At 60.6% G+C, this 41,011-nt stretch carries 27 protein-coding genes and 1 pseudogene; 22 read left to right on the top strand and 6 right to left on the bottom strand.

The window, feature by feature from the left end; translation table 11 throughout:
• From ONB25_08885 to ONB25_08895, 3 genes are all read left to right on the top strand, one after another.
• Nucleotides 1-681, top strand: a 681-nt coding sequence (locus ONB25_08885; protein ID MDZ7392993.1) for a DUF1156 domain-containing protein, incomplete at its 5' end; no start/stop codon positions are given.
• Nucleotides 682-696: 15 nt separating this feature from the next.
• Entirely contained in the window at nt 697-1,641 is a 945-nt protein-coding gene (locus ONB25_08890) for a hypothetical protein (GenBank protein MDZ7392994.1), read from the top strand.
• Between the two features lie 12 nt (nt 1,642-1,653).
• Entirely contained in the window at nt 1,654-4,431 is a 2,778-nt protein-coding gene (locus ONB25_08895; protein ID MDZ7392995.1) for a DUF499 domain-containing protein, read from the top strand.
• Between the two features lie 185 nt (nt 4,432-4,616).
• Here the strand turns inward: ONB25_08895 and asd are convergent, their stop codons facing one another.
• The 3 genes from asd to ONB25_08910 are packed head-to-tail and all read right to left on the bottom strand — an operon-like array spanning nt 4,617 to nt 8,190.
• The gene (gene asd, locus ONB25_08900) at nt 4,617-5,663 is read right to left on the bottom strand and encodes an aspartate-semialdehyde dehydrogenase (protein ID MDZ7392996.1); all 1,047 of its coding nucleotides are present in this window, start codon (nt 5,661-5,663) and stop codon (nt 4,617-4,619) included.
• Nucleotides 5,664-5,713: 50 nt separating this feature from the next.
• Complete coding sequence (gene lysC, locus ONB25_08905; protein ID MDZ7392997.1) at nt 5,714-7,063, bottom strand: lysine-sensitive aspartokinase 3; 1,350 nt, start codon at nt 7,061-7,063, stop codon at nt 5,714-5,716.
• Nucleotides 7,051-8,190, bottom strand: a complete 1,140-nt coding sequence (locus tag ONB25_08910) for a homoserine O-acetyltransferase (GenBank protein MDZ7392998.1) — start codon at nt 8,188-8,190, stop codon at nt 7,051-7,053. The genes lysC and ONB25_08910 overlap by 13 nt, the downstream gene beginning before the upstream one ends.
• A 732-nt stretch (nt 8,191-8,922) precedes the next feature.
• Between ONB25_08910 and ONB25_08915 the strand changes: the two genes are divergently transcribed.
• The 19 genes and pseudogenes from ONB25_08915 to ONB25_09005 all read left to right on the top strand — a co-directional run bounded on the left by ONB25_08915 (nt 8,923) and on the right by ONB25_09005 (nt 34,309).
• Nucleotides 8,923-9,957 (top strand): zinc-dependent alcohol dehydrogenase family protein, encoded by a 1,035-nt coding sequence (locus tag ONB25_08915; GenBank protein MDZ7392999.1) that lies wholly within the window; start codon nt 8,923-8,925, stop codon nt 9,955-9,957.
• A gap of 92 nt (nt 9,958-10,049) precedes the next feature.
• Nucleotides 10,050-11,240 carry a class I SAM-dependent methyltransferase gene (locus ONB25_08920; GenBank protein MDZ7393000.1) on the top strand — a complete coding sequence of 397 codons (1,191 nt, stop codon included), beginning with the start codon at nt 10,050-10,052 and terminating at the stop codon, nt 11,238-11,240.
• 149 nt (nt 11,241-11,389) lie between these two features.
• Complete coding sequence (locus ONB25_08925; protein MDZ7393001.1) at nt 11,390-12,499, top strand: serine/threonine-protein phosphatase; 1,110 nt, start codon at nt 11,390-11,392, stop codon at nt 12,497-12,499.
• A 188-nt stretch (nt 12,500-12,687) separates the two neighbouring features.
• The gene (locus tag ONB25_08930) at nt 12,688-13,872 is read left to right on the top strand and encodes an efflux RND transporter periplasmic adaptor subunit (protein MDZ7393002.1); all 1,185 of its coding nucleotides are present in this window, start codon (nt 12,688-12,690) and stop codon (nt 13,870-13,872) included.
• 25 nt (nt 13,873-13,897) lie between these two features.
• Complete coding sequence (locus ONB25_08935; protein ID MDZ7393003.1) at nt 13,898-17,044, top strand: efflux RND transporter permease subunit; 3,147 nt, start codon at nt 13,898-13,900, stop codon at nt 17,042-17,044.
• Nucleotides 17,041-18,522 carry a TolC family protein gene (locus tag ONB25_08940; GenBank protein MDZ7393004.1) on the top strand — a complete coding sequence of 494 codons (1,482 nt, stop codon included), beginning with the start codon at nt 17,041-17,043 and terminating at the stop codon, nt 18,520-18,522. Before ONB25_08935 ends, ONB25_08940 begins: the two co-directional genes overlap by 4 nt.
• A 141-nt stretch (nt 18,523-18,663) precedes the next feature.
• The gene (locus tag ONB25_08945) at nt 18,664-19,284 is read left to right on the top strand and encodes a peptidoglycan recognition protein family protein (protein ID MDZ7393005.1); all 621 of its coding nucleotides are present in this window, start codon (nt 18,664-18,666) and stop codon (nt 19,282-19,284) included.
• Nucleotides 19,285-19,345: 61 nt separating this feature from the next.
• Nucleotides 19,346-22,660, top strand: coding sequence for a PQQ-binding-like beta-propeller repeat protein (locus ONB25_08950; GenBank protein MDZ7393006.1), 3,315 nt, complete (start codon nt 19,346-19,348; stop codon nt 22,658-22,660).
• 48 nt (nt 22,661-22,708) lie between these two features.
• A complete protein-coding gene (locus tag ONB25_08955; GenBank protein MDZ7393007.1) occupies nt 22,709-24,838 on the top strand; it encodes a S9 family peptidase in 2,130 nt (709 codons plus the stop codon).
• 295 nt (nt 24,839-25,133) lie between these two features.
• Nucleotides 25,134-25,337 (top strand): annotated as a pseudogene (locus ONB25_08960) (FMN-binding protein).
• A gap of 57 nt (nt 25,338-25,394) precedes the next feature.
• Complete coding sequence (locus ONB25_08965; GenBank protein MDZ7393008.1) at nt 25,395-25,970, top strand: flavin reductase family protein; 576 nt, start codon at nt 25,395-25,397, stop codon at nt 25,968-25,970.
• Between the two features lie 24 nt (nt 25,971-25,994).
• Nucleotides 25,995-26,735, top strand: coding sequence for a DUF169 domain-containing protein (locus ONB25_08970; protein MDZ7393009.1), 741 nt, complete (start codon nt 25,995-25,997; stop codon nt 26,733-26,735).
• 76 nt (nt 26,736-26,811) lie between these two features.
• Nucleotides 26,812-27,354 carry a class I SAM-dependent methyltransferase gene (locus ONB25_08975; GenBank protein MDZ7393010.1) on the top strand — a complete coding sequence of 181 codons (543 nt, stop codon included), beginning with the start codon at nt 26,812-26,814 and terminating at the stop codon, nt 27,352-27,354.
• Nucleotides 27,355-27,505: 151 nt separating this feature from the next.
• Nucleotides 27,506-29,740 (top strand): GH92 family glycosyl hydrolase, encoded by a 2,235-nt coding sequence (locus ONB25_08980; GenBank protein MDZ7393011.1) that lies wholly within the window; start codon nt 27,506-27,508, stop codon nt 29,738-29,740.
• 132 nt (nt 29,741-29,872) lie between these two features.
• Nucleotides 29,873-30,565, top strand: coding sequence for a hypothetical protein (locus ONB25_08985; protein ID MDZ7393012.1), 693 nt, complete (start codon nt 29,873-29,875; stop codon nt 30,563-30,565).
• Nucleotides 30,566-30,606: 41 nt separating this feature from the next.
• The gene (locus ONB25_08990) at nt 30,607-31,695 is read left to right on the top strand and encodes a DUF917 family protein (GenBank protein ID MDZ7393013.1); all 1,089 of its coding nucleotides are present in this window, start codon (nt 30,607-30,609) and stop codon (nt 31,693-31,695) included.
• A gap of 8 nt (nt 31,696-31,703) precedes the next feature.
• Nucleotides 31,704-32,411: an AroM family protein gene (locus ONB25_08995; GenBank protein ID MDZ7393014.1), complete on the top strand. Its 708-nt coding sequence runs from the start codon at nt 31,704-31,706 to the stop codon at nt 32,409-32,411.
• Between the two features lie 13 nt (nt 32,412-32,424).
• Nucleotides 32,425-33,741: a nucleoside transporter gene (locus ONB25_09000; GenBank protein ID MDZ7393015.1), complete on the top strand. Its 1,317-nt coding sequence runs from the start codon at nt 32,425-32,427 to the stop codon at nt 33,739-33,741.
• Between the two features lie 331 nt (nt 33,742-34,072).
• Nucleotides 34,073-34,309, top strand: coding sequence for a hypothetical protein (locus ONB25_09005; protein ID MDZ7393016.1), 237 nt, complete (start codon nt 34,073-34,075; stop codon nt 34,307-34,309).
• A gap of 182 nt (nt 34,310-34,491) precedes the next feature.
• Here the strand turns inward: ONB25_09005 and ONB25_09010 are convergent, their stop codons facing one another.
• Genes ONB25_09010 through ONB25_09020 form a run of 3 tightly spaced genes read right to left on the bottom strand, consistent with a single transcriptional unit; the run spans nt 34,492 to nt 40,801 of the window.
• The gene (locus tag ONB25_09010; protein ID MDZ7393017.1) at nt 34,492-35,505 is read right to left on the bottom strand and encodes a PorV/PorQ family protein; all 1,014 of its coding nucleotides are present in this window, start codon (nt 35,503-35,505) and stop codon (nt 34,492-34,494) included.
• 25 nt (nt 35,506-35,530) lie between these two features.
• Nucleotides 35,531-37,585 (bottom strand): hypothetical protein, encoded by a 2,055-nt coding sequence (locus ONB25_09015; protein MDZ7393018.1) that lies wholly within the window; start codon nt 37,583-37,585, stop codon nt 35,531-35,533.
• Nucleotides 37,586-37,624: 39 nt separating this feature from the next.
• Nucleotides 37,625-40,801: a carboxypeptidase-like regulatory domain-containing protein gene (locus ONB25_09020; GenBank protein MDZ7393019.1), complete on the bottom strand. Its 3,177-nt coding sequence runs from the start codon at nt 40,799-40,801 to the stop codon at nt 37,625-37,627.
• Nucleotides 40,802-41,011: the final 210 nt, after the last annotated feature.

Raw genomic sequence — 41,011 nt, forward strand, 5'->3', positions numbered from 1 at the left:
AACGGTGTTGCCGGTGCGCTGGAAGAGGACGCCCGCCTCACGGCGCTCTTCCTCTGGACCCTGCAGTCCTCCAACGGCCCTCAGACCAGCCCTCTCCCAGAGGGCGAAGGTGACGATAACGAACCCGAAGAAGATGATGAACAAGACGCGGGGCGGGACGCCCCTTCCACCAAGCCCAAGGGCTTTTTGCTGGTCTTTGACGTGGTCCGCCGCTTTGCCCAGCCTTTGGGCATCGACCTGCCCAAGTGGGAGGGCCGCATCATCGAAACGGAAAAGGGCGTGGTGCGGCTGCTGGCCGTGTCTGAACGCGCCAAGCAACTGTTCGGCGAAAAAGGCGTGGACGAGATTGAGGAGCGCCAATTCACGACGAGCGACACCAATGCCACTGGGTGGTTCCCGGGATTTGAGCCTGAGGAATACAGGCCGCGTGCGGGAGGCCGGCGAATTCGTATCAGTGAGGAGGCCGCGACGCACGCAGGCGTCACAACGTTAGACAGGGTGCATGCGGCAATGCTGCTGCAAGCCAGCGGTCGCACCAACGCGCTGCGCGCCCTGCTGAAGGCCGAGCAAGAGCGGGGCCCCGAGTTCCTGCGGCTGGCCAACGCGCTGTCGGCGCTCTACCCGTCGGGATGTGAAGAAAAGCGGCTGCTGGATGCCATGCTCTTGGCGGTGCCGAGATAGGCGGACAACGGAACAATGAAGATATGGCAGATCACACCACCTGCGGCAATGGTGAACTCCATAGCGGAGTTTTTCATCCGTCACGGTGTGGCCCTGCTGTGGCCAGGTGATTCGGGGCGGTGGTCTCCCGACCGTCACAAGGATGACTACGCCTTGGACGACCGGATCGCATGGTTTGCCCAGACGATGGCAGACGGAGACGCGATACTGCTCAGAACCGGTCCGGCACGTATCCGGGCCGTGGGGCTAGTGGCCGGAGAGTACTCCTATGAAGACCGCTTTGACGACGTTCACGGGTTCGACCTCCAGCATTGTCGGCGGGTTCGATGGTGCCGTCTTCCGGAGGATTACGAGTTCGGTGAGTCGGTGTTTACGCAGGGGCGTTTCTCGTGCGTGTGGAAGGCGTCGGTTCGTGAGTACGTGACCAAGTTCCTGGCATCGCCGCCCACCCATTGGCAGCAAGCGCCCTTGCCGGAGCTTCCGGCGGAAGAGCCCCCCTTGGAAACGGTTCCTGCGGCTCTGGAAAGCGTCGTGGCCCAGGCGCAGGACTTGGCAGGACTGTTCTGGGACGGGCAGAAATTCGGTGACCATCCCAGTGAGGATGAGCTTGTGGCGCACTTCGTCGTGCCGTTCCTGCGGGCGCTCGGCTGGCCAGCGGAGCGAATCGCTGTGAAGTGGCGCTACATCGACGTTGCGGTCTTTGCGGCGCTGCCGCGCACGCCGGACAACTGCCGGTTCGTCATCGAGGCGAAGCGACTCGGTGCCGGCGTGGAGGGGGCGCTAGCGCAGGCGAGAGGATACGTGGAAAGCCTGGGCGTTCCACGCGACGTGATCGTCACCGACGGCATCCGATACCGGATGTACGCCAGCGAGCGGGGCTTCGAGCCTGTCGCGTACGCGAACCTGGTTCGGCTCAAGCAATCCGCCGCCAATCTGTTTGACCGGATGAAGAGGGTATAGAGGAGGACGCCGATGGAAGCGTGGTACAAGATTGCTACGCCGCGCGAGGAGGTTCGTGAGGGCCGCTCGTTCAACCCGGACGAGTTCGCCATTCACTTGGAACAAGTGGTCGGCGGAGCTGCGCCTGGGGATTACAGGGACCCCGCGCAGTTTTTCGCGCGCACGTGCTGGACGCGGGCGCTCCGGGAGCACGTGGGGATGGTGCTCCGGCGGCTCGCCGGCGAGACCGCCAATACCGCGCCGGTGATGACGCTCATCACCCAGTTCGGCGGCGGTAAGACGCACACGCTCACCGCGCTCTACCATCTCGTCACGGCGGGGGCGAAGGCGACTGAATACTCCGGCGTCAACAGGCTCCTCAAGGAGGCCGGTATTCGCGCCGTGCCGCAGGCGCGGGTCGCCGTGTTCGTGGGGAATGCCTGGGATCCGCGGGATGGTCGCGAGACCCCATGGATCGACATCGCCCGGCAACTGGCCGGCGACAAGGGCGTGAAGGAGCTGGGCCCCGCCGCCACGACCACACCGCCGGGGACCGAGGCCTTGAGCCGCGTGTTCCAGGCAGCAGACGCGCCGGTGCTGCTCCTCTTCGACGAGGTGCTGAATTTTCTGAGCCGCCATCGCGGCATGGCGGAGCAGTTCCATGCTTTCATTCAGAATCTGACCGTGGCCACCACGGGCATAACGTGCGGGGCCGCCGTTATCAGCCTGCCGCGCAGTCAGGTCGAAATGACCGAGTGGGACATGCAATGGCAGGACAAGATTACCAAGGTCGTCCGGCGGGTAGCCAAGGACCTGATTGCCAACGACGAAACGGAGATCAGCGAGGTTGTGCGGCGTCGGCTCTTCGAGGACATTGGCAGCGAGCGCGTGCGCAAGGAAGTGGCCAGCGCTTATGCCGATTGGTGTTTCGAGCGGCGGGCGCAGCTGCCGCCTGAATGGACGGCCGTGGATAGCGCAACCACGGAGACAAAGGCCAGGGACTACTTGCGCAGCCGCTTTGAGGCGTGCTACCCCTTTCACCCCGCCACGATCTCGGTGTTTCAGCGCAAGTGGCAGGCGTTGCCGCAGTACCAGCAGACGCGCGGTACGCTCGCCATGCTGGCGCAGTGGGTTTCCTGGGCGTACCGCACCGGCTTTACCGAGGCACGTCGCGAGCCGCTGATCACCCTGGGTTCCGCTCCGCTCCACGACATGGGGTTTCGCAGCACGATCCTCGGCCAACTGGGCGAGTCACGGCTAGTGGCGGCCATCGATGCGGACATCGCGGGCGAGCAGGCGCACGCCAGGGCGCTGGACGCCGACACGAAGGGCCCGCTCCGCGACATCCATCGCCGCGTTGGGACGGCGGTCCTTTTCGAGTCCTCGGGTGGGCAGACGGACAAGGTCGCCCACCTGCCGGAGCTCCGGTTCGCGCTCGGCGAGCCGGATTTGGATACCACATCCATCGATAACGCCGCGTTTGCGCTCGAGAACAAGTCCTTCTTCATCCGAAGGGTGGGTTCGGACGGCTTCAAGATCGGCTACCAACCCACGTTGAAGAAGGTGGTTAGCGACCGCCGGGCATCCTTGGATGAAGAGACCGAAATCAAACCGGCCATGCGCAAGCTCGTGGAAGAGGAGTTCCGCCGGGGAGCGACCATTCCCATTGAGCCATTTCCCCAGGACGGGGCCGAGATCCCAGACAGGCCGCGGTTGACACTTGTGGTCGTGGATCCTGAAACTGAGTGGACGGGCAACGACCCTCTGCGGCGCCAGATCAGCGAATGGACCAAGCTGCGCGGCCATTCCCCTCGCCTCTACCCGGGCGCACTCGTGTGGTGCCTCAAGAAGCCTGGGCGTGAGCTGCGCGAGAAGGTGGAGCTGTGGCTGGCGTGGAAGCGCGTGCAACAAGAGGTCGACCAGGGAACGCTGGCCGGCGACATGGACCCCCGTGATCGGAACGAGGTCCGAACCAAGCGTCAAGATGCAGAGGAGGCAGCCAGAGAAGAAGTCTGGGGTGGCTACCGCTACGCTCTGCTTTTCGACCCGCGGGAGCCCGATAACCTGAAGGTCATCGACCTGGGGGCCGGTCATTCCTCAAGCAGCGAGACGCTCTGCGGCAGGGTCATAAGCGCTTTGAAGTCGCAGGCCCTGCTGAGCGAATCAGTCGGGGCCGGGTATATCGAACGCAACTGGCCGCCGGCGCACAAAGAGTCGGGGGCCTGGCCGTTGTCCATCCTGAGACAGAGCTTCCTGAACGGCTCTCTCACGCGGCTGCTGGACCCCGACACGACCCTCCGCACCAAGATCGCCGAGTTTGTGCGCAGGGGCGATTTCGGGCTTGCCTACGGCCGGAAGCCGGATGGCGGGTACGAGCGCGTTCTGTTCAGGGAGGAGCTCGACACTGCAGATGTCACCTTTGATGCCGGGGTTTTTCTTCTTTCGCGGGACAAAGCGCAGGCCTTGAAGACTCAGGGGCGCGCGGCGACAGTCGAAGTCGGAACCGCGGCAGGAACTGCGCAACCAGCGCCTGAAGCGTCACCCGCTCCCCAGCCACTCCCAGCACCAGGAGCGCCCGAAGCCACCTTGCGGATTCGTGGCACTATCCCGTTCGAGGTCTGGAACCGGTTGGGTACAAGGCTTTTGCCCAAATTGCGAATGGGCCAACAACTGACACTGGGGATCGAGTTTTCTGTGACCGTTCCTCGCCCGCATGCCTCAACCTTAGCCGAAGAGCTGCGACAGGCGCTGAGCGACCTAGGCCTGGGCACTGCGGTCCAGATTGAGGAGAGCGGTAGCGACAACATCTGACCGAGGAACTTTCCCTCGCAATCCATACGGTTCCTTGGTCGCCCCTACGTCACCCTGAGTGTCACTGGGCGGGCGTGTGACCCACACCATCAGGGGGTGTGGTCAGCGGCCTGTCAGCGAACGTCGGTGGCAGATCGGATGCCCCAAGCCCGCCGGACGACCGGCCCGGTCACTCCACTGCATGGCTATGCGCCTTCACGCGCCGCTAGCAATTCCCCCACCAACACCGTACCTCCGGCTGCGCCGCGCACGGTGTTGTGCACCAGTGCCACAAAGCGGTAGTCCAGCACCGGGCACTCCCGCAGCCGGCCTACGGTCACCGCCATGCCACCAGCCGCCTCGCGGTCACGCAGGGGCTGGGGTCGACACGGCTCCGTGGTGAACACCACCGGCCGGGCCGGCGCGGAAGGCAGACCAAGCCCGGCCAGAGGCGATATGTAGCTAATGAAGGCTTGTTGCACCTCTTCAAGGTCGGCCTTTCGCTCCAGTTCCACTGAGACCGAAAGTAAATGGCCCTCGCGCGTGGCCACGCGGTTGCATTGTGCGCTGATGGCGAGGTCCGCAAGCTCCACCCCCGTGGCCGTGAGACGACCGAAAATCTTGCGCGGCTCCTGCTCCACTTTCGCTTCTTCGCCAGCGATTTCCGGCAGAATATTGTCCATGATGTCGAGCGCCGGCACACCCGGGTAGCCAGCTCCGGACAATGCCTGCATGGTCGTCACCATCACCCGGCGTAGACCAAAGCGCAGGCGTAAGGGCTCAAGTGCCAGACACAGGCCGATCGTAGTACAATTGGGGTTGGTAACAATGGCACCGCCGTAGGTGCGTTTCTGCCGCTCCGCCAGCTCAAGGTGCGACGCGTTGATCTCGGGAATGACCAGCGGCACTTCCGGGTCCCAGCGATGGCTGCGCGCATTGCTGATGACCACTCTGCCTGCCCGGCGGAAAGCCGACTCGATCTCGGAGGCCGCCTCCGCGTCCAGCGCCGAAAAAACCACCGGTGCCTTTACACTATCGGGCCTGCAGGGCAGCACTTCCTTGTCCCCTGCATTTTCAGGGCACCCACCAGCAAGAAACCACCTCGCCGCCTCTGCGTAACGTTTTCCCGCCGACTGCTCCGAAGCCGCCACCTCTGCCAACTCGAACCATGGGTGACCCGCCAAAAGCTGCACCATCCTCTGCCCCACCAAACCTGTAGCCCCTAGGACTGCAACCTGGATGCGTCGGTCCATTTCTCGCCACCCTCTTGCTCGTGCGCGCATCATCCTCTGACCCCTTGTGCTCACTCGAAGAACTTGCGATGCAGGCGGCGGATGACCACAGGCAGGTCCCCCTCGTCGATAACAAAGCTGAGGTTGATCTCTGAGCCGCCCTGCGAGACCATGGAGACTTTGATGTCGGCTAACTCTTGGAAGACCTGCGTGACCATGCCCGGCGTCTCTTTCAGCTTTTCGCCCACCACACACACCACGGCCTGGCGCGGCTTGACGGAGACGCTGCCGAACTTTTGCAGCTCGCGGGTGATCATCGGTAGCCGGCTGGCATCGTAAATGGCAACCGCCACCGAAACCTCTGAGGTCGCCACCAGGTCAGCGGTTACCTCGTGGCGGTCAAACACCTCGAAAATCTGGCGCAGGTAGTCGTGGGCCTTGAACATGCGCGAGGAGAGCAAATTGACCAGCGTCATGCCCTCCTTATAGGCAATGCTCTTGACGCGTTGCCCATTGGCCTGTGGTTGGGCCAGGATGAGCGTTCCTTCGCCTTCGGGGCGATGGGTGTTGCGCACACGCACCGGGATGGACCGCTCCACGGCAGGCAGCAGGGTCTTGGGGTGAAGCACCCGTGCCCCGAAAAAGGCCAACTCCGCCGCCTCCTGAAAGCTCATCACCGGGATGTGCCGCGCCTGGGGGACCAGATACGGATCGGCGGTCAGGATACCGTCCACGTCGGTCCATATCTGAATCTCTTCTGCCCCCAGGGCGGCGCCAATGAGCGAGGCGGTGTAATCGGAACCGCCTCGGCCCAAGGTCGTAGGCACACCCGAAACCGACCGGGCGATGAACCCTTGCGTCACCGGGAGTTTTCCCTGGTGGAGTAACGGCAGGAGCACCTGGCGGCATCTTTCCGCCGTTTCGGCAAAAAGGGGCTCGGCGCGCGTGTGCCGGTCATCGGTGATGATGAATTCACGAGCATCAACCCACTCCGCGCCTAGTCCCTGCTGCGCAAGATAGGCAGCAATGATCCGACTCGACAGCAGCTCGCCCATGCCCAGCAGGCGGTCTTGCACGGTTGGCGAGAAATCCGCCAGCACCCACATCCCGTGCGCCATCTCCTCAACTTTGGCAAAAGCGTGGCGGCAATATGCCCGCACCGCCTCCTTGGCCTCGCCTTTCAGCAACCCTTCGACCGCGCGGACGTGCATCTGCCGCAACGCGACAATGCCTTCCATGCTCTTGGCCTGATCGCCCTGGGCGGCCAGGCGTCCCACGGCGAGAAGCTGGTCCGTGGTATCGCCCATGGCGGAGAACACCAAAACTACCCCGCCGCTCATTTCCCGCTTTACAATGTGTGCAACCATACGGATGCGCTCCACGTCTCCCACCGAGGTGCCGCCAAATTTCAACACGCGCATGAGTACCTCCGCTGTAAGAAACCGGTCACAAGACGGTTCAGTTGCTCGTACTCAACCAAGAAGGCGTCGTGGCCGTAAATGGAGTGGATCTCCTCGTAGCCGGCCTCTTTCCCCATGCGTCGGAGCTGTGCCACTGTGGCCTGAAGCTCGCACGGGTAGTAGAGCACGTCCGAATCGATGCCGATCGCCAGCACCCTCGCCTTGATCCTAGCCAATGCCTCCTCCAGAGACCCGTAGCCGCGGCTCACATCGTGCAGGTCCATTGCCTTGGTGAGGTAAATGTAGGCGCGAGCATCGAAGCGTTGCACCAGCTTTTGGCCTTGATAGTGGAGGTAGCTTTCCACCTGAAATCGGTTGTCGAACTCCAGCTCGCGCGCCTGCGTGGGGTCTACCCGCTCCCGAGCAAAGCGCTGGTGGAATTGCAGGTGACTGCGGTAGGAGATCATGGCGATCATCCTGGCCAACGCCAAGCCTGCGGCAGGTCCTTTGCCTTGATAGTTGCCATTTTGCCATTCAGGGTCGTTGTAGATCGCCTGGCGAGCGACCTCATTCAGCGCAATCATCCAGGGCGAGCCCTGTACCGTGCCAGCAATGGGGATGGCCGCCCGCACAAAGTCCGGGTACTCCACAAGCCACTGCCAGGTGATCATGCCCCCCAGCGAGCCGCCGATCACCAGAGCCAGCTGTTTGACCCCCAGCGAGTCCAGCAGCCGCTTCTGCACGTGCACCATGTCGCGCGTAGTCACAGGTGGAAAGTCCATGGCGTAGGGCTTGCCGCTTTCTGGGTTGATGGAGGAAGGCCCCGTGGTTCCATAGCAACTCCCCAGCAAATTGGCACAGACGATGAAGTAGCGATCCGGATCCAGAGCCTTCCCCCTGCCGATGAGGCCGTCCCACCACCCGGGGCGGTCCTCTGTGGGAGAGTTGTAAAAGGCCGCGTGGGCGCTGCCAGTCAGGGCGTGGCACACGTACACGGCGTTGTCGCCCGCGGCACTGAGTTCGCCATACGCCTCGAAGGCCACTTGGAGGTGTGGGAGCGTTCGACCACACTCCAGCGCCAGAGGGCGTTCAGGCGTAGCCAGCTCAACAATCTGCGTCGCAACAATCGTTTTTTCTGACTCTCTCATGCCTTCTCCACAACCAGTTGCTATTCACCCAGAAAGATGTCATCGAGACGCTCGAACACTATTGCCCGTCGAATGTGGTCGTCAAAGGCGCCGCGCGCCAATGGTTCCCCAGGTGGCGGCTCTCGGCGAGCGGGCTTGCGACGTCAAAGCCTCACATGCCGCCACGACACCAGTCTGGCCTCACACACCAGGTGTCGGAAGCAGTGGAGCGGGCCGTTTCGTCATCAGCCTGCGCCCGTGGTAGTCTGAGTCTTCAGTCCCCGACGGGTAAGATCCCCTGCATGGCTCATTCGGTGCCGCACTCCGTTCAACAAGATTCAGGTCGGTTGCGAGGCAAAGAAAAAGCCCCTTCCCACCTACTGGGAAGGGGCTTGGAAAACAAAACTGTGGACTACTTACTACATTGCAGTGGCCCCTTCCCAGGGTGGAACAAGCATAAACATGCCCATGGCCATGCTGCGCATGAGAAGCCAGCATTTCCTGCAGGACAGATTAACCTGCTCTTGGAGGAAGGGAGTAGCTGCGGATTTCCTGGAATTTGGATGCGGTATCACGGCTTTGTCCTTGGTCCTTGATGGTTCGAAGAAAATATATAACTTTACACAGAAGAAGGCAATAGAATTTTGCGCTCGGCCTCCTGGCGTACAGGCGCTGCAACGACAAGCGTGCGAAGGATGCAGGAATGATCACGTGCAGAACAAGCAAGGGCATTCGCAGAGAAGGGAGGGCGCGATGAAGGCAATGGTCTTGAAGCGATTGGGCCCGGTGGACGGTTCCCGTGAGCCACTAGAGCTGATCGACCTTCCGATACCTGAACCAAAGGCGGATGAAGTGCTGGTCAAAATAGGGGCCTGCGGCGTGTGCCACACCGAGTTGGATGAGATCGAAGGGAGAACTCCCCCACCGCGCCTGCCTGTGATTCTGGGCCACCAGGTCGTGGGGCGCATCGTAGCCGTCGGCGACCAGGTCACTGAAAGGCACGTAGGCGAACGTGTGGGAGTGGCCTGGATATTCTCGGCATGCGGAAGGTGCGAGTACTGCCGGAGCGGTCGAGAGAACCTTTGCCCCGAATTTAGGGCCACAGGCAGGGACGCCGATGGCGGCTATGCGGAGTACATGATTGCTCCCGAGCAGTTCGTGCACCCCATACCGGAGCGCTTTTCTGACGTTCAAGCGGCGCCGCTCTTGTGTGCCGGGGCCATCGGCTACCGCTCGCTTCGGCTGACTGGCCTGCGCGATGGTCAGCGTCTTGGCCTCACCGGGTTCGGCGCTTCTGCCCATTTGGTTCTGAAGATGGTCAAACATCAGTTCCCCAACACGGAAGTGTTCGTGTTCGCGCGTTCACCCAACGAACGCGACTTTGCCCGGCAGTTAGGGGCGGTGTGGGCAGGCGACACCGACGACCCGCCGCCTGCGCCTCTGCACGCGATAATCGACACCACGCCGGTGTGGAGGCCAGTGGTCGCGGCGCTGGAACGATTGGCCCCAGGGGGCCGATTGGTCATAAACGCCATCCGCAAGGAAGACATCGACAAACACACGCTGAGCAGCCTGGACTATCCTCGCCATCTGTGGCAGGAAAAGGAGATCAAGTCGGTGGCAAACGTCACCCGGCAGGATGTGCGGGAATTCTTAGCTTTGGCCGCGGAGATACCCATCATACCCGAAGTCCAGGAGTACGCCCTGGAGCAAGCCAACCAGGCACTCTTGGAACTGAAGGAGCGGAAAATTCGCGGCGCCAAAGTGCTGATCATCTCAGGGGGATAATCGGCTTCCCTTGGCAGCGGAGCGGGTAGCGTAACCGGCTGGCCGTCCGGTACATTGGGCTCTTCGCCAAAGGTGAATGGAAAGGAGCGAACGTGGCACGCGTTGTTCTGAAAAAGGGGCGAGAGGCATCTCTGCACCGTCGGCACCCGTGGGTGTTTAGCGGTGCCATCGAGCGCCTCGAGGGCGCGGCGCAGGCTGGAGAGACGGTGGAAGTGCTCAGCGCCGAAGGCACGTTCCTGGCGCGCGGCGCCTATTCTCCCACCTCGCAGATTGCGGTGCGCGTGTGGACCTTTGCGCCAGAGGAGCAGGTGGACATGGCTTTCTTCCGCACCCGGCTCACCCGCGCTATTGCGGCCAGGGAGCAGCTGGTGCAAGCAGGTTCCACCAATGCCTACCGGTTGGTCAATGCTGAATCCGACGGCCTGCCTGGACTCATTGTCGACCACTACGCCGGCTACCACGTGTGCCAATTTCTCTCTGCAGGGGCGGAGGCCTGGCGCGAGACGATCGTGACCTCACTGAGCGAAGCAGCACCCTGTCGCGGCATATACGAACGTTCGGACATAGATGTGCGCGCCAAGGAGGATTTGTCCGCCCGAACCGGATTGCTTTGGGGCGAAGAACCTCCGGAGCTCATCGAGATATTCGAGGGCAACTGCCGATTCTTGGTCGACGTGCGCCGGGGGCACAAGACCGGCTTTTACTTGGATCAACGAGAGAACCGCGCCCTGGTCGCGTCGTTCAGCCGCGACAAGGAGGTGCTCAATTGCTTCGCCTACACGGGTGCTTTCGGCGTCTGTGCCATGCGGGCAGGTGCCACATCCGTCACCAACATCGAGTCCTCGGCAGAAGCGCTTGCCTTGGCCGAACAAAACATGGCGCTCAACGACATCACACCGAGCAAGATTCAGTCTCTGCACGCGGACGTGTTCCAGGAGCTGCGCCGGATGCGGGACCGCGGGCGGCAATTTGACATGGTGATCCTCGATCCGCCAAAATTTGCCGAGTCGCAGGCGCAAATTCCACGGGCCAGTCGCGGGTACAAGGACATCAATCTCCTGGCTTTCAAGCTGCTGCGCGACCAAGGGCTGCTGTTCACCTTCTCCTGCTCCGGATTGATGACCCCGGAGCTTTTCCAGAAAATCGTGGCAGATGCGGCGCTGGACGCAGGGCGGTGGGTGCACATTATCGGCCGATTGGGTCAGGCCGCCGATCACCCGGTGGCCACCAATTTTCCAGAAGGCCACTACCTCAAAGGGTTTGTCTGCCGGGTGGTGGGGTAGGACGGTCTCGGCCGCTGGTCGCGGGTGCCGGCCAAGTCCACATTGCCCACCTGCTGGACCAATCACCTTGAAACTTTAGACGCTGACCACCTGTATTAACGCGTGGTGCGGCCGAAGCCGGAAAGTCTGACGGAAATCGAGGCGAGAGCATGGACACACGATCTGGACAAAAGGGGAAGCCGAACACGGAGGGGCCGGAAGGCTGGCAGGAGCTGAAGCGCCACGACCTCATGCGGGGCCTGCGACGAGAACTGCGCGACATCTACCACTTCTACATCGACCCGGAACGCAGGGAGTCACTGTCCAAGATGCACCGCCTGGTGCGTTGGGTCTACGTGGTGATATGGATCGGGATGAGCATGTTGGCCAAGCTCACTCCCTTGCGCCGTCTTCTGCTCGTCATCAGCCTTGTGATGGCCCTTACCAATGTCCACTACTCCCTTGGCCGGGGCGGCGAGATGAGCATCAACTTCGGTGGACTGGGATTCACCCTCCTGCTCATCGTCCTGCTGCTTGAGCTCAAGGACAAGCTCCTCTTCCAAAACGAACTCGTGGCGGGCAAGGCCGTGCAGGAGGCCCTCCTCCCCAAGCAGAATCCCGTGCTGCCCGGATGGGACCTGTGGCTCTACACGCGCCCGGCTAATGAGGTGGGTGGCGACCTGGTGGACTATGTTATGCTCCCTGAGGGAAAGCTGGCGGTCTGTCTGGGCGACGTGGCAGGCAAAGGGCTGGGTGCAGCACTCTGCATGGCCAAAGTGCAGGCCACCCTGCGCGCGCTGGTGGATACCACCCCTTCATTGAGAAGCCTGGGCAGGCGCCTCAACGAGATCCTCTGCCGCGACAGTCTGCCCCAGCGCTTTGTGTCGCTGGTCGTCGCCGCCCTAAGTGCGCGCAGGGGAAAGGTGCAAATGCTGAACGCCGGCCATTTGCCACCACTGCTCATCAAGGAGGGGCAATGCGCGGAACTCCCGCGCGGAGAAGCAGCCCTGGGACTCAACCCCAAGACGCGATATCGGACCAAGACCCATCGATTGGAAAAAGGCGACCTGCTGGTCCTTTATTCAGACGGCCTGACCGACTGCCGGAACGAACGCCTGGAGCCATTCGGGGAGACACGCCTGTACAATGCTCTTCTGAGCACCAGCTCCGCGTCCGCACGGGAGATCGGGGAGCACCTCGTGGCCGAAGTGGAACGCTTTGTAGGCGAGGCACGGTTTGAAGATGACTTTTCCATTGCCATCCTGAAACGCACCGCATAGCAGGAGAGCGACACGGTCGCAACGTTCCATCCCTCCACAAAACCTGTTTGCGGACCGACCCGCAGGCAAAAGGGCGCAAGGATCGCGCAGCGTGGGTGTTAAAAACAAGCGGATTTGCAGGTCGATTACCAAGCATGGTTTGCCGTGCTGTTCACAGGCAGCTTTCGCATCACGCATAAGGACGGTTCATGAGAAAGAGGCTCATTGTCGGAATCATCATCGGTCTGATTGCCATCGCGCTCATTTTTCGCATCATCCAGCTCTTGACCCGAACCCCGGGCGGTTCTCCGCCAAGGGGTCAACGCCCGCCGGTTGCGGTGGAGATAGACAGCGTCCGCTATGGAACCATCAGCGAGCTGCGGCAGTTCGTCGGCACCGTGCAGCCGCTCTATCGCTACCTGGTGGCGCCCAAGGTAGCTGGGCGCGTGGTAGAGATTCGCAAACGCATCGGAGACCCAGTGCGTGCCAATGAGGTGGTGGCACGCATCGACGATGCGGAATACCAGCAAGCGTTGCGCGAAGCAGAGGCCAGTTTGAAGATTGCTCAAGCCTCGCTGACCGAGGCCCAGAGCCAATTTGCCCTCGCGCGCCAGGAACTGGAGCGGGTGCAACAGCTCAAGGAGAAAGGGATAGCCTCGCCGGCTGAGTTAGACGCTGCCACCACCAACTATGAGGCCCAGCAGTCGCGGCTCAAGCTGGCCCAGGCGCAGGTGGAACAGCGCGAGGCCGCCCTGAGGTCCGCCCAGATCAGGCTGAACTACACAGTGTTGACCGCACCTGCCCCCGGCTTTACCGGCGAGCGTTTCGTGGACGAGGGAGCGCTGCTGGCAGCTAATGCACCAGTCATCTCTGTAGTGGGGATCGAAAAGGTCATTGTCCGCACGACGGTTAGCGAACGGGACTATGGCCGGCTGGAACCCGGGCAGCCGGCGTCCGTTATGGTCGATGCCTACCCTGAGCGGCGGTTCTCTGGCACATTAGCACGCATCGCCCCTTTGCTGCGCGAGGAATCCCGCATGGCGGAAGTAGAGGTCGAGGTGGCGAACGACTCGCTCATCCTCAAGCCTGGCATGTTCGCCCGCGTGACCGTGGTCCTGGCAAGCAGCGACCAGGCACAACTGGTTCCCTCCCGGGCCGTGGTCACACGCGACGGCCAGAAGGCAGTCTTTGTCGTTGACTCCACCGGCAGCACCGTCCACCTGGTGCCCATCACCACCGGCATCGTGACGCCGGAATTGACCCAAGTGCTCTCCCCGCGACTAAATGGGCCGGTAGTGACTCTGGGCCAACACCTGCTCGCAGATGGCAATCCGGTGCTGCTTCCGGGAGCCCGACCTCGGGGACGTCCTGGGGCGGGAGGTCGCACCCGATAAGGATTCACCCAAGGGAGCATTCACCATGAATCTATCGCGCGGGCCGATTAATCGCCCTATCCTCACCACCATGGTGTTTCTGGTCATCATCACCCTCGGGCTCATCTCCTTTTCCCGACTTTCCATCGACTTGATGCCGGAAATCACCTACCCCACCATTTCCGTGATCACCAGCTACGGGAACGTGGGTCCGCAGGAGATGGAGGAGCTGGTCACCCGGCCTATAGAAGAGGCCCTGGCTGCGGTGCAGGGGGTGGAGAGGATCACCTCCACCTCCACCGAGGGGCGCAGTATGGTGCGCGTCTCCTTCGTCTGGGGGACCGACTTGGAGGCTGCGGCCAACGACATCCGTGACCGGATTGACCGTGTGCTGCCCCGCCTGCCCGAGGACGTGGACCGCCCCATGATCCGCAAGTTCGACGTCTCCGCCTTCCCGATCATGATGATCGGCGTGTCCAGCGAAATGAATCCGCTGGACTTGCGGCGTCTCGTGGAAGACCAGGTCAAATACCGCCTGGAGCGCATTCCCGGGGTGGCGGCCGCAGATGTGTCCGGTGGCTTGACCAGAGAAATCCACGTGGACCTGAAAGCGGACAAGCTCAAGGCCCTGAACCTCTCGCCTAACGCCGTCTTGGCCGCTATCCGCCGCGAGAACAGAAATATCCCTGCCGGCCTGTACGACAAGGGGAACCTGGAAGTGTTGGTGCGCACACAGGGCGAGTTCACCTCGCTGGAGGAGATCCGCTCTACTGTGATCACCACCCGCAACGGCGTGCCGGTGACCATCGGCGACGTAGCGAACGTTGAGGACTCCTGGCAAGAAGTGCGGCAGATAGTGCGAATTAACGGCAAGCCAGGGTTGCGCGTCGCTATTAACAAGCAATCCGGCTCCAATACGGTCTCTGTGGCAAAGCAGGTTCTGGCAGAAATCGAGCGGCTGAATCGCGACTTTCCACAAATAAACCTCGTGCCCCTCATCGACCAGTCCCGCTATATCCAGCGCAGCATCAACAACGTGGGGAACTCGGCCCTGATAGGCGGCATTCTCGCGGTGCTAATTCTGTTTTTGTTCTTGCGGAATGTGTCCAGCACCGCCATCATTGCTACAGCAATCCCCATTTCCGTGGTGGCCACCTTCGGCTTGATGTATTTCGCCGGTCTGACCCTGAACATCATGACCTTTGGCGCGCTTGCCCTGGGTATCGGGATGTTGGTGGACAGTGCCATCGTCGTGCTGGAAAACATCTACCGTCATCGCGAAGAGGGGCGCTCGGTGGTGGAGAGCGCAGTCGTGGGTGCTGAGGAGGTCACGTCAGCGATCGTAGCCAGCACTTTGACCACCCTTGTCGTTTTCCTCCCGGTGGTATTCATCAGGGGCATGTCCGGGGTGATGTTTAAACAGATGGCCTATGTGGTGAGCTTTGCACTCCTCTGTTCGCTGCTCGTGGCCCTGACGCTGGTGCCTATGCTTACCACCAAGCTGCTGCGCCTCACCCCTGTGTCCACCAATCACAACCTTCTTCATCGCATCTACGCCGCAAGCGAGCAGACCTTTCGCCGAATAGAGGCGCGATACGGGCAGCTGTTGCGCTGGGCCCTTGGTCATCGCCCTCTGGTGGCCGGCGTTTCTTTCGGCCTATTTCTCATCTCGCTCCTCCTTGTGCGGCTAATTGGCGTAGAACTCATGCCCCAGGCTGATGAGGGGGAGGTGCGGGTGAGCATCGAGATGGCGGTTGGCACACGGCTGGAGCTAGTCAATCAGACGGCTCTGGCGGTGGAGGAGGTCATCAGGCGGCAGGTACCAGAGATGACGGCCATGATGTCCTTCGTCGGCGGGGGAGGATTCCGCGCCAGCGGTGGCCATACCGGCGAGATCCGCGTCTCGCTGGTGCCCAGGGCGGCACGCAAGAGGAGCAGCGAACAGGTTGCGAACGACCTTCGCCGCGCCTTGGCAGGCCTCCCCGGAGTCACCATCCGGACACGCGCCGGCCAAGGTCTGTTCCTCCTCTCCATGGGCACATCTCAGGGCGACCGCGTCAGTGTAGACGTGCGCGGCTACGACTTGCAGACTGCCCAGCTCCTCGCGGAACAGGTGAACCGGGTCGTGCGCCAGGTGAAGGGCGTCACCGATACCCAGATCAGTCGGGAAGAGGGGAGCCCAGAGGAGGTCATCCGCATCGATCGCGACAAAGCCGCGCTTCTGGGCCTTTCGGCTTCCGATATCGGCGATGCCTTGCAGACCGCGGTCGGTGGCACCTACGCCTCCTACTTCCGCGAGGGAGGCAAGGAGTACCGTATCTTGGTGCGGCTGAGCGAGGAAGACCGCCGCGACCTCGCAGACCTGTTAGACCTAACCGTGCTCAATAACCGCGGCGAACAGGTGGTGCTCCGCAATGTGGTGCAGGTGGTACCGCAGGAGGGCCCGGTGCGCCTGGAACGAAAGGACCAAGAGCGCACCATCACCATCTCTGCCAATTTCACCGGCCGCGCCATGGGCTCGGTCGTGGCCGATATCCGCCAGGCCCTGCGCACTATCCCTGTGCCCAGGGACTTTTCCCTGCAGTTCGGGGAGGAGTACGAAGAACAACAGAAGGCCTTCCGCGAGCTGATGGTGGGGTTGGTTTTGGCTTTGTTGCTCATCTACATGGTCATGGCCGCGCAGTTCGAGTCCCTGAAGGACCCCTTCGTGGTTCTCTTCTCAATCCCCATGGCGCTCATTGGCGTCACCGTGACCATGCTGCTGACTGCTACGACATTCAGCATGCAGGCCTTTATCGGCTGCATCATGCTCGCGGGCATCGTGGTGAACAATGCCATCATCCTGGTGGACTACACCAACCAGCTGCGCCGGAAGCACGGTGTGGCGTTGCAGGAGGCAATTCGCCTTGCGGGGTCCCGACGGCTTCGACCAATTCTGATGACAACCTTGACCACCGTGTTGGGCCTCGTGCCGTTATCCTTGGGCTTGGGTGAAGGTGGCGAAGCGCAAGCACCATTGGCACGCGTGGTCATTGGGGGATTGCTCAGTTCCACTTTGGTCACCTTGGTGCTGGTGCCAGTGGTGTATTCCGTATTGGAGGAAAAACAGAGCCTGCGTAAGCTCGTGCTGAGCGCCCGGCAGGTTGCCGACAAAGCGCGCGCTCGAGTCAATTCCGTGAGGACGGGCACATGAAGGCACACATCACGCTGAAAGCAGTTGCACTTGTTGTATTCGGCACCTCGGCTCTAGTTGGAGAAGAGCCGGATACCCTGCGTCTGAGCTTGCAAGAGGCGGTGGTGATGGCGCTGGAAAGGAATCCTGCGTTTGCCATCCAGCGTCTCCGGCCCTCCATTATGGAGGCGGCCCTTGCCGAGCAACGGGCCGCGTTCGAGCCGAACCTCACCGCTTCAGTGAGCAGGGACAAGAGCCACACCCAGCGCTTTTTGGGCGCTCGCCCAGAGCCGTTTGAGATGACTTCTCAGCGCACTCAGTACGGCGCAGGGGTGACACAGGTGTTGCCAACCGGCACGATTCTAGCCGTCGACGCGGCCATGTCAGGCTCGACCTCCAGCATCTACCTGCCCCAGTACTCTGGCAATGTGGGCGTTACGGTGACGCAGCCATTGCTTCGTGGCTTCGGCCTGGGCGCCAATCTCATCGGCGTGCGCAGCGCCCAGATCGACCTGGACATATCGCGTTACGAGCTGCAGGCCATGGCCGAGCGACTGGTGCAGGATGTGGAGGCCAGCTACTGGGGGCTGTACCTGGCGGAACAGGAATTGGCCATTCAAGAGCAGTCCCTGCAGCTTGCGCTCCAGCAGTTGCAGGAGTCGCAAGAGCGCGTCGCCGTGGGCAAGCTTGCCGAACTGGAGCTCGCCTCGGTGCGCGCTGAAGTTGCTCGGCGAAAGGGTGCGGTCATCGACGCGCAGACGCGTTACGAACAAGCGAGAATAGACCTTATCTATCTCCTCAATCCCGGTCCGGGCGTCACCTGGTCCACTACGCCGGCGCTCCTAGACCACCCCACGATCATGCCCGACTCGCTGGGGCCGATTCAGGCACACGAGGAATTAGCCATGCGCTACCGTCCCGACCTGGCGCAGGCGCGTCTGTCTCTTCGCCGAGGGCAACTGCAAGTGGCGTACACACGGAACGGTCTCCTACCCCGTCTTGATGTTTTCGTGACCTTTGGCCGCACTTCCTACGCTCGCACCTTCAAGGAAGCAGCGCCCGACATCGAAAGCCCTTTCTACAGCGTCAACGCGGGGGTCAACTTCCAGTTCCCCCTGATCGATGCCAAGGCTCGCGCGCAAGTTGGCAAAGCAATCAAGTCCAGGGAGCAACTTCGCTTGGCGCTCCAGAACATGGAGCGGCTGGTGCAACGGGATGTGCGCGTGGCCTATGCCGACGTCGTGCGCACTCGGCAGCAAATCGAGGCCTCGCGGGAGGCGCGTATCCTTCAGGAGAAGAATCTCGAGGCGGAAATGGAAAAGTTCCGCGTGGGGAGGTCCACCAACCTCTTAGTGCTGCAGGTGCAGCGGGACCTCACCAGCAGCCGGCTCAATGAAGTCAGGGCAGCAGTGGACTACCTCAAGGCACTCACCGCATTGCACGTGATGGAAGGAACCTTGCTGGTCCGGCGGGCTATCCAGCTCCCTGATGAACCTTAGCCCCCTCCCCTCTTGCCGCCGGCGCATCCGTGTCATCATTCTCTTGACTTCCAGATGATTATTTGCTAAATTGTGCGTGCCCATATGAGGGCGAACCTCAATCTGCACCGAGTAGGCCTGCACACGCAAAGGGGAGGTGCCATGAGGTGGTCCGGTTGTTGTTTGGGACTCGTACTCGGTCTCGCGTGTCACTGTTCTATCCGCTCGGGGAGCGGAATCGCGGTCGTAGAAATCCCTTACCCCGCCGAGCTCCAGGTGGTACGCCGCGCAGACTGGGGATGGCAACCTTTGCGGGCCAGCACTGCGGGGCACAGGGTAACCAGGGTCACCATCCACCACAGCGGTGAGGACTTTACGCCTGACCGGGAACCGGTCCAGTACCTCCGGAGCCTGCAGAACTGGAGCCGCAGCGAAAAACACTGGATTGATGTTCCGTACCACTTCTTCATCGACCTGGAAGGGCGCATCTACGAAGGCAGACCCATCAACTACCCGGGTGATACCAACACCGACTATGACCCGCGCGGGCATGGGCTTATCTGCGTGTTGGGGAACTATGAGCATCAGGAGCTCACCGAGGCCCAATTCCACGCTCTGGTGGCCCTCACCGCGCACCTGGTGCGCATCTACGAGGTACCGCTGGCGAACATCAAAGGCCATCGCGACTACACTGACCAGACTGTATGCCCGGGCAAGAACCTCTATCGTCACCTGGAAGACGGAAGCCTGCTGCGGGCTGTGGAGGACCAGCTGAAGCGGTGACGCACACAAACTCACCCCGGCCGCAGTAGCCGAGCCACGCAGGATTTGCGGGAGGAACGGAATGCGAACCAGTACCGCTGCTACTCTTTCGGTCTGCCTTGTAGCTATGCAGGCCTTGGCTCAGATCGAGATCATTCTCGATAACGAGGATCCAGGATTTGCAGTAACCGGGGAATGGCTGACCAAAACTACGGGTGACCCCTACGGCGGCAGCGCCCTGTACAAGCGCAAGGGAGACGGCTCGGCAAAGGCACGGTGGCGGACTTTGCTCACGTTCCCCGGGTACTACAGGGTCGAGGTGCACGTGGTAGACGGCAACTACGCCGAGGACACACGCCTCACTATCCGCACCGCGTCTGGTGACACCATCATGGTGGATAACCAAAACTACCGTCCAGGGTGGCACCTGCTGGGCACCTTCGACCTGCCGGAGACGACGTGGGTGGAGGTCAATGACTACTTTGAGGGGGCAGGTCGCTACGTGCTTGCGGATGCGGTTCGCCTCAACTCCACCGCAAACACGTACGCGATCAGTGGCGAGCTCCTCTTTGCCGAAGGCTCGTCGCGCGCTACGTCCTCCATCGCCCTGTTTCGCCACGGCATTCGCCAGCCCGTCATGCGGTCCACACAAGAGGGTACACATCATCGTTTTCTCTTTGAAAAACTCCCGGAAGGATGGTACAGCCTCGTCGCCGCCGCTTGGGGCTACGACACCTTGCGTGTGGACTCCCTGTTGCTCCAGGGAGGCGACCTCGCCAACCTCCTCTTTACACTACAGCCGACGCCTGGGCCTCGCTACTCTATCAGGGGCACGCTGTTCTTAGACGATGCCTCAGACACTGCGTGCTGTCGAGTGGTTGCCTATCCAGATGCTTTTCCACTTTCGGCCTGCTACGACTCTGTGCGACATGGCCAGGCCTTTGAGCTCAGCAATCTGCCCGAGGGGGTGTATCACCTACGTTTCCTTGCCCAAGGCTACACCCCCGATACCAGTAGCTTCGTGGGCGTGTACCTTTCTGGCGGCGACCTCCAGCTTGAGGCGGTGACCCTGGCGCGTGTATTCAGCTTTGCCTGGATCAGCGACAGCCATGTGGGCGCGGGAACCACGGAGGCGGGCTTGGTGGCGATCCTTAACGCCATCAACAAGCTGGCAGGCTCCTTAGACTTCCTGTTGCACACGGGCGATCTCACGGAGCGCGGCTCCGACAGCGAAATTCAGCAGTATTTGGACATGATGCGGTCCTGCCACCTGCCAGTCTGGAGCGTGCCTGGCAATCACGACACCAAATGGAGCGAATCTGGCCTTCACACCTTGCATCGGCATTTCGGCGCGATGCGCTTTTCATTTTCCCACCATGGCTTTCGCATCATTGGCATGAACACAGGCATCCCGCTTCGGGGCGGCGCTGGCTTCTTTGACCCTGCCGACATCGCATGGCTCAGACAGGAGCTGTCACGCCTCGACCCGCCTGATACGCCGATAATCTTTGCCTGTCACTTCCCGTGCGACTTTAGTTCCATGTACAACTACTGGCAGGTCCTGGATCTTCTAAAGGGTTTCCGCACGGCCATCATTTTGGTTGGACATGGACACAGCAATCGTGCCTATGACTTTGAGGGCATCCCGGGGGCGATGGGTCGCGACACCTACAGTTCTCCTCCTGGCTTCAACGTGGTCACGGTGAGCAAAAGGGAGATTGTGATCACCCCGTACACGGCGGAAGGCCAGGCAGGCGAACCATGGTTGCGAATCCCTTGTGCCGCCTCAGCCCAGACACAAGTGCAATTCGTGGATCTCGAAGAAGCTGAGGTAGTCTCCGGCACCAGAGCCGTGCACGTGCGCATCGAGGTGCCTGCAACTGGGGGGACTTGGCAGGTTACGCACAGTCGCATCGGCGGAGGCGCTGTAGGGGGTTCACTCTCCGGCGGTCCCCACGAATGGTCCTTCTCACTGCCCAGCGGGTCCTTGGAGAACGGTTACCACACCGTGCAAGTGGCCCTTACGACTTCAGATGGCCGAAGAGTCTCACGCACTCGCGGGTTCCTCGTGCAAAACGCCGGGCCACAGGCGGTTTGGCGCTATCAGGCCGGGGCGGAGGTGATCACGGCACCGGCCTGCGATGGGCAGCGGGTATACGTGGGCACGAGCGACGGGCGGATCATTGCATTGCGGCTTGATGACGGCACTCCTGCCTGGCCACCTCTCCAGACACCAGGCGCGGTCTTTGCCTCTCCTGCAGTGCGGGAAGGAGTTCTGTACTGCGGCGCCACCGATGGCACCTTTTATGCGCTCAATGCAGCCAACGGCCAAGTGCTCTGGACTTACCAGGCCACCGGTGCCGTGCTCACTCCACCGGTTGTGGTGGACACCACCGTCTACTTTGCTGGCAGTCAAACCATGTACGCCCTCGGTACCAAGGGGCACCGCCGACTGTGGGAGTATCGCGCCAGCGGGATGATCGAGTGCAAACCGGCAGTGGCCGGTGACCTGCTCCTGTTCGGGTGTTGGGACCGCCAGTTCCGTGCACTGAACCGCCACACGGGACAGTTGCGCTGGAGCTGGAATCGGACTTCCAGCTTCTACTATGCCCCTGCTGCCTCCTGGCCTGCAGCCACACCTGACCGCGTGTTTGTGTCCGATCCCGAAAGATACGTCAGCGCCATCAGCCTCGCTAACGGTGCCACCATCTGGTCCAGCAAGACGCCGGAAGCATGGGATTCGATCGGTCTGTCCGAAGACGGCACCAGCACGCTCTATGTGCGCTCGTTGGACGGATGCCTGTACGCCTTTCTGGCCGGCAGTCCTACCCAATTGCAACTCTGGGCGTCAAACGTGGGCTATGGCTGGGACACTACTCCATCCATGCCAGTGGAAAAGGGGGGCATTGTCTTCACCGGCAGCAAGCCGGGATTTGTGGTGGCAGTAGCCAGCTGGGGTGGTTTATGCTGGCGCTACTGGTTGTCTCATGCCTATGTTGCCACTGTCACCCCGCTCGATGGCGAACGGGTGTTGGCCGCTGCACTGGATGGCACGGTTGCCCTTATCCATGCCGTCGGCACGGAGGTACCTGAGGCGAGCCAGTCACCACCACCCCCTCAGCGCGACCTCGCCTTCAATCCCTACCCGAACCCCTGCAACAACTCCGTGGCAGTTTCCTATCAGCTGGCAAAGCCGCAGAAGGTTCGCCTCATCGTCGTCAACGCCGTCGGCGCCACCGTGTTCGCCACCACGAGCGAGCACGCCCAGGCCGGCACATACCGGCTTGTGTGGAATGGAACCGACAATGCGGGACAACAATTGCCCTCTGGGGTCTACTTTCTGGTTCTCCAAGCGGAGCGGTTTCAACAAGTGTTCAAAGTGGCGCTGTTGAAATAACAGCATCCAAGAAACGACCCAAAGGAGGAGGACACGGTGAACAAAGGCATGACAAGAAAGTGGGGGGCAGTTCTTGCCCTGGCTCTCGCAGCAACTATTGCGCTGACCTCTTGTGCGAAGAAAGCCCACCAGGCACTGGAGCCGCCACGAGCGGAGAAAATCCCCACTACGCTCATCAAACACGGCCACGCGCGGGTGGACAACTACTACTGGCTCAATCAACGCGACAACCCTAAAGTCATCGCCTACTTGGAGGCAGAAAACCGCTACTTGGAGGCCGCCCTCGCCCACACCAAGAAGCTCCAGGAAAAGCTCTACAAGGAGATCGTGGGGCGCATCAAGCAAACCGACATGTCGGTTCCTTACCTGGACAACGGCTATTACTACTACACGCGATTTGAAGAGGGAAAGGAATACCCCATCTACGCCCGAAAAAAAGGCCAACTGGATGCGCCCGAGGAAGTGATGCTGGACGTCAATGCCATGGCCGCCGGCCATGCGTTCTATTCCGTCACCGGGGTGACTGTCAGCCCTGACAACCGTTGGGTCGCCTTCGGCGTGGACACAGTGAGCAGGCGTAGGTACACCATCTATTTCAAAGATCTTGAAAGTGGGGAACTAGCTCCCGAATCGATCTCTAACACGACTGGGGAGGCAGTGTGGGCCAACGACAGCAGAACGGTCTTTTACGTGGTCAAGGACACGACCACTCTCCGCGCCGAGCGCGTGTTCCGGCACACGCTGAACGCCGACCCAACCCAGGACGTCGAGGTCTACCACGAAAAAGATTCCACCTACTCGGTTTACGCCCACAAGTCCAAGTCGAAAAAGTATGTCTTTATCGTCTCCACCAGCACTCTATCCTCGGAAGTCCGCTTCTTGGATGCCGATGAGCCCACCAGTGCGTTTACGGTGGTACAGCCTCGGGAAAGAAACCACGAATACTCGGTGGCGCACGTGGGGGACAAGTTCTACATCGTCACCAACGACCAGGCCAAAAACTTCCGTCTGATGGAGGCCGACGTGCGCAGGCCGGCCAAGAAGCACTGGCGAGAGGTCATCCCCCATCGCGACGATGTTTTGCTAGAGGACGTCGAAGTGTTCACCGATTACCTGGTGGTGAGCGAGCGCAAAAATGGTCTGCGCCAGCTGCGCATTATCAACCAGGCCGACAAGAGCGAACACTACCTCGATTTTGGGGAAGAGGCTTACTTTGCCACCCCTACCGACAACAGAGAGATGGACACTCACCTCCTCCGTTACGCTTACACATCGCTGACCACGCCTCTCACTATTTACGATTATGACATGGCGGGGCGCACCAAGACTTTGCTGAAGCGCCAGGAGGTGTTGGGTGGCTTCCGCCAGGAAGACTATCAGACCGAGCGGCTCTATGCTCCCGCAGAGGACGGCACGCTCATCCCGATCTCGCTTGTCTACCGGAAGGGCATGAAGAAGGATGGTTCCCATCCCCTTTTGCTCTATGGCTATGGCTCCTATGGGGCGAGCACGGAGGCGACCTTCAGCTCGCCGGTGCTGAGTCTGCTGGATCGCGGTTTTGTCTACGCCATTGCCCACATTCGTGGCGGCTCAGAAATGGGACGGCAGTGGTATGAGGACGGCAAGCTCTTGAAGAAGAAGAACACCTTCACTGACTTTATCAGTTGTGCCGAATACCTGATCGCACAAAAGTACACAAGCCCAGACCGGCTTTTCGCCCGCGGGGGCAGCGCTGGAGGTCTATTGATGGGTGCGGTGATCAACATGCGCCCTGACCTATTCAAGGGAGTCATCGCCAACGTGCCCTGGGTGGATGTGGTCACCACCATGTTGGATGAGTCCATCCCGCTCACCACAAGCGAATACGACGAGTGGGGCAACCCCAACGTCAAGGAGTACTACGACTACATGCTCTCCTACTCGCCCTACGACAATGTTGCGGCAAGAAGCTACCCTGCGCTATTTGTGACCACCGGACTTCACGATTCGCAGGTGCAGTACTTTGAACCAGCCAAATGGGTTGCGAAGCTGCGCGAGCTGAAGACCGACAACAATCTCATCCTACTGCACACCGACATGCACTCCGGCCACGGGGGCAGAACCGGCAGGTTCGAGCGCTTCAGAAGAACGGCGATGGAGTACGCCTTTCTGTTAGACCAGGCGGGAATCAGGAAATGAGTTCTGCGGTCGTCTTGGCAATCTGGCGAACTCGCAAGGTTTTGGCAGGTGTGCGCCACCTCAGCTCTTCCTCTCCAACGTGCGGTGCAAGCGATCCCGTGCATGGAGAAAGTGGAACGGCATGAACTTTAAGGAAGGAGGTTAAGAAATGCATGGGAAGATGAGCAGTACCCTTATTGGCGTGGCAATTCTGATACTCGGGATCGCTATCTTTTTTCTCCACTTTCGCGATGCGGACGGCCAGTCCACGCCGGCTGCCGCCCAACGCGCGGATGGCGTCTATCGTGCCAAGGCGATGGGCTACAACGACTCCCTGACGGTGGAGGTCAAGATTGCTCGGGGCAGGATCGCTTCTGTTACCGTGGTGCAGCACTTTGAGAGTGCTGGCGATTCCGCGATCAAGTACGTCCCGCGGCGGATTGTGGAGCGACAGGGAACCGAAGGAGTGGATGTGGTGACCGGTGCCACAATCACCTCGCAGGCCATCATCAGAGCGGCGCGGTTGGCGCTGGCCAGGGCGAGCAAGGCAGCCCCTCAGCCAGCCCCTTCTGGTGATCTGACGAAAAAGTCACTGGGCGCACGGCCTGCATTGACCCCTCTACCGGTGTGGGTGGTTGGCTCCTACGACAGCCTCGGCAAGCCCAACATGATGACCGCAGCCTGGGTCGGCATCTGTGGCTACCGCCCTCCGTCGCTGATGGTGGTCATGCGCAAAGCCGCCTATACGCATGGCAACATCACCCGCCGGAAGGCATTCACGGTGAACATCCCCAGCGAGGACTTTGCCGCAGAGACGGCCTATTTTGGGAGCGTCTCTGGGCGCGATGTGGATAAGCTGGCGGTGACCGGCCTCACACCGGTGCGCAGCGAGCTTGTCGATGCCCCCTACCTGAAAGAATTCCCTTTAGTGGCAGAATGCCGGCTGGTGCACGCTTATGAAATGGACCTGCACACCATGTTCATCGGCGAGATCGTGGATGTGAAAGTCGACCCCAGCTGCCTTGATGCAGATGGTAGGGTTGACGTGTCCCTCATGCGACCGGTGGTGTTCAATACAGGAAAAGGCACTTTCCATGCTCTTGGCCGCAGCCTGGGCACCACTGGTGAGCTGAGAGGCAAGTACACCCCCTGAACGTACTGAAGGAGAGCGACCACATTGCGCCAAAGGAACCAGCCACTTATGATGCCCGACCCCTCTCGCCTTCAGGATGCGGCAAGGCTCCGTACGCCGCTGATCGGCGTGTACGAGGCACCTGATCCGGCACTTTTCGCCCCTTGCGTGCGGCCAACGCCTGGCACCAGGACATGTATTTTCGCTTTCTACGAAAACTGGAAGCAAGGCCAGTTCCTCCACCTCACCGCAGAGCAATACGGCTGTGGCGGCGCAGGGCGCTGGCTCTTCGGCTTGGCCACGCGGCCACGTGCAGAGTTCGTGGACTTTCTCGTGCGCGAGGAGGGGCTGAGGGCCACTGCGGAGCTGATGGAGCAATGGCTCGATGCCTCGCGGCCATTTCAGCCGGAGTACGGCAACCTTTTCATCGGGCCTCTGCGGGCCGAGGCCTACCAGTGCCTGAAGACGGTGAGTTTTGTGGTCAACCCCGATCAGCTCAGCTTGCTCATCATCGGCGCGAACTACCATGCAGCGCCCGAGGACCCGCCGCCAGTGATCGCACCATTTGGCTCGGGATGTGGCCAGCTCCTTGCACTCTTCCCTGATCTGTCACGCCCTCAGGCGATCATCGGTGCTACCGACATCGCCATGCGTCAGCACCTGCCGCCCGAGGCACTCTTTTTCACTGTGACAAAGCCGATGTTCGAGAGGCTGTGCGCTCTGGACGAGCGTAGTTTCCTTTTCAAGCCATTTTGGCAGCGCCTGCTCAAGGCACGTGGCTGTTGAGAAGCTGAGAAGCGCGCCCCCCTGTGCGTGGACCGAGCAAGAGAGAAGTGAACGCCATATGACGGTAGAGACCTCGATGCACGAACGACGCTATGCTGGCGAAGTAGAACGACTTCGCAACCCAGAACGCCTCGCCCTGTTAGAAGTGGAGAAGGTTGTGGATTTGACTCTGCGCGGCATTTCGGCGCAAAGCGTGTTAGACATTGGTGTTGGGACGGCTGTGTTTGCCGAGGCCTTTGCCCGCCACGGCCTGCGCGCCTATGGCATCGACGTGCGGCTGGAGATGCTGCAAGCGGCGCGGGCCCTTTTCCCCTTGGGCCGCTACCAGCTCGCCGTGGCCGAGGCCCTTCCACATCGCACCGGCGCAGTGGATATTGCCTTCCTTGGGCTCTTGTTACACGAGAGTGACGAACCGGTACTCACCTTTGCGGAGGCATGGCGAGTCGCCAAGAAGCGCGTTGCTATCCTGGAGTGGCCGTTCGTGGAGGAAGAGCACGGTCCTCCGCTTGAACATCGCCTGCGCATTGACCAGGTCCAGCAGATTGCCCAGGTAGCCGGGGCACGTGGCGTGTGGACCTATCCCCTGGCGCACACGGTGCTCCACATCGCAGACCATTGACAGCATATCCTCACCTACTGCATTGGAAAGCATGCAGCTGAGGAGCGACAATCACAAAACCATCACATTCCTGGTGTTGACCTTCCCTCTCCTCTGCCCTCCTTTCGTCGCGGCACAGGAGGCAGGACCTCAGAAACAGGAGCTGACGCCCATGTTCAATCGCACTGTGTTTCCCACGGGTCGAGTGGCGCTTGTAAACCCGCTGCAAGGGACCGCCTCGGAATATGCCTTCTCCCACGGTAATACCCTGCCATTGGTCGCCCGGCCTTTCGGCATGACCAACTGGACTCCGCAGACTGGCGATGGGCCTTGGTTTTTTCACCCGGACGCACGCCAGTTGCAGGGAATACGCGCCACACACCAGCCCAGTCCCTGGATCGGCGACTATGGGCAATTTATGCTGATGCCCCAAACGGGCCGCCTCCTGCCAGACGCCAGCCGCAGAACCTCCGTATTCCGTCCGGACCAGACCGTGTACTACCCGCACTACTTCGGCACCTTTCTGGGCCGCTATCGAGTGACCGTGGAGCTGACCGCCACCGAGCGCTGCGCCTACTTCCGCTTTGTTTTTCCGCCAAATGAACCCTGTCGACTCATCGTGCACCCCTTTGCGGGGGATTCTCACCTGGAATTCGACTGGGAAGCGAGGGTAGTTCGCGGTTCTACCCGCGCCAACAATGGTGGTGTGCCGGACGATTTTGCTGCCTACTTCGTGGTACAGGTAGACTGTCCAGTGCAGGCAGAGCACTCTGGTTTTTTCGCTGATGAACGGACCTTTTCCGGACAGCGAGCAGCCGAAGGCAGAGGGATCGGTGCCTACCTTGCCCTTGTGCCCCCCAGAGACGGGGTGGTCCACGTCCGCGTGGGAACATCGTTCATCGACTGGGCTCAGGCCGAGGAGAACATCGCCCAGGAAATAGGACAGGCGCAGTTCTATGAGATGGTGGCAGAAGGAGAAGCAGCCTGGGAAGATGTCCTACGCGTCGTGGACATCTTTGGCGGGAGCGATGCCCAGCTCCGCACCTTCTATTCCTGCCTTTATCGCAGCGTTCTCTTCCCTCACGCTTGGCACGAGCGCCTTTCGTCCGGGGAAGTGGTGCACCGCAGCCCATACGACGGCAAGGTACACCCCGGCGTGCTCTACACGGACCAAGGGCCGTGGGACGTCTACCGCACCCAGTACCCGCTGCTGGCGTTACTTTTCCCTGCCCGGCTGGCAGAGATCCTCCAAGGATGGGTGAATGCCTACAAGGAAGGCGGCTGGTTCCCCAAGTGGGCCAGTCCAGGCTACCGCTCCTGCATGATCGGCACCCACATCGACGCCATCATGGCCGATGCTTACGTCAAAGGCATTCGTGGTTTCGACCTAGAGGCTGCCTACGAAGGCATGCGCAGAAATGCCTTTGAGCCCGGTTCACAAGACGGCGCCGTTGGCAGAAAGGGACTGGAGTATTACATGCGGCTGGGCTATGTGCCGGCGGACAAAGTTGAGGAGAGTGTTTCGCGCACCCTTGACTTTGCCTACAACGACTTTTGCATCGCTCAGGTGGCAAAAGGCCTCGGGCGGAAGGAAGATCATGAACTGCTCATCGCCAGAGCGCAGAACTACAGGAACGTGTTTGATCCTAGTGTGGGCTTCATGCGCGGACGGAATGCCGACGGCTCCTGGGTGGAACCGTTCAGGGAATTCGCCTGGGGTGGGCCGTACGTGGAGGGAGGCGTGTGGCAATGTGGGTGGGCTGTCCAACACGACCCCGCCGGCCTTATCGCGCTCATGGGGGGCAGAGAACAGTTCCTCGCGAAGCTAGAGACCTTACTCTCCACTCCACCTTACTTTGAGGTGGGCACATACAATCGGGAGATCCACGAGATGACCGAAATGGCCGCAGTAGACTTTGGCCAATATGCGCACTCCAACCAGCCCAGCCACCATGTGCTCTACCTCTTCGCCGCCGCCGGCGCTCCCTGGAAAACGGAGTACTGGGTGCGGAGGGTGCTGCAAGAGCTCTACGGCCCTGACTCCAGAGGCTTCTGCGGGGATGAAGACAATGGAGAAATGTCCGCCTGGTACATTTTTAGTGCGCTGGGCTTCTACCCCTTCTGCCCCGGACACCCATCCTACGTCTTGGGAAGTCCTCTGTTCAAACGCGCTGTTCTGCACCTGGCAAATGACAAAGAGTTCATCATCTCGGCACCGAACAATGCCCACGACCGGCCATTTGTCAAACGAGTGCTGCTCAACGGGAAGCCTTACACGAAGAGCTACCTTCTGCACGAGACTATCGCGCAGGGAGGGGCGCTGGAGTTCACCATGAGCCGACGCGAGAACCCCACGAGGGCTGACGCACTGGAGCCGCCCTTCTCGATGTCAGCCCACTTGCAGTGAAGCAGAAAGGGGGAGGGGGAGATTTGGCGCAGATGAGGTTGTCGCGTTGCGCGTGACGGCCAACTGACTTCAGAGTGTATTCAACCACTGAGGTGCTTCGCAAACAACTGCCCGCATAACCCGAGGAGAGCAATGCGCACCGACAAGCTGAAGAGGATATGGACTTGGCCATGGCAAGAGGAAGCCACTCCGCGCGAGGTGTTTCGCTGGGTCAAAGTTCTCTTCTGGGGCAATATGATCGCGATTCCGGCCTCGGCGCTGCTCTACGGGGAACGTTTTGACGCGGTGAGTTATCCGCTGAGCTGGTTGGGCAATCCTGCCACTGTAAACGGCCTGCCCAACCAGCGCGGCATGCTGGTCTTCGACGCCAATCTGCTGCTTTCGGCCGTGGTCTGTGTGCGGCTGGGGAAGCTTATGTGGCGCTCCGGCAAGCAGCTGATTCCGAGGGCTATGGCCGCACTTTTCTTCGCGGCGGCACTCGGGCTGGTGGTGGCCCTTGTGCCGTGTGCTACTCACGATCCGATCCACCGCCTCGGCGCTGGTTTGATGACCACATCTCTCTGGCTCCTGGGCTTTGCATTGCTCTGGCAGACGTATCGCTATGCGCACGGAATCTGGTTCTACCTCCTGGTAGTGATGAATCATCTCCTTCTCTACATCTACGCCGTGCTCTTTTTTGCCAATCAACCCTCTCAGACTCTGGCGCAAAAGGGCGCATTTTTCGGCCTGCTGTGCAACCTCTACATCCCCGCGCGAGCTGCCCTTGCGCACGCGGGCCAGGAGGAGGCCGAGCCCGAACTGACTGTCGAGGTGGGTCAACGTTAGGCCAGACCGTCGAACCCCTGGGGAGGTACGTCCCACCCACCATGATGAAGGTGACGACCGAAATAGCACGGCACGCGGTGTTGGGCGGCGCGCTCTTAGGCGGGGGCGGCGGTGGCTCCATCGAGATGGGTATGGCACTGGCGCGTCAAGCCCTGGCGCAGGGGCCTTTGCACCTCTGGCACATCGATGAGCTGCCCCCACATGCTACAGTCATCACGGTGTCGCTGGTGGGCGCTCCTGCCGCCGCCCGACAGCACGTGACGGCCGACCATTTCGTCCGCGCCGTCATGCTCCTTCGCGACAAAGTTGACCTTCGGATCGACGCCATGGTGACCTCAGAAAACGGCGGTTTTGCCACCGTCAACGGCTGGTACCAGTCGGCCGTCTTAGGGTTGCCGGTGGTAGACGCGCCGTGCAATGGTCGCGCTCACCCTTTGGGGCTGATGGGCTCCATGGGACTCCACCTCCGTCCCGGCTACCAGGCCCATGCTGCCGTGGTGGGCGGAGATACCTCGGCTGGGCGGTTCGTGGAGCAGGTCTACTCGGGTTCCCTCCAAGAAGTATCACAGCTGGTGCGAAGGGCAGCGATCGAAGCAGGTGGCATGGTGGCCGTGGCCCGCAATCCCGTGGAGGCCAGTTGGGTACGCACCCACGCGGCCGTGGGTGGCATCTCACAGGCCATCGCATTGGGAGCAATACTTCGCGAAAACATCCAAGCACCCGCGCGACTCCAGGCTTTAGCGGAGAGGACGGGTGCGCAGGTCCTCGCTACTGGGAAGGTGGAAGCCCTGCGTCGCCACACCGGAGACGGCTTCGATACTGGCAGCGTTGTGATGAGCGCCGGCACGGACCTCTATGAGCTCAGTTTCTTCAATGAATACATCGCGGTTGAACGCGCCGGCCAGCGCTTGGCCACCTTCCCCGACCTGATCGCAACATTGGAGCAGGATACCCTGTGCCCCCTCACGACGGCAGCGATAGAGCCGGGACGCGACATTGTGCTTGTCGTGATCCCGTGGACGCACCTGTGCCTGGGAGCGGGAATGAAAGATCCGAAGCTCTACGCCGAAGTATCAAAGGCAGTAGGGATGGAGGTCCCCCTGCCGGCAGGTCTTGTGGGCGAAAGGTGACCATGACCATGCGCGTGGGTGCAGTCACCATCGGGCAATCCCCCCGTCCCGATATCCTGGAGGAGCTTCTCCGCTCCGGGCTGAAGGGAGTAGAATTCGTCGAGGCCGGAGCACTCGATGGCCTTTCCCCACGCCAGATCCAGGCGCTTGCTCCGCAGGCGAACGAAGTGGGCCTGGTCACGCGGCTCCGCGACGGGACCGGCATTGCGGTGAGCGCAGAACGCGTCGAACCCCTGGTGGCTGCCTGCCTGCGCCGCATGGAGAGCTTCGACGTAAAGGCCGTCGTGCTCCTTTGCACGGCCAGTTTCCCTTCCCTAACGAGCACGCTCCTGCTGTTCCGCCCTTACCAGCTCCTCCGCGCCGTAGCCGAAGCCGTGCTTACCCAAGGGAACTTAGCCGTTGTGGTGCCACACGCGTCGCAGCTGGCCACCGTGCCCGGGCGCTGGCACATGCCTGAAAAGCAGGTCTTATCGGCAGTGCTTGCGCCTTACGAAGAAGATGCCTCGCGGCTGGCTGAGCTAGCAGTTTGCCTCGGGAACCGCGAGGTCGGGCTGGTCATTCTGGACTGCCTCGGCTACCGGCGACAGGTGTGCACCCAGTTGGCCCGACTGTGCGGCGTGCCCGTACTCTCGCCACGCATGATACTGGCCTCGGTGCTGCAAGCGTTCTTGGGCACGTTTTCTGCCCAGTATGGTCAAAGTCCGGGGACGATGTGACAGGAGAAGTGCAATGACGGTCTACAATCTCATAAGCTTTGGCGGCATTTTCGTGCTCATGGGATTGGCTTGGCTCTGCTCCACGGAGCGGCGTCGCGTCAATTGGCGGGTGGTCATCTGGGGGACGGCGCTGCAGCTGTTGTTCGCCCTCTTCATCTTTCGCGTGCCGGTAGGGACAAAGCTCTTTCTCTTGGTCAATGACCTTGTGGTCAAGGTGCTGGATTGCGCCACTGCCGGCACCAAGTTCCTGTTTGGACGCCTGGCGCTGCCTCCAGGCACCGCGGACGCCTCCGGTGAGACGTCTTTGGGCTTTTTCCTCGCCTTCCAGGCGCTCCCTACGATCGTCTTTTTCGCCGCGCTGATGGGGGCCCTGTATTACCTGGGAATTATGCCATGGCTGGTGCGCGCTTTCGCCTCCGTCTTTACCCGCCTGATGCGCCTCAGCGGGGCGGAGTCATTGTGCGCGGCGAGCAATATCTTCGTCGGCATCGAGTCGGCGCTCACCATTCGCCCCCACCTCGAGAACATGACGCGCTCCGAGCTCTGTACCATCCTCACTGCGGGCATGGCTACCATCGCCTCCAGTGTAATGGCACTGTACGTGTTTGTGTTGCAGGGTCAATTCCCCACTATTGCCGGGCACCTAGTTTCGGCCTCCATCATCTCGGCGCCAGCCGCTGTCGTGATGGCGAAACTGATGGTCCCCGAAACCGGGCAACCGCTCACTCTGGGTATGGCAATCCGCCCATCCTACGAACGCGAGCACAACTTGATCGAGGCTATTATCAATGGGGCCAACAGTGGCGTGCGTTTGGTGGTGGGGATTGCCGCGCTGCTGCTGGCGTTCCTCGGCCTTGTAGCGCTGGTGGACCTCCTTTTGGGTGCGCTGGGACATTGGCTGACAAGGCTTGTCGGCCTGCGCCTTGACCTTTCGCTCCGGGCAATCTTGAGCTTGGTTTTCTATCCCTTGACGCTGGTCATAGGCGTCCCTCCGTCCGACGCCTGGGCGGTGGCTCGGCTCATCGGGGAACGAACGGTGGCCACCGAGGTGCAGTCCTACCAGGACCTGGCGGCGATGCTGGCCGTGGGTTCCCTGCAGGAGCCACGCTCGGCGGTGATCGCCGCCTATGCCCTTTGCGGCTTCGCGCACATTGCTTCGCTGGCGATCTTCGTTGGGGGCATTGCCGCCCTTGCGCCACGCCGTACTGCAGAACTGTCGTCCTTAGGGTTTCGCGCCCTATGGGCTGCCACGCTGGCCTGCCTGATGACCGGGGCAGTGGCTGGAACGTTCTTGGGAAAAACCACAATCTTGGCCGGCGCTTTGCGATGACTGCGAGCGGTACCAGGCGCTGGACATGCTGCGCGGCTGACCAGGTAACTCCCGCCTGAGTGCGCAAAACGCGGAATCAATTCATCTGATGCCGGGCTATGCCGGGATCAAAGAGCCTGCTGCTGTCCCACGAGCGTACCCCTAGAACCCTCACCTACCCTTTTTTGTCAATGGGTGCCCAATAGTTGCGCGGGTAAGCGCGGTGCAGTTCACGGCTACCACAAAAAGATATCGCGTTTTTCACCCGTGTTTGTCAACGTCTTAGGCGAACAGGTCCGACGGCATGAGGGCCCATGTGCAATGGGTGGCCGCAACGGGGAGGACGCGCACCGTGCAACACGAAATTGATCATGAGACACAAGAACGCACCAAGCACTACATGTTTGGTTTTGCCTACATAAGGTCCGTAGCGTGGGAAGGCTGTGCCGTGGAGCAGGATATCAATCGGAGTATACTCAATGTCAAGCCGCATGGCAGCTGCAGTTGTTCCTATCACGTGTACCTTGGCGACCACCACGTCTGCACCTGCCCCACGCGTCCGGAGATCTACCCGCGCCATGGCGCGTAATTGGGACCCCCGAACTAGGACGTGGCCTCAACATCCCATCTGCGACGGCCTGTTGGAGAGGGGTCCCGCCTTGTGACAGCTTGTGGCCAGAGCCGGTCGCAGTGCCTCCAGGATGCCAGTCCCCAAAAACAAAAGCTCCCGGCCGACCGACCGGGAGCCATGGTCCTGCACGCGGAAAGCATCTACAGCGCTAGCCGCACCGAAAACCGATGCACCTCATTGAACAGCCCAAAGGGGGTGTACGCATAATCCAGGCCAAAGCGGATGCCGGATAGGCGTTGCTGGAGACCAAAACCGGCGCTGAAGCCATGTTCATCATTGGGGAACGCGTAGCCGGCGCGCAGGGCCAGGGTGTTCATGAGCACGTATTCGGCACCAAAACCCACTTGCTCCGGATAGTCACGCGGGTGTGAGGCGTCCACAGAGACCAAAAGCGCGTCCTCACCCAGGCGAAGGCTGGGGAAGAGATCCAGCAGGTCCATTGCCAGCCCAATCTTGAAAGTGAGTGGCAGCTGGAATCCCTCAACCTCGTAGCGCACCTCCTGGGCGAAGTTGCGCACGCTCATGCCAAAGTTCAGGCTGCGGAAGCCGGTGCGGTAAAGGATGCCAAAGTCATATGCCAGCACGCCCTCCTCATAATCCCTTTGCCGATAGCCTCCCTGCGCGTCGAAGCCGATGATGCTACTCCCCAGGTTTTGCGTCACATACTTGACCACCCCCCCGACGGAGAACTTCATCGACAGCGCCCGCGCGTAGCCGATGCCCACCGCCATAGCGCTCGGGCTGAAGGTGCCGGTGTCTTTGTAGCCCTTCTCGCTCACGTCGCGGATGGTCCCCTTGAAATCGCCATAATCGACGGACAGGACCGAAAGACCCACGACACCGTACTTACCCCGCGCCGGGCCAAACGCGGCGCTGCCGTAAAAGTACTTGATGTCCGCGATCCAGTTCACCTGTCCAAAGCTGAGGTCGGTCGTTGTCGCAAGACTGGCCAGACCTGATGGGTTGAAAAACATGGAAGCGGCGGAGCCCTCCAATGCGGTCGCTGCCTCGCCCATGGCACTGGTGCGGGCATCAGTTGTCACGCTGAGGAACTTCATGCCGGTTTGCGCTAACTTTTGCAGTTTCTGGGTCTGGCCGACGGCGCTTGCGCACCACCATGCCAGCAAAATGAGAGCAATTATCGATCGTTTCATGGCGACACCCTTCTCTTGCACCCGTTCACCGGATGACCACCAGCTTCTCCACCGCACTCTTGCCAGTCTTGTGGTCGGTGACCACCACCAGATAGACACCGCTCACAATGACCTGGTTTGAGGAGGTGGTGCAGTTCCAGTACGCATCCCCCGTGCCGTCAGTGTGCTCGATGGTCTTGATGAGCTCGCCGCTCTCGGTAAAGATGCGAATGGTGCACTCCCCAGGAATGTTGAAAAAGGCAATCTTATCGCCCTCGCCAGGAAAGAGCAAGTTGTTCGGATCCGCAGAGATGTTATACGGATTCGGCACGATGCGAATGTCACTCAGCTTTTCGCCAGCGGGACGCTTGAGATTGGTCGGGTCGTAGGCCTGGGTGTAGTAGCGGTTGCTCTTCAGCGTGTGCGCTGGGATGTTCAGAGCCGGGTCCCCTGGCATCTCCGGCCCCACCGCAACCACGTAGTAGTAATACGAGGGCCCGCGCTCCAGTTGCGTGTCCTTAAAGGACCGCTCATCCGGTCCGGCACGGTAGATGAGCGTGTAGGTGCTGTCGTAGCGTCCTTTGGCGCGGTAGATTTCAAACCCCTGAGGCCGAGGGCCTTCGTCGTAGACTTTCCACTCAATATTGATGCGGTCACCACCGCCGTTGATGTATACCTCACTGGGCGGGAATTGCGGCTCGGCAAGCGTATAGCCCGAGTTATGGTTTGCTATGGCCCGCCGGAAGGTCTGGAACAACGAGTCTCGCCCGGTGAGCACCCACTGGTTCTTGGTCCGCGCGTCGATGATCCCCTTCTTGTACTGCTTGCCGATTTCGATGCACATCTCCCTACTCAGCCCTGCCGCGGCTTCCGCCCAGACGATGTGGATGCTTTCGCCCGGACGCAGCGTGTATGGCCCGTAGCCGTTGCAGGCCGAAAATCCGCCCGGGGTACCCAATGCGGGGTCGCCAGTCGGAGAGGCAAAATCGCCACTGGGTTCCACCTTGTCGCAGTGGCGCGGCGACATATGCCCTTTGGACATCCACCCGTACTCCGACTCCATGCGCGCAATGTTGAACGCGTCGTTCTGCGAGGTATTGGGGGCGTCGGAGGACTCGTAGGTGGTCGTGGAAGGCTGCATGGGGTCATCACTTGGATCGGTGGGCGAATGGTCCGCATGCAGCGTCACCACGCCGATGAATTGCGCCGCACCCAGTCTCCCTACAGTGTCTGCTGCACCAATGTACCCAGCCGAGCCCTGCGGGCTCCATATCGGCGCCCCGATGTTGTCGTACAATGTAAACGGCGGGTACTTCCCATGCCACCCGAATTGACAACGAAAGTTCTCGTTCGGCGGGTCAACCTTGACGCCATCCCCGCGGGCGTCCAGCATCAGATTGATGCCCCACCCAGTGGCGTTGCCGATGAGGTAGCGGGTCTCACGACACACCGCCCACCTGAACTGGAAGAAGAAGTAAACATCCTCCAGTGTCTGGTTCGGCAGTTCGATTTCCGGATCATCATCAACATTGCCGGTGTTGGTGAAGGTATAGTCACAAACGATGTAGTTGTCGTGGTACGGGTTGGAAAACTGGAAGATCTTCCGCGTCATGGTAATGCCAAGCTGGCAGTTGGTGACGTTGATGATCATCCGGTCAGCTTTCATGCTGGGGTCGACGCGATTGTTGTCGACGGGCTTCTCGTAGGAGAGCGCGCCATCGACAAAGACCACGGGCGGCTCAAAGCGGCTCACCATCTCCATTTTGATCGGGAAAAACTCTCCACCCCCTGAGACTCGTGGGCCCACATGCACTACCTTGTAGGGGAAGAACATGCCGTTCTGGTCGGTAAAGTTCTTGCACCCAATCCACAGCGCCTTGGCCGCCTGCATGTCCTGGTACTGGTAGATGGCCGGCCACTGCATGCCGTACTGCTGCACTTTCATGAACCCATGCTCAATTTCCGAGCCGATGCTGGAGTACCAGTTGTGCAGCGAACCAACAGCCATCCAGCGGATGTCGTATTGGGCAAAAAGGACTGCCGGCAACACAAGGCCACACAGCGCCGCCGCCCAGAATGTTCTCTTGCTCCAGGCTCTCATCGCTTTGCCCTCAATGTAGAGTTCAGACCGAGAAAACCGTCAATAATTCACCCACAGCCGAATCCCCCAGTACACGTCGCGCGGATGCAGGAATGTGAAGTACTGTTGGTTCGGCATGTCGATGTGGGCCTTTTCGTCCAACAGTTTGCGGATCTTGGGCTCAGGAACCATCACCCACTGGCCGCCGATGCACTCGAAGAAGTTGTCCCTGCTCTTGTCGTAGTAAATAACCTTCGGATTTAGCCTGCTCACGTCCTTCATGTCCGCCACAAACTCCATGGGCTGGAATTTGACGCCGTCCTTGCGGAAGTCACCCGGCCGGTCGTTGCCTGGAATATTCCCGTAGGCAAGGCGGTTCCCAATTCCCGCCGGCAGGTGGAGCGACTTCATGTACGCCTCATAGTCCTTCCCGTCCACAAAGCCATAGTTCGTCATGTACTTGATGTTGAACACGTTGTACACATCCACAAAGAGCTCAAGGTTGGCAAAGCCAAGACGGAAGTTCTTGGTCAGGCGGAGGTCCACGTTGTAGTAATCGCGCCACTGCACGTTATACTGGATGCCGGGTATAGTGCCACCACCGGTCCAAGTGAAGTGGTAGCCTGAACGCCACACGGCCAGCACATTCAGGCGCCAGTCGCCAAGCACAGACAGACCTAGCACCTTGGGGCCGAACTCCGGAGGTGTGAAAAAGTCAACATTGGCACGCGAATAAGGCCGCGGTACCGGTTTCTCTTGGTAGTGCGAACGGGTCTCGCGCTCGTAGCGCCGCTGCTCGGCAGGGTTCTCGTAGTACGTGCCGAAGCCGAAATTGCCGGCGGTGGTGACCTCGTAGGTGTAGTTGACGAAGCCCTGCACCCACGGTCCTCGGTTCTTTCGCAACGTCAACTCAAAGCCGCGCGTGTCCTGGTAGTTGTAGGGCTTGGTCACGCTATAGTTGACCTTGTTATCGCGACTGACGTACGTCACCAGCCGTGACTGGAGGGAGGCGTCCTTGTAGTAGCCTGCCAGGCGCAGCAAGAATTGGTTAAAAAGATTATGCTCGTACCCCAACTCGTATGCCACCGTTCTGGGCAGCGGATTGTTGGGGTCCGCCACCCTGGTCACGGCATTGTTGTCGGTGTACCTCCGCAACAAGAAGAGGTTCTCGGGCAACGGCAGCTGTCGGAAGTGGCCATAGTTGAAGTAGAGCTTGCTGTTGACCGTGATGGGAAAGGCCACGCCAAGCCGGGGACTGAGCTCGAAAATGCGTTTGGTGGGTTCTTTGGCCAGTAATGTATCGATGCCCAGAGAGCGCTCCGCAGAGAAGGCGCGCGTGAAGGGATCGTAGACATACCACTCGCCGCCGGCGTGCGAGTAATCGAGGCGTAGGCCCACGTTGGCGATCATACCTTCAAACTCCAGGTTGTCCTGGACGTATACTGCTCCGCGCACAGGGTAGGTGTGCCATTTGGATTTGGAGCGGCCGCTAGGCAGGAACTTGTCCACCGAGGCATAGTTCACGTTGTTGTCCGTGTACACAAGCTCCACACCCGTCTTGATGTTGTTGCTGCGGTTGACCTGGCTGGTGAAATCTGCGCGCAGAGACCAGACGGTGACCTTGCTGCTGTCCCGCGAGTTGCTCATGCCCACACCCATGCGTAGGCCCACGATGCCCGTGCTGGGTGCGGGTTGATAGCCAAAGGGAGCCTCGTCCACCCAGTAATTGTTGCCGAACAGGTAAACACGCGAAGTATCACGCGCCCGCCCTGGATTGGTGTCGTAACTGGTGTGGTAGCGCTGCAACGTTACCTCATAGAAGGTGGCCGGACTCAGCACATGGGTCAACTTGGCGCCGATGCTGTTGCGCCGATACGTGGACGGACACCAGTACGCATCCCCGAACATGCGGCCGTCGATGTACTTTGGCCCGTTGCTCAGGGCGTCAGCGATCCCCTCCGGACTACGGAAGATGCCCGCCAGCCCCGAGTTGTTGTCGTTAGTGCCAAACTCTTCGCCCAGCATCCCTTCCACCATAAGCTTGAGCCCGGGGCGCAAGTCGGAAGTGAGCTTGAGCTGGCCGTGGTAGTCGCGATAAAAGTCGGTCGACAGCGGCACGACGTACATCTCCCTCGTGCGCCGGTAAGAGGCGAAAAAGCGGAGGCCGCCGAGGTACTCACTCACCACCGGCACCGGCCCGCCAAAGCTCATGTCTACATCATAGTCGTGCTGCCTAACTTCCAGTATGCGCCGGTGTTCCCACAAGAAGACCTGCTGCGCTGCGGCGGGGCTCAAGTCGTCATTGGGGTCATCGTTCGCCAAGGTCTTGGCCGAGACCGCATTCCACCCCTCGAACTCCACGAACTGCTTCTGCATGTACTCGTCCCAGGCCCCATTCTTGGTGCCGGTCCAGCACACGGCGTCGTCCACGTAAGGTCGGATCCAGTAGGAGTCGCGGGAGTAAGGTGCATGCCCAAAATGCTTGGGCGCCGGGGGGCGATAGCGCCCGATGAAGCCCAAAGTGTACTTGTCGCGCCGTCCCTCCTTGGTGACCACGTTGATGAGCCCGGAACGGATGTTGCCGAACTCGGCGCTGAAGCCGCCGGTCTGGATTTTGATCTCGTCAACGGAAGTATAACTGATGCCGGTGTAAGGTTGAAAGGTTCGCTCATCGCGGAGGGAAAAGCCGTTGACCACGAAATTGGTCTGCTCGCTCCCGCCACCACGGATGGTCAGCCCTATCACACCCGCCTCGAGGCCCACCACCTCCGCGACGCGCACCATGGGCAGGGCTTCGATTTCCTTAAAGTTCAGGGTCGCCACGCTGGCAGAGACGTCCTTCTGCACCACCGGCCGCTCCGCCACCACCGTCACCTCCTGGCCCATCAGCGTCTGGGGTTCCAGCGCAAAGTCCACGGTGGTGGTCTGGTCAATGCTCACGCGTACCTGCGTGGCGGACACCCGCGCATACCCAATCATGGACGCCCGCACAGTGTAGATGCCAGGCGGCACGTTGAGGATCACGTAGTAACCTTGCAGGTTGGTGGCCGCCCCCATGGCAGTCCCCTCAATGATCACGTTCACCCCTGGGAGCGGTGCCTTCGTTTCCTTGTCCGTGACCGTCCCCACGATCTTGCCGGTGGTTCCAGCGAGAGAAATGGAGGCCACAGACACCACAAGGAGCATCACAAGCACGTCGGTCAGTTTCATGACGCAACTTCCCTCCGCCGTAGCCATGATTCCTCCTCCTGAGTCAAGGGATCCTTTTCCCTTGGTCAGGCGACGCGACAACATCGCCAGCTCCAACGCGAACACCCTCTACGCTCGGTCTCCTCAGCGAATATAACCCATTTTGGGAAAAAGTCAAGTAAAAAGTAATCCTTCGTCGCTCAACCTACTCACGGGACATGGCCAGCCACCTTCGCCGAACCCGCCCGGGTCATTACG

The sequence above is a fragment of the candidate division KSB1 bacterium genome, assembly GCA_034506335.1.
GTDB lineage: Bacteria > Zhuqueibacterota > Zhuqueibacteria > JANLFK01 > Oleimicrobiaceae > Oleimicrobium.

Excerpts from the sequence above, each read along its gene's own strand:
- ONB25_08935 (MDZ7393003.1), top strand. The coding sequence starts at position 13,898 with ATGAATCTATCGCGCGGGCCGATTAATCGCCCTATCCTCACCACCATG.
- ONB25_08975 (MDZ7393010.1), top strand. The coding sequence starts at position 26,812 with ATGCACGAACGACGCTATGCTGGCGAAGTAGAACGACTTCGCAACCCA.
- ONB25_08925 (MDZ7393001.1), top strand. The coding sequence starts at position 11,390 with ATGGACACACGATCTGGACAAAAGGGGAAGCCGAACACGGAGGGGCCG.
- ONB25_08990 (MDZ7393013.1), top strand. The coding sequence starts at position 30,607 with ATGATGAAGGTGACGACCGAAATAGCACGGCACGCGGTGTTGGGCGGC.
- ONB25_08955 (MDZ7393007.1), top strand. The coding sequence starts at position 22,709 with ATGACAAGAAAGTGGGGGGCAGTTCTTGCCCTGGCTCTCGCAGCAACT.
- ONB25_08895 (MDZ7392995.1), top strand. The coding sequence starts at position 1,654 with ATGGAAGCGTGGTACAAGATTGCTACGCCGCGCGAGGAGGTTCGTGAG.
- ONB25_09010 (MDZ7393017.1), bottom strand. The coding sequence starts at position 35,505 with ATGAAACGATCGATAATTGCTCTCATTTTGCTGGCATGGTGGTGCGCA.
- ONB25_09000 (MDZ7393015.1), top strand. The coding sequence starts at position 32,425 with ATGACGGTCTACAATCTCATAAGCTTTGGCGGCATTTTCGTGCTCATG.
- ONB25_08950 (MDZ7393006.1), top strand. The coding sequence starts at position 19,346 with ATGCGAACCAGTACCGCTGCTACTCTTTCGGTCTGCCTTGTAGCTATG.
- ONB25_08985 (MDZ7393012.1), top strand. The coding sequence starts at position 29,873 with ATGCGCACCGACAAGCTGAAGAGGATATGGACTTGGCCATGGCAAGAG.
- asd (MDZ7392996.1), bottom strand. The coding sequence starts at position 5,663 with ATGGACCGACGCATCCAGGTTGCAGTCCTAGGGGCTACAGGTTTGGTG.
- ONB25_08915 (MDZ7392999.1), top strand. The coding sequence starts at position 8,923 with ATGAAGGCAATGGTCTTGAAGCGATTGGGCCCGGTGGACGGTTCCCGT.
- ONB25_08890 (MDZ7392994.1), top strand. The coding sequence starts at position 697 with ATGAAGATATGGCAGATCACACCACCTGCGGCAATGGTGAACTCCATA.
- ONB25_09015 (MDZ7393018.1), bottom strand. The coding sequence starts at position 37,585 with ATGAGAGCCTGGAGCAAGAGAACATTCTGGGCGGCGGCGCTGTGTGGC.
- ONB25_08940 (MDZ7393004.1), top strand. The coding sequence starts at position 17,041 with ATGAAGGCACACATCACGCTGAAAGCAGTTGCACTTGTTGTATTCGGC.
- ONB25_08995 (MDZ7393014.1), top strand. The coding sequence starts at position 31,704 with ATGCGCGTGGGTGCAGTCACCATCGGGCAATCCCCCCGTCCCGATATC.
- ONB25_08980 (MDZ7393011.1), top strand. The coding sequence starts at position 27,506 with ATGTTCAATCGCACTGTGTTTCCCACGGGTCGAGTGGCGCTTGTAAAC.
- ONB25_08910 (MDZ7392998.1), bottom strand. The coding sequence starts at position 8,190 with ATGAGAGAGTCAGAAAAAACGATTGTTGCGACGCAGATTGTTGAGCTG.
- ONB25_09020 (MDZ7393019.1), bottom strand. The coding sequence starts at position 40,801 with ATGGCTACGGCGGAGGGAAGTTGCGTCATGAAACTGACCGACGTGCTT.
- lysC (MDZ7392997.1), bottom strand. The coding sequence starts at position 7,063 with ATGCGCGTGTTGAAATTTGGCGGCACCTCGGTGGGAGACGTGGAGCGC.
- ONB25_08930 (MDZ7393002.1), top strand. The coding sequence starts at position 12,688 with ATGAGAAAGAGGCTCATTGTCGGAATCATCATCGGTCTGATTGCCATC.
- ONB25_08945 (MDZ7393005.1), top strand. The coding sequence starts at position 18,664 with ATGAGGTGGTCCGGTTGTTGTTTGGGACTCGTACTCGGTCTCGCGTGT.